The sequence below is a fragment of the Edaphobacter sp. FHG110511_03 genome (assembly GCF_059115365.1).
This window is the reverse complement of sequence record NZ_JBZYWL010000001.1, coordinates 2,124,997-2,182,667: the sequence shown is the minus strand read 5'-3', so window position 1 is coordinate 2,182,667 and position 57,671 is coordinate 2,124,997. Positions and strand designations below refer to the sequence as shown.

The 57,671-nt window shown below is 57.1% G+C and carries 55 protein-coding genes (2 of these 55 only partly in view); 34 read left to right on the top strand and 21 right to left on the bottom strand.

Annotated features, from left to right (window positions below):
- A protein-coding gene (locus AC5S26_RS08910; protein WP_494184495.1) for a transporter crosses the window boundary here: on the top strand, positions 1-596 show its end. 742 nt of this gene lie to the left of the window's left edge; only the last 596 of its 1,338 coding nucleotides appear in the window; the start codon falls outside the window, past its left edge; the stop codon is at positions 594-596.
- Between the two features lie 190 nt (positions 597-786).
- Here AC5S26_RS08910 and AC5S26_RS08905 read toward each other — a convergent pair whose 3' ends face one another.
- Positions 787-1,188: a hypothetical protein gene (locus AC5S26_RS08905; protein WP_494184494.1), complete on the bottom strand. Its 402-nt coding sequence runs from the start codon at positions 1,186-1,188 to the stop codon at positions 787-789.
- An 87-nt stretch (positions 1,189-1,275) separates the two neighbouring features.
- Here AC5S26_RS08905 and acpS point away from each other — a divergent pair, with 87 nt between their 5' ends.
- From acpS to AC5S26_RS08870, 7 genes are all read left to right on the top strand, one after another.
- Positions 1,276-1,677: a holo-ACP synthase gene (gene acpS / locus AC5S26_RS08900; RefSeq protein WP_494184493.1), complete on the top strand. Its 402-nt coding sequence runs from the start codon at positions 1,276-1,278 to the stop codon at positions 1,675-1,677.
- 497 nt (positions 1,678-2,174) lie between these two features.
- Positions 2,175-2,609 carry a 50S ribosomal protein L13 gene (gene rplM, locus AC5S26_RS08895; protein WP_494184492.1) on the top strand — a complete coding sequence of 145 codons (435 nt, stop codon included), beginning with the start codon at positions 2,175-2,177 and terminating at the stop codon, positions 2,607-2,609.
- Positions 2,610-2,677: 68 nt separating this feature from the next.
- Positions 2,678-3,073: a 30S ribosomal protein S9 gene (gene rpsI, locus AC5S26_RS08890; protein ID WP_494184491.1), complete on the top strand. Its 396-nt coding sequence runs from the start codon at positions 2,678-2,680 to the stop codon at positions 3,071-3,073.
- Between the two features lie 213 nt (positions 3,074-3,286).
- Complete coding sequence (rpsB, locus tag AC5S26_RS08885) at positions 3,287-4,204, top strand: 30S ribosomal protein S2 (RefSeq protein WP_494184490.1); 918 nt, start codon at positions 3,287-3,289, stop codon at positions 4,202-4,204.
- A 138-nt stretch (positions 4,205-4,342) separates the two neighbouring features.
- Positions 4,343-5,005, top strand: a complete 663-nt coding sequence (gene tsf / locus AC5S26_RS08880) for a translation elongation factor Ts (RefSeq protein WP_494184489.1) — start codon at positions 4,343-4,345, stop codon at positions 5,003-5,005.
- A gap of 102 nt (positions 5,006-5,107) precedes the next feature.
- The gene (locus AC5S26_RS08875) at positions 5,108-6,034 is read left to right on the top strand and encodes a transporter (protein WP_494184488.1); all 927 of its coding nucleotides are present in this window, start codon (positions 5,108-5,110) and stop codon (positions 6,032-6,034) included.
- Positions 6,035-6,329: 295 nt separating this feature from the next.
- Complete coding sequence (locus AC5S26_RS08870; RefSeq protein WP_494184487.1) at positions 6,330-6,749, top strand: hypothetical protein; 420 nt, start codon at positions 6,330-6,332, stop codon at positions 6,747-6,749.
- Between the two features lie 26 nt (positions 6,750-6,775).
- Here the strand turns inward: AC5S26_RS08870 and AC5S26_RS08865 are convergent, their stop codons facing one another.
- Together AC5S26_RS08865 and AC5S26_RS08860 are read right to left on the bottom strand one after the other, a co-directional pair.
- Positions 6,776-7,417, bottom strand: coding sequence for a DUF4136 domain-containing protein (locus AC5S26_RS08865; protein ID WP_494184486.1), 642 nt, complete (start codon positions 7,415-7,417; stop codon positions 6,776-6,778).
- Positions 7,418-7,661: 244 nt separating this feature from the next.
- Positions 7,662-8,141: a metal-dependent transcriptional regulator gene (locus AC5S26_RS08860; protein WP_494184485.1), complete on the bottom strand. Its 480-nt coding sequence runs from the start codon at positions 8,139-8,141 to the stop codon at positions 7,662-7,664.
- Positions 8,142-8,235: 94 nt separating this feature from the next.
- Here AC5S26_RS08860 and AC5S26_RS08855 point away from each other — a divergent pair, with 94 nt between their 5' ends.
- The 3 genes from AC5S26_RS08855 (at position 8,236) to AC5S26_RS08845 (ending at position 12,879) form a co-directional block, all read left to right on the top strand.
- Positions 8,236-10,806: a TonB-dependent receptor gene (locus AC5S26_RS08855; protein WP_494184484.1), complete on the top strand. Its 2,571-nt coding sequence runs from the start codon at positions 8,236-8,238 to the stop codon at positions 10,804-10,806.
- Positions 10,807-10,957: 151 nt separating this feature from the next.
- Positions 10,958-11,662 carry a UMP kinase gene (gene pyrH, locus AC5S26_RS08850; protein WP_494184483.1) on the top strand — a complete coding sequence of 235 codons (705 nt, stop codon included), beginning with the start codon at positions 10,958-10,960 and terminating at the stop codon, positions 11,660-11,662.
- Positions 11,663-11,739: 77 nt separating this feature from the next.
- Entirely contained in the window at positions 11,740-12,879 is a 1,140-nt protein-coding gene (locus AC5S26_RS08845; RefSeq protein ID WP_494184482.1) for an acyltransferase family protein, read from the top strand.
- A 48-nt stretch (positions 12,880-12,927) separates the two neighbouring features.
- Here AC5S26_RS08845 and AC5S26_RS08840 read toward each other — a convergent pair whose 3' ends face one another.
- The 8 genes from AC5S26_RS08840 to AC5S26_RS08805 form a co-directional block, all read right to left on the bottom strand.
- On the bottom strand, positions 12,928-14,202 hold the full coding sequence (locus AC5S26_RS08840) for a lactonase family protein (RefSeq protein ID WP_494184481.1): 1,275 nt from the start codon (positions 14,200-14,202) through the stop codon (positions 12,928-12,930).
- 61 nt (positions 14,203-14,263) lie between these two features.
- Positions 14,264-15,487, bottom strand: a complete 1,224-nt coding sequence (locus tag AC5S26_RS08835; RefSeq protein WP_494184480.1) for a lactonase family protein — start codon at positions 15,485-15,487, stop codon at positions 14,264-14,266.
- 120 nt (positions 15,488-15,607) lie between these two features.
- Entirely contained in the window at positions 15,608-16,843 is a 1,236-nt protein-coding gene (locus AC5S26_RS08830; RefSeq protein WP_494184479.1) for a lactonase family protein, read from the bottom strand.
- A 226-nt stretch (positions 16,844-17,069) separates the two neighbouring features.
- A complete protein-coding gene (locus AC5S26_RS08825; protein ID WP_494184478.1) occupies positions 17,070-19,130 on the bottom strand; it encodes a M13 family metallopeptidase in 2,061 nt (686 codons plus the stop codon).
- 168 nt (positions 19,131-19,298) lie between these two features.
- Entirely contained in the window at positions 19,299-20,384 is a 1,086-nt protein-coding gene (locus AC5S26_RS08820; protein ID WP_494184477.1) for an MlaD family protein, read from the bottom strand.
- A 168-nt stretch (positions 20,385-20,552) separates the two neighbouring features.
- Positions 20,553-22,184: a glycosyltransferase family protein gene (locus AC5S26_RS08815; protein ID WP_494184476.1), complete on the bottom strand. Its 1,632-nt coding sequence runs from the start codon at positions 22,182-22,184 to the stop codon at positions 20,553-20,555.
- Between the two features lie 139 nt (positions 22,185-22,323).
- Complete coding sequence (locus AC5S26_RS08810; protein WP_494184475.1) at positions 22,324-23,415, bottom strand: ABC transporter permease; 1,092 nt, start codon at positions 23,413-23,415, stop codon at positions 22,324-22,326.
- A 30-nt stretch (positions 23,416-23,445) separates the two neighbouring features.
- Positions 23,446-24,960, bottom strand: a complete 1,515-nt coding sequence (locus AC5S26_RS08805; protein ID WP_494184474.1) for a hypothetical protein — start codon at positions 24,958-24,960, stop codon at positions 23,446-23,448.
- A gap of 301 nt (positions 24,961-25,261) precedes the next feature.
- Between AC5S26_RS08805 and AC5S26_RS08800 the strand changes: the two genes are divergently transcribed.
- The 6 genes from AC5S26_RS08800 to AC5S26_RS08775 all read left to right on the top strand — a co-directional run bounded on the left by AC5S26_RS08800 (position 25,262) and on the right by AC5S26_RS08775 (position 34,317).
- Positions 25,262-25,681 carry a helix-turn-helix domain-containing protein gene (locus AC5S26_RS08800; protein WP_494184473.1) on the top strand — a complete coding sequence of 140 codons (420 nt, stop codon included), beginning with the start codon at positions 25,262-25,264 and terminating at the stop codon, positions 25,679-25,681.
- A 217-nt stretch (positions 25,682-25,898) separates the two neighbouring features.
- Entirely contained in the window at positions 25,899-29,378 is a 3,480-nt protein-coding gene (locus tag AC5S26_RS08795) for a carboxypeptidase-like regulatory domain-containing protein (protein ID WP_494184472.1), read from the top strand.
- Positions 29,379-29,610: 232 nt separating this feature from the next.
- Positions 29,611-30,780 (top strand): methionine adenosyltransferase, encoded by a 1,170-nt coding sequence (gene metK / locus AC5S26_RS08790; protein ID WP_494184627.1) that lies wholly within the window; start codon positions 29,611-29,613, stop codon positions 30,778-30,780.
- A 145-nt stretch (positions 30,781-30,925) separates the two neighbouring features.
- Complete coding sequence (locus AC5S26_RS08785; RefSeq protein ID WP_494184471.1) at positions 30,926-31,825, top strand: transglutaminase-like domain-containing protein; 900 nt, start codon at positions 30,926-30,928, stop codon at positions 31,823-31,825.
- A gap of 31 nt (positions 31,826-31,856) precedes the next feature.
- Positions 31,857-32,981 carry a bifunctional DNA-binding transcriptional regulator/O6-methylguanine-DNA methyltransferase Ada gene (gene ada, locus AC5S26_RS08780; protein ID WP_494184470.1) on the top strand — a complete coding sequence of 375 codons (1,125 nt, stop codon included), beginning with the start codon at positions 31,857-31,859 and terminating at the stop codon, positions 32,979-32,981.
- 19 nt (positions 32,982-33,000) lie between these two features.
- A complete protein-coding gene (locus tag AC5S26_RS08775; RefSeq protein WP_494184469.1) occupies positions 33,001-34,317 on the top strand; it encodes an MFS transporter in 1,317 nt (438 codons plus the stop codon).
- 35 nt (positions 34,318-34,352) lie between these two features.
- Here AC5S26_RS08775 and AC5S26_RS08770 read toward each other — a convergent pair whose 3' ends face one another.
- On the bottom strand, positions 34,353-35,078 hold the full coding sequence (locus tag AC5S26_RS08770; RefSeq protein ID WP_494184468.1) for a class I SAM-dependent methyltransferase: 726 nt from the start codon (positions 35,076-35,078) through the stop codon (positions 34,353-34,355).
- 288 nt (positions 35,079-35,366) lie between these two features.
- On the opposite strand from AC5S26_RS08770, the gene ahcY reads away from it, so the two are divergent.
- Positions 35,367-36,791, top strand: coding sequence for an adenosylhomocysteinase (gene ahcY, locus AC5S26_RS08765; protein WP_494184467.1), 1,425 nt, complete (start codon positions 35,367-35,369; stop codon positions 36,789-36,791).
- A 56-nt stretch (positions 36,792-36,847) separates the two neighbouring features.
- On the opposite strand, the gene AC5S26_RS08760 is transcribed toward ahcY, so the two are convergent.
- The gene (locus tag AC5S26_RS08760) at positions 36,848-37,522 is read right to left on the bottom strand and encodes a DUF4397 domain-containing protein (RefSeq protein WP_494184466.1); all 675 of its coding nucleotides are present in this window, start codon (positions 37,520-37,522) and stop codon (positions 36,848-36,850) included.
- A 169-nt stretch (positions 37,523-37,691) separates the two neighbouring features.
- Here AC5S26_RS08760 and AC5S26_RS08755 point away from each other — a divergent pair, with 169 nt between their 5' ends.
- The gene (locus AC5S26_RS08755) at positions 37,692-38,975 is read left to right on the top strand and encodes an LssY C-terminal domain-containing protein (RefSeq protein WP_494184465.1); all 1,284 of its coding nucleotides are present in this window, start codon (positions 37,692-37,694) and stop codon (positions 38,973-38,975) included.
- Positions 38,976-38,996: 21 nt separating this feature from the next.
- Here AC5S26_RS08755 and AC5S26_RS08750 read toward each other — a convergent pair whose 3' ends face one another.
- Positions 38,997-41,666 (bottom strand): PP2C family protein-serine/threonine phosphatase, encoded by a 2,670-nt coding sequence (locus tag AC5S26_RS08750; protein WP_494184464.1) that lies wholly within the window; start codon positions 41,664-41,666, stop codon positions 38,997-38,999.
- A gap of 24 nt (positions 41,667-41,690) precedes the next feature.
- On the bottom strand, positions 41,691-41,996 hold the full coding sequence (locus AC5S26_RS08745; protein ID WP_494184463.1) for a ComEA family DNA-binding protein: 306 nt from the start codon (positions 41,994-41,996) through the stop codon (positions 41,691-41,693).
- Positions 41,997-42,220: 224 nt separating this feature from the next.
- Between AC5S26_RS08745 and AC5S26_RS08740 the strand changes: the two genes are divergently transcribed.
- From AC5S26_RS08740 to AC5S26_RS08690, 11 genes are all read left to right on the top strand, one after another.
- Complete coding sequence (locus AC5S26_RS08740; protein ID WP_494184462.1) at positions 42,221-42,397, top strand: hypothetical protein; 177 nt, start codon at positions 42,221-42,223, stop codon at positions 42,395-42,397.
- A gap of 94 nt (positions 42,398-42,491) precedes the next feature.
- Positions 42,492-42,833: a phosphoribosyl-AMP cyclohydrolase gene (hisI, locus tag AC5S26_RS08735; RefSeq protein WP_494184461.1), complete on the top strand. Its 342-nt coding sequence runs from the start codon at positions 42,492-42,494 to the stop codon at positions 42,831-42,833.
- A complete protein-coding gene (hisG, locus tag AC5S26_RS08730; RefSeq protein WP_494184460.1) occupies positions 42,834-43,718 on the top strand; it encodes an ATP phosphoribosyltransferase in 885 nt (294 codons plus the stop codon).
- Between the two features lie 21 nt (positions 43,719-43,739).
- A complete protein-coding gene (gene hisD / locus AC5S26_RS08725) occupies positions 43,740-44,999 on the top strand; it encodes a histidinol dehydrogenase (protein ID WP_494184459.1) in 1,260 nt (419 codons plus the stop codon).
- A gap of 2 nt (positions 45,000-45,001) precedes the next feature.
- Positions 45,002-46,132, top strand: coding sequence for a histidinol-phosphate transaminase (hisC, locus tag AC5S26_RS08720; protein ID WP_494184458.1), 1,131 nt, complete (start codon positions 45,002-45,004; stop codon positions 46,130-46,132).
- Between the two features lie 4 nt (positions 46,133-46,136).
- Positions 46,137-46,742, top strand: coding sequence for an imidazoleglycerol-phosphate dehydratase HisB (gene hisB / locus AC5S26_RS08715; RefSeq protein ID WP_494184457.1), 606 nt, complete (start codon positions 46,137-46,139; stop codon positions 46,740-46,742).
- A gap of 273 nt (positions 46,743-47,015) precedes the next feature.
- The gene (gene hisH, locus AC5S26_RS08710) at positions 47,016-47,627 is read left to right on the top strand and encodes an imidazole glycerol phosphate synthase subunit HisH (protein WP_494184456.1); all 612 of its coding nucleotides are present in this window, start codon (positions 47,016-47,018) and stop codon (positions 47,625-47,627) included.
- Positions 47,627-47,920 (top strand): hypothetical protein, encoded by a 294-nt coding sequence (locus tag AC5S26_RS08705; protein WP_494184455.1) that lies wholly within the window; start codon positions 47,627-47,629, stop codon positions 47,918-47,920. Before hisH ends, AC5S26_RS08705 begins: the two co-directional genes overlap by 1 nt.
- 49 nt (positions 47,921-47,969) lie before the next feature.
- Complete coding sequence (hisF, locus tag AC5S26_RS08700) at positions 47,970-48,749, top strand: imidazole glycerol phosphate synthase subunit HisF (protein ID WP_494184454.1); 780 nt, start codon at positions 47,970-47,972, stop codon at positions 48,747-48,749.
- Complete coding sequence (locus tag AC5S26_RS08695; RefSeq protein ID WP_494184453.1) at positions 48,743-49,051, top strand: hypothetical protein; 309 nt, start codon at positions 48,743-48,745, stop codon at positions 49,049-49,051. Before hisF ends, AC5S26_RS08695 begins: the two co-directional genes overlap by 7 nt.
- A gap of 11 nt (positions 49,052-49,062) precedes the next feature.
- The gene (locus AC5S26_RS08690) at positions 49,063-49,764 is read left to right on the top strand and encodes a 1-(5-phosphoribosyl)-5-[(5-phosphoribosylamino)methylideneamino]imidazole-4-carboxamide isomerase (RefSeq protein WP_494184452.1); all 702 of its coding nucleotides are present in this window, start codon (positions 49,063-49,065) and stop codon (positions 49,762-49,764) included.
- Here the strand turns inward: AC5S26_RS08690 and AC5S26_RS08685 are convergent.
- On the bottom strand, positions 49,761-50,792 hold the full coding sequence (locus AC5S26_RS08685; RefSeq protein WP_494184451.1) for a VWA domain-containing protein: 1,032 nt from the start codon (positions 50,790-50,792) through the stop codon (positions 49,761-49,763). The genes AC5S26_RS08690 and AC5S26_RS08685 overlap by 4 nt on opposite strands.
- A 232-nt stretch (positions 50,793-51,024) precedes the next feature.
- On the opposite strand from AC5S26_RS08685, the gene AC5S26_RS08680 reads away from it, so the two are divergent.
- Both AC5S26_RS08680 and AC5S26_RS08675 read left to right on the top strand, forming a co-directional pair.
- Positions 51,025-52,326, top strand: a complete 1,302-nt coding sequence (locus AC5S26_RS08680; protein WP_494184450.1) for a VWA domain-containing protein — start codon at positions 51,025-51,027, stop codon at positions 52,324-52,326.
- A gap of 18 nt (positions 52,327-52,344) precedes the next feature.
- The gene (locus AC5S26_RS08675) at positions 52,345-53,220 is read left to right on the top strand and encodes an EamA family transporter (protein ID WP_494184449.1); all 876 of its coding nucleotides are present in this window, start codon (positions 52,345-52,347) and stop codon (positions 53,218-53,220) included.
- A gap of 270 nt (positions 53,221-53,490) precedes the next feature.
- Here the strand turns inward: AC5S26_RS08675 and AC5S26_RS08670 are convergent, their stop codons facing one another.
- A complete protein-coding gene (locus AC5S26_RS08670) occupies positions 53,491-53,967 on the bottom strand; it encodes a DUF6640 family protein (protein ID WP_494184448.1) in 477 nt (158 codons plus the stop codon).
- A gap of 93 nt (positions 53,968-54,060) precedes the next feature.
- Here AC5S26_RS08670 and AC5S26_RS08665 point away from each other — a divergent pair, with 93 nt between their 5' ends.
- Positions 54,061-54,675: a TetR/AcrR family transcriptional regulator gene (locus tag AC5S26_RS08665; protein ID WP_494184447.1), complete on the top strand. Its 615-nt coding sequence runs from the start codon at positions 54,061-54,063 to the stop codon at positions 54,673-54,675.
- A 14-nt stretch (positions 54,676-54,689) separates the two neighbouring features.
- On the opposite strand, the gene AC5S26_RS08660 is transcribed toward AC5S26_RS08665, so the two are convergent.
- The 3 genes from AC5S26_RS08660 to AC5S26_RS08650 all read right to left on the bottom strand — a co-directional run bounded on the left by AC5S26_RS08660 (position 54,690) and on the right by AC5S26_RS08650 (position 55,996).
- Entirely contained in the window at positions 54,690-55,496 is an 807-nt protein-coding gene (locus tag AC5S26_RS08660) for a PPK2 family polyphosphate kinase (RefSeq protein ID WP_494184446.1), read from the bottom strand.
- 95 nt (positions 55,497-55,591) lie between these two features.
- Complete coding sequence (gene tatA, locus AC5S26_RS08655) at positions 55,592-55,801, bottom strand: twin-arginine translocase TatA/TatE family subunit (RefSeq protein WP_494184445.1); 210 nt, start codon at positions 55,799-55,801, stop codon at positions 55,592-55,594.
- Between the two features lie 60 nt (positions 55,802-55,861).
- Positions 55,862-55,996 carry a hypothetical protein gene (locus AC5S26_RS08650; protein ID WP_494184444.1) on the bottom strand — a complete coding sequence of 45 codons (135 nt, stop codon included), beginning with the start codon at positions 55,994-55,996 and terminating at the stop codon, positions 55,862-55,864.
- 51 nt (positions 55,997-56,047) lie between these two features.
- Here AC5S26_RS08650 and AC5S26_RS08645 point away from each other — a divergent pair, with 51 nt between their 5' ends.
- On the top strand, positions 56,048-56,794 hold the full coding sequence (locus AC5S26_RS08645) for a hypothetical protein (RefSeq protein ID WP_494184443.1): 747 nt from the start codon (positions 56,048-56,050) through the stop codon (positions 56,792-56,794).
- A 206-nt stretch (positions 56,795-57,000) separates the two neighbouring features.
- Here AC5S26_RS08645 and glgC read toward each other — a convergent pair whose 3' ends face one another.
- Positions 57,001-57,671: the 3' portion of a glucose-1-phosphate adenylyltransferase gene (gene glgC, locus AC5S26_RS08640; RefSeq protein WP_494184442.1), read on the bottom strand. It continues 595 nt past the right edge of the window; the window shows 671 of its 1,266 coding nt (coding positions 596-1,266); its start codon lies off the right edge, out of view — the gene reads right to left on this strand; it ends in the stop codon at positions 57,001-57,003.

Below are 57,671 nucleotides of genomic sequence, written 5' to 3'. Positions count from 1 at the left end.
ACATTACGTTCGGCCTCTCGCGGCAGTTGACGCTTGAGCATGGCCGAGTCCCCGACCTGCTGGCCAATGTTCGCTTCAAGACCACGACTGGAGTCGACAGCTTCAACCTCAACAGCAGCCAGACCGCTCTGGGTACGGGCTTCTATGCCGTGCAGGGAAACCTGACTGCCGCGAAGTCGAACGATCCCGTCGTCTTCTTCGGCAACCTCTCCTACACCGCGAACCTAAACGGAACCCACTCGATCCCCGCTAACGATCCCGACAATCCGGGTGCGATGGTTCCCGGCCACTTCAAGCCGGGCGACTCGGTCGGCTTCCAGCTCGGCTCAATCCTCTCCCTGAATCCCGAGACCTCGATGACCATCGGATGGGATCAGCGCTTTACCCGCGCCACTACGCTGAACAATAAGGTCGTGCCCGCCTCCTTCCTCGTCGAAGGCTCGCTGCGGCTTGGCGCATCGTATCTGTACGCTCCAGGGAGAACCATCGATCTCAGCTTCGGCGTCGGCCTCACGCCAGACACTCCGAACCTGCAGTTCTCTGTCGGCCTTCCCATTCGGAGAGCTCTCTGGAAGCCAAAGAATAGTGTTCACTGATCGGGCTGGAAGGAAATCACAATGCAATGACAACTTCCTGACAACTACTTCCGACAGGAGCACTACTGTGGAGGCTGCGTCACCGGTGGCTGATCACCGAGGATGTGAAAGGCAGCTCATAGACAACCGGCAATCTGCCGGCCTCTGGCGATGGGGTATGAATTGGGCGATGCTCCATCGCCGTTTTTCTCTACGCTGGCGCACTCCCGGATTCGAGCAGCGAATGCAGCGTGATCTCTTCCAGAAAACTGATCTCCATTCTTACAGTAACCACCTGTCCCAGGTCGCTCATCGCGGTCAGATTCCTGCGACATGTGCAGAGGTCGGTGAGAGCCATATGGGACGACCGCGTAAGCTCGAGGCCTGCGGCAACGATGGTTCCATAAAGGTCCAAAATCGAGCGCAGCTGTACCTCGACCCGCAGCTCCATCGTTCTCGAAGAGAGAGCGCGACGGTCCAGAACCCATCCGCCGCAATCGGCGAGAGAGGCCAGGAGTCCTGGCAACACTCCCGATCTCTCGTCATAACTAAACCCCTGAATGTTGAGTGATGACATAGCCTGCTGGGGGTTCCTTCCCTGAATCTTTGTCATACACCTTCATCGGAATCAACCGGTTGTAGCGTGATGCCGGGCGCGGTACGGTGGTCATATGACGAATGAGTGCACTGGAGTAACCCCATGATTTTGGGAGTGGGAACGGACATGATCGAGATCCGCAGGATCGAGAGCAGCATCGACCAGTTCGGCGAGCGCTTCCTGCGCCGCGTCTTTACCTCCGGGGAGATCGAATATTGTCAGCGAAAAAAGAAACACGCCGCCGAGAGCTTCGCCGCGCGATTTGCCGCCAAGGAGGCCGGAGCCAAGGCTCTCGGCACCGGAATCAGCCGTGGCGTTGCCTGGAAAGAGGTCGAGGTGCAGCGTGAACCGGGTGGCCGGCCCACTCTCCACTTCAGCGGTCGCGCCCGCGAACTTGCCGACCAGCTTGGAATCTCCAGTCTGTCGCTCAGCCTCACTCACAGCCGCGATCTTGCCCTTGCCGTTGTTATTGCGGAAGGCAATGAAGTTACCAGAAGAGCGTAGCTTGTTTATTTTCAGTTTCTTATACTTATTGCTCCCTCTCGCCGCAAACTCTGCCAGACGTCCACGGTCCGGCATGCATCTCTCGTAAGTTATGGCAATTTCTCAGGAAAACTTCGTTGACGCGCCCCTGAACCTCAGCTATTCTTAAAACTCGCGCAGTCTCGCGCTTGTACGTCTGTGCGTCTATACGTTCCAGAAGGCGGCGAGACATCGTAGTGGATCCACCCGGGGCAGTCGATAGTCCAAGACATTTGGGCCCTTTGCCCCCAAAGCACCCACACCTCAGGTCCAGGAACCAGGCTCTGTGCGCAGTTCAGGCGGCCAATCGCTCGTGTTTTGGAGACCGTTCTTCTCCTTCGCGGCGTGCAACGCCTGAGTGGCATTTGGTTCGTTTTCAGAATTTGGTTTCACCGTAGAGCAACACCCATTCGTTCCATCATTCTTCCTCAGCACCACGCCGAACAAGGAAGACGGCAGAACCAAGGAGTACTAAAACGATGTCCACCAGGATTCCGAGCGCGAAAGAGATTCAGCGCAAGTGGTTTGTCCTCGACGCCAGCGGCAAGACGCTTGGCCGCCTCGCTACCCAAGCAGCCAATGTGCTGTCCGGCAAGCTCAACCCGCTCTACACGCCTTACATCGATACCGGCGACCATGTCGTGATCATCAACGCCGAGAAGATCGTCCTTACGGGCCTCAAGGCTGACCAGAAGCTCTATCGCCGCTACACCGGCTTCCCTGGTGGCCTGCGCGAAGAGTCCTTCGTCAAGCTACTGGAGCGCCGTCCTGAGGCGATCGTCGAGCAGGCCGTCAAGGGCATGCTTCCCAAGTCGAAGATGGGCCGCCAGATGGCGACCAAGCTGAAGGTTTACAAGGGCGACAAGCATCCGCACCAGGCCCAGCAGCCACAGCCGCTCGAGGCGACCGCCTAAGTTTCGCGGATCGCATTTTCAAGTTTCGATGGGCTTCGGCCCCGTTTCAAGCAGGTTCAAGGAGCATCATGGCAGATCTCGTCCAGTACTATGGCACCGGCCGTCGCAAGAGCTCGATCGCGCGCGTCTTCCTGCGCCCGGGCAGCGGCAAATTTTCCGTCAACAAGAAAGACGTTGACGTCTACTTCGTCACCGCGCAGCAGCGCGCCGCTGCAAAGCGTTCGCTTGGCATCAACGACATCGGCGAGACCTTCGACGTCATCACCACCGTTCGCGGTGGTGGCGTGATGGGTCAGGCTGACGCCGTCAAGCTCGGCATCGCCCGCGCGCTGATGGTGTTCAACCCTGAGCTCCGCAAGGCGCTCAAGAGCGAAGGCCTCGTGACCCGTGACTCCCGCGCCAAAGAGCGCAAGAAGTACGGACAGAAGGGCGCTCGCGCACGCTTCCAGTTCTCGAAGCGCTAAAGCAGGCTTCACAGCAGTTTTGCTGTCTTTGCTGTCTCGCTTTACGGGAACTACCGCTTTGGCAGGAGCCTGATCCAAGTGATCCGGCTCCTGCTCGCAACACCCGCGGGGTGCACGTCGCCAGCGGCAAGGAGTCCAATCTCCCCTACGGGGGATAAATCCAGGTCCCGGATGTGCGCACTCCGATAAGGGCCTCAACCAAGGAGATCTAATTTGGCTTCCATAACTATGAAAGAACTGCTCGAAGCTGGCGTTCACTTCGGGCATCAGACCAAGCGCTGGAACCCGAAGATGAAGGAATATATCTTCGGCGAGCGCAACGGAATCTACATCATCGACCTGCAGAAGACGCTCAAGATGTTCAAGGACGCGTCCAAGTTCGTGACCGATCTTACCTCCACCGGCAAGTTGATTCTCTTCGTCGGCACCAAGCGTCAGGCACAGGACGCCGTGGCCGAAGAGGCCAACCGCGCCGGAATGCCGTACATCAACTCACGCTGGCTGGGCGGTCTGCTTACCAACTGGGTCACCGTGCAAAAGTCGGTCAAGCGCCTCCAGGAACTGGACGACATGTCGACCGACGGCCGCTACGAGCTTCTGACCAAGAAGGAAGTCATCAAGCTGGAGCGCGAGCGCAAGCACCTCTCGACCAATCTATCCGGCATCAAGAGCATGAAGCGGCTTCCTGACGCGCTCTTCGTGATCGACTCGAACAACGAGGCCATCGCCGTCTCCGAGGCTCGCAAGCTCGGCATCCCGGTCGTCGCCGTCGTCGACACCAACTGCGATCCCACGGTCGTCGACTACGTGATCCCCGGCAATGACGACGCTCTGCGCGCCATCCGCCTCTTCACCACGAAGATCGCCGACTCGGCCTTCGAAGGCGTTCAGATGGTCTCCGAGCGCGCCTTCTCCGATGAAGTTTCGGACGTTCAGCAGGCCGAGGTCGCTCCCGAGCACATCGGCGAAGAAGGCGAGTTGAACGAGGTTCAGGCCTCCATCACCGCCGCCGACGCCGATGAGGACGAGAACGTTGACCTGGCTGCTGTACTCGGCGGCAACATCCGCAAGGCACCAGCCGCGGCCTCTGTCGATGAGCCCGAAACCGCTATCGCCGAGACCGGAGCCTAAGCCCCACGATTCGGTCGGTTCAGTCCACCGCGTTTGCAGTGCTGTAACCGCCATCTGGCACTATCGGGGGGCGCGGGTCATTCAAACCCGCGCCCCCTTTGTCTGAATCCTGCTTTACACCAATGAAGGGAACTACCAATGTCTGAGACTGCCGTAAAGATTGATGCAAAACTCGTCAAGGAACTCCGCGAAAAGTCCGGCGCACCCATGGGCGACTGCCTCAAGGCGCTGCAGGAGGCGAAGGGCGAGATGGAAGAGGCGTTCGTCGTCCTGCGCAAGCGCGGCATGGCATCGGCCGCCAAGAAGGCTTCACGCTCCACCAATGAGGGCTCGGTCGGAACCTACATCCACGCCGGCGGAAAGATCGGCGTCCTCGTAGAGCTGAACTGTGAGTCCGACTTCGTCGCCCGCACCCCTGACTTCCAGGAGCTGCTCCGCGACATCGCCATGCACATCGCAGCCGTTGACCCGCGTTACGTTCGCCGCGAAGACGTCACTGCCGAGGACATCGAGCGCGAGAAGGAGATCTACCGCGCCCAGGCTGCCTCCTCCGGCAAGCCGGCCAACATCATCGAGAAGATGCTGGAGGGCAAGATGAGCAAGTTCTACGAGGAGGTCTGCCTGCTCGATCAGCCGTTCATCAAGGACCAGGCGCAGACCATCGCGCAGATCATCGCCACCCGCGTGGCCAAGCTCGGCGAAAACATCAGCGTTCGCCGCTTTGCGCGCTTCAAGGTAGGCGATCCCAACTGGACCGTTGCCACCACCGCCCAGACCTCCTCGGAGGAGGCATCGGCATAGATAATCTCGGTAGCAATACCAGAAAGCCCGGGCTGCCGCCCGGGCTTTTCTTTTGAGTCATCGTTATCTACTTTTCGTTAGTCCTGTGCGAATATTCTCCGCATGAGCATTCCCGTCCACGCGGCGCGAATATTTCTGGTTTGGACGATGCTCATGTCTGCTCTCGTCGCTGCCGGGCAGGATCTCGAACCTCGCGCCTACTCTGCCTCGCCCGTCGGAACCAACTTCGTCGGAATCGGATTCGGCCGGTCAAGCGGAGATGTCGCCTTCGACCCCACACTTCCCATCACCAATGCAAACGCCACCCTCTACTCGCCTGTCGTTGGTGTAGGGCGCACCTTCGGAGTATTCGGCAAGCAGGGTTTGTTCGCCGCCACGCTCCCCTACGCCTGGGGCAACGTCTCCGGTGACGTCGGAGATCAGCGAGGCAGCATCTACCGGTCAGGCCTCGCAGACACGAAGACTCGCATCTCCATCAATCTTCGCGGCAGTCCCGCCATGACTCCGGCCGAATTCGCTCGCCGGCCACATCGACGTCTCATCATCGGCACCAGTCTGAGCATGACCTCTCCGTCGGGACAATACGACAACACCAAACTGATCAATCTCGGAACGAATCGATGGTCCTTCAAGCCGGAGATCGGAATCTCCTACCCGCTCAAGAAAGTGGACCTTGATCTCTACGCAGCGGCCTGGTTCTTTACCGAAAACAAAAGCTTCTATACCGGGCACTCCAGACGAACGCAGAATCCTCTCCCAGCGCTTCAGGCACACGTGAGTTACACCATTCGCCGAGGCCTCTGGGCGGCAATCGACGCCACCTGGTATACCGGTGGCGCATCGACTGTCAACAACGGAGTTCCTTCTGAAAGGCAGAACAATTCCCGCCTGGGGGCAACATTCTCGTATCCCTTCGCCAAAGGACATTCCTTCAAAGTCAGCTACAGTTCGGGTGTGACCGGCAACGTGGGATCGAAGTTCAGGACCATCTCCGGCGGCTGGCAGTATGTCTGGTTCGGGCACCCGTGATCCCTCGCAGATTATTTGAGTGACAGGCTCACACCCCGAAATTATTCTCAGGGCGGCCCTCATCGCTGGGAGGTACTCTTTTGTGATCTGCAGCGAACGGAATACATCGTCGCGATTCTTGACGTGGTCTTGCGTGGCATTCGTTTTGCTCACAACCGTAGCCGCACGCGCTGCGCAAACCGGCGTAGCTTCCAAATCGATCCTCACTGTCCTTCGTGAAACAAACCTTGAACTTACTTCAACGGGCACGACAACGAATGCCTGCATTCTTGTTCGGAGCAATGGGCAATTCCATATGGAAATCCGAAGACAGACCCTTCCTGCTACCACGGCGACTCTTCATATTTATGAATCGACTTTAAGTACCCCGCAGTTCCAGAAGCTATGGAACGTGCTAAATACTGAAGAGGTAAGGCATCTGCCTGCGTACTCAACACCGCAATACCCCTTATCAATTTCCAAGGCTCAACATTTCATAGCCCAAAGATCGCCGAATCCCTCGGATATCGTCGGCTATTTAGCATGGGACAAACGATTGGAAACGAAAGATGCTATGCCGGCCCTGACTCCGGATGCTATCAAGCAGGGCTGGTCGAATTCTCAAACGGCATTAATCCCGGTGGCAGCCTGGTTCCATGAGGCCATGAAGATGAACTGGAAAGAGGTTCCCGTATCCAAATCCAATCTCTGCGGAGTGAAACCTTACAACGACTAGCCTGATACGAGAAGAGCGGCTTTCCTTCACCGCTCTTCTCGGTATCTTTTTGTCGTGGTATCCGTTGCTCTCGCTTCGAACGCCGAGTTGAATCTACTTGGCAGGTTTCGGTGGAAAGCTCTTGAACATCGACTTGATGTCGTTGTCCAGCGACTTGGTGTTTTTGTCCTCGTTCGTTGAAGATTCTCCGTGGCAAGTCCTCTCCACAGGATCTTCTTGGAACTGCCCTCGAACATATCGACAACCAGGTTTGCGACGTTCTGATTGGTCGTCGTGGTCGTGGCAATACCGGTCCCTAAGCCCCCTCCCCAACCACCTCTCCAGCCCCAACCACCCCAGCCCCAGCCGCCGCCCCAGCCGCCGCCAAGATTGTCGTACATCGTCTGGAGTTCTTGCTGGTCATGGATGTTGTCTGTAGCAAACAGGGTGACATCCCCGCCGGACGGAGCGAGCTGCCATCCTTTCGCCTGCAGTTGCTGATTGACTGCATCCTGAATGCGACTGGTGTAAAAGGGATTGGTCGTCTTCACGTTACCCCATGAGTAAGTCTTGTAGCTCGAAAAGTTCGCCGTGTGGTCGTAGTCGGTTCTTACGTTGCTGGCTAGCAGGGTCGGTGAAGATCCTGCTATCAATGCGGCAGCCAGCGCGAGTTTCATCAAGTAGCTCATGCCGTACCTTCTTTCTTGCAGCGTAATTTTGGGGGCCCGGATGACTGAATCGACGATACTCGCTGGATGGCCCATTCATGCAGCTTTTTCGCATGAACAAGCCCATCCGAGCGAAGATCGAACCTCTACACGACCTGCAACAGCAGCGGCAGTACGTCTGGTTCGGTCATCCCTGAGTCTCTTTCCCGGTGCCCATTTAACCGGATAAGTACCGACACATGGATATAGTTTTCGTCCGCCACCCTCATTCGCATTTGCAGGTCTCACGATGAAACGAAGGCATCGAGCCTTCCAAGGACGGGATGCAGTGACCATGCGGATCGAGTTGTGGGTCTCCCAGTTTTGCAGCGATGCGCCTCTCGAAGCTTTCGGAGATAAAGTGCTCCAACCGCTCCGCTTCGTCGTGAAGTTCGTCCAGAGGGTAATCCAGGATCTGATAGAGAAATGTCTCAATCAGACGATGGTGACGAACGATCTCGACTGCCCGCTTCTTACCGGCACGTGAAAGGCTGACGCCATAGTGGCGCTCGTACTCCACCAGAGCCGGCTTCGCGGAGGCTAGTTTCTGAATCATATTCGTGACGGACGCGGGCGCGACACCGAGACGCTCTGCCAAGTCTCCGCTGCTGACCCGCTGTCTTCCATCACGGCTCAGGTGAAAGATCGCCTTCAGATAATTATCGACCGACTCCGTATTAGCCTTCTGTTCCCGGCTTCTCGCCATCTCTTAATCCTAAACGGTTCATTGACTCTCTTGAATTTTTAGGCTAATCTAAAAATTATTTAGACACACCTAAATTGTATTTTTGAGAACTCTCATGCAGCCGTCGCGGACTTTAACCAAAGGTTTTCTCTTTGCTTTGCTTGTTGCCAGTCCAGTGTTCCTGGCGGCACAGAGCGGCACCTCGGCTGCAATCTCTGGGAACGTTACTGACGCTACAGGCGCGGTTGTGAGCCCTGCAACAGTCACCACGGTCTTCCGCAGCTCGCGGGCTGAACGAAGCATAAAGGTCGGTGCCGACGGAGCCTTTTTCTTCCTGCAGCTGAGTGCGGGCACCTACCGTGTTACAGCACAGGCTCCAGGATTCGCGCCGACGACTCACGATGTCACTTACATGGGAGTTCCGCTTCACCTGGATTTCCGGTTGGCGGCGGAAGCTGTTCAAACTGAGGTGATCGTGAACGCGCAAGAGCTTGATCCCGCGGAGCCGGCGCATGTCGATATCACACCGGAGCAAATTGAACGCATTCCCAGCCAGAGTGTGAGCTCACCACTGAGCTCGCTGATTACGATGACGACACCCGGGGTCGCTGCCGACTCGAACGGCTCTTTCCATCCCCTGGGCGATCATGCCGAGGCGTCCTTTGTTATCGACGGCCAGCCCATTACCGATCAACAGAGCCGCACGTTTTCCACGCAGATCTCTCTGAATGCCCTGCAGTCGATGGAGGTCCGCGAGGGCTCTCCGCAGGCGGACGTTGGCGACAAGACCAGCATGGTTATCGTCGCGCAAACCCGCTCCGGGCTGGATCAGAGGCGCCCCGCGGGTTCCGTTATTTTCTCTCAGGGGAGCTTCGGAACAACCCAGGTTAGTGGCAATGTTGGCTTCGGATCAGCACGTTTCGGAAGCTTTACGGCGGTGGACGGAATCAACAGCGGACGGTTTCTCGACACACCGGAGCTGGCTGCGCTCCATGCCAACGGAAACGCCGAGAACATTATCCAGCGACTGGACTATAAAGCCACTGACAGGACTGCTTTGCAGCTGAACACCAGTGCGAGCAGATCGTGGTTTCAAACACCGAATACCTTTGATCAGAATGCTATCGGCCAGAATCAGCGGCAGACGATCACGAGCTTCAATATCGCTCCTTCGATGCTGCGAACGTTTAGCGGGTCTGCATTCAACCAGACGAATCTCTGGGTACGCCAGGATAAGATTCGTTATCGGCCATCTGACGATATCTTTTCGGACACACCGGCGACGCTGTCGCAAGCGCGGCGCCTGACGAGCGCTGGAGTTCGCACCGAGTTCAACTACTCTCGTGGACACCACACTGCAGTAGTGGGCGCGGAGTGGAAGCATACCTTTCTTGCTGAGCAGTTCATGACTGGGTTGACGGACCCTGGATACAACAGTCCCTGCCTGGGTACGAATGGCGCACCGCTGCCAGATCCTGTTTATACCGATCCATCCCAGTGCACGGCCGGAGGTTTTGTGCAGAATCCCAGGTACCTGCCGGGATTGGCGACAATCGACCTTACACGTCGCGGGAGCCTTTACAGCTTTCAGGGGAAGACTGATATCAAGCAAGAGGCTGTCTTCGGACAGGACAGCATTCGCCTCAGAGACTTTACCCTGAACCTCGGACTTCGTTTCGATAACTATAACGGGCTGACAAGCAGCAATGCTCTTCAGCCCCGTGTCGGAGGCGCGTATACATCTTCTGCGTTGCACACCGTCTTCCACCTAGCCTATTCGAGGGTCTTCCTGACTCCCTATAACGAGAACCTCATCGTCGCCAGTTCGAACGGCCCGGGATCAACGGCAGGAGCCCTGGGCGCGGTTGATTCCGGAGTCCTGAAGACGGGAAGCCGCAATCAGTTCAACGTCGGCTTTGAGAGCAAGATCTCGGACAAGGTCTCGTTCAGCGCCGAGTACTTATGGAAGTTCACCTATGGAGCGTATGACTTCGACGTTCTGCTCAACAGTCCGCTGACATTTCCAACGCAGTTTCGGAAATCAAAGATTGACGGTGCGCTCTTCCGTGTCTCTGTTGCGCCGACACATGGCTTTGCTGGCTACTTCACCGCAAGCCACGTCCGCTCCCGGCTCTTCGGCCCTGAGATTGGAGGAGTCAGCTTCAGTCCGCCGTACAGCAATATCGCCCGGCCGGACCATGATCAGGGGCTTGCGTTGAATCTCTATGCGCGATACCAGTTTGGCCGACGCGGACCGTGGACAGCGCTCTCCTACCGTTATGACGGTGGCCTGGTTGCTGTTGCTGTTCCGGACTACGCTACTGCCCTCCGACTGACCGGTGACGAGCAGGGACAGATGGGGCTGTATTGCGGCTCAGTGACGGCCAGTACGACCAGCCCGATACGCTCTTGCTCTGCCGGCCTGGGCTCCACCCGTATTCGAATTCCACCCGCCGGCACAGAGAACGACGACAGAAATCCTCCGCGCATCGCAGTGAGAAATACAGTCGCTCTCTCATTCGGACAGGACAATCTATTGCGCTTCGACAAGAAGAGTGTTGGTCTGAGGTTCGAGGTCGTAAATCTTACAAATGTCGACGGGCTATACAATTTTCTTTCCACCTTCTCGGGGACTCACTTTCTGACTCCACGCAGCTTCAGCGGGCAGATCCGCTATTCCTTTTAGATTCATATACTTTGGGATAGATTCGGAGTACGGCTACAGACAGCCGAAAAGGGGCGCAGCGGCAGCCTTCCGCCGCTCTGCCTAAATGAGGCAAAGTCATGCAGGAGCATGGCCGCTATTTCGATTTGCCCATGCGATACTTGAACCTGACATGTATAAAAGAGTCCTCCTTAAGCTCTCAGGAGAGGCCCTGGCCGCAGGCCGTGGCTTCGGTATCGATGCCGTATTCATCCATAAAGTAGCCGAAGAGATCGCATCCGCTCACGCTCTCGGCTGCCAGATCGGAATCGTCGTCGGAGGAGGAAACTTCTTCCGCGGAGTCGCCCAACAGGCCATCGACATGGACCGCGTGGCTGCCGACCACATGGGAATGCTCTCGACGGTGATTAACGCCATCGCATTGCAGGACGCGATCGAGAAGCGCGGGATCTTCTGCCGGGTGATGTCCGCCATCGAGATGCACCAGGTCTCCGAACCCTACATCCGCCGTCGCGCCATACGCCATTTTGAGAAGGGCCGCATTGTCGTCTTCGCCGCCGGAACCGGAAACCCGTTCTTCTCCACCGACACTGCCGCCGCACTGCGCGCGATGGAGATCAAGGCCGACATCCTGCTCAAGGCCACCTCGGTCGATGGCATTTACTCGGCCGATCCCAAGAAGGACCCTGAAGCAACCCGATTTGAACAGATCACCTATAACGACATCCTGCGCCTCAATCTGGGCGTAATGGACACGACAGCCGTATCGTTGTGCCGCGACAACAATATGCCGATGATGGTTTTCAGCATGCGGGAGCAGGGGAATATCGTTCGCGTTGTAGCCGGGGAAAAGATCGGCTCGCTCGTCACCGCTTGACGTCGCGGTAGCTTTCGGAACCTCCCCGCATCAAACATCTTGAAAGCGCGTTAACACTCCCTAGGGACGATAGGAATTTGGCCTCCACAGCAACGACGCCGCTGGTTAAACCGGCACGTAAGCCATCATTACCTGCTCTGACAGGCATTCGCACCCTGCTCGCTCTTAACATCGTCCTGTTTCACTTCACTCCGCCGCACCTCGGACCTATTCGCCCCTTCGTTGAGCACGGATTCGTCTTCGTCAACGTCTTCTTCCTGATCTCCGGATTCATCCTCTCGTATAACTACTTCGATCGTGGCGCGAATCTGGTGAAGCGCGATTTCTGGATGGCTCGCTTCTCGCGCCTCTATCCTGTCTACCTGCTTGTCCTGCTGATCTCGCTGCCTGTGCTTGATCTCGAATGGCATGTGCGCTCAACAACAGAATTCTGGCAGGGAGTTGCGCTTACCCCGGTATTACTCCAGGGATGGAGCCCATCGCTGGCTACCTTCTGGAACACCGTCGCATGGACGCTCTCTTGCGAGATGGCCTTCTACGCTGCCTTTCCGTGGCTCATCCGGCTTCCGTGGCCCCGCAGGCCTTCGCGTCTCGTGCTGACGCTTTTTGCGCTCTGGATCATCGATCTCGCACCAGTAGCGCTTTATCTCTGGGTGAATCCGGACCACCTCTCCTCTCCAGTGGACCGCTATACGTCAACGACGCTGGTTCGCTTTCTGAAATACACACCGCTTCCCTACGCCGCGACTTTCCTCTCGGGAATCGCGCTTTCAAGACTGCAGTTGATGACATCCATCTCCGAACGGAGGCGGATGCTCATCGCGGCTGCATCCCTTATCGGGCTTGGGTTGTTTTTCTATCTCGCCTCGGAACGTGTACCGTATCTCATCCTGCATGGCGGGCTGTTGTTGCCGTTATTTGGCGCACTGGTCTTTGGATTGAGCGGCAAACACGCGATTTCCAGCATCTTTTCGTGGGGACCTCTCCTGTTGGTCGGGGAGAGCAGCTACTGTCTCTACCTGCTCCACTTCAACGTCTTCATCTTGATCCATAGCACTCATCTTCCAGAACGGCTCCATGTCACGGCGCTCGATCCATGGATCTCGTATGCCGTGCTCGTCGGGCTTTCGATCTTCATCTATCGCTTCTTCGAGAATCCCATCCGCAAAGCCATCCTTAACCGCTTCCCTCCTTCTTCACGACGGAACGTTGCATGAAAAAAAAGGGCCTCGCCGAAGCGAGGCCCTCAGAACATCTGACGGAGATTATGGATTCACGACCTGGGTCGCATGCCCTCGCGATGCGTTTGCAACCGCCACGACACAAGTAGGAATTCCGGCCGCCGGGAAGGGCGTGTTCTGTACGTTCTGTAGCGTACCGTTATGAGCATCCAACTTCAGGCCGGACGTGGTGTTGTCCAGATTGTTCGAGGTGTACGTGTACACGCCCAATGCAGGCTCGATGCTTATACAGGTTGGCCCGGTTCCTACCTTAGTGGAACTGGATCCGACTGCGCCGACGGGGGCTCCAGTTGATGGATCGATCGCGTATGCACTTACGGAGTTGTCATTGAAGTTGGCAACATACATGTACTTGCCACGTGGATCCACCGTGACCGCGACCGGAAGCAGACCGGTAGCGAATGGCGAATTCTGCATTGGCGTGAGCAGGCCACCGGCGGTCACGATATTTCCATAGAGCTGATTGGTTGCGCGGTCGGTTACATAAACCCAGCGTGCGGTCGGATCGGCTGCGATCGCGCTGGGGCTGGTCCCCGCCCCATATCCGGTAGCGACCGTCTTTCCGGTCGTGTCGGTCGAGATGTTGGTCTTGCCGACTGGCGTCAGAGCTCCTGAGGTGGCGTTCTGAGAAAAGGCGAGAAGCCAGCCTACTTGCGATCCCGAGCCAACCGCGGGCTCCGCATCGATGATGTAGACGTAGTGATCGAAGTTTGTGGTCGTTACATCCACCGGATTATTGCCAAGCGGCTGAACGAGCGGCGTCCCAAGTGAAGAATCGGCATTGACGGGGAAGATATTTACACCGCCAGGGCCGGGGTTCGCGTCAGAGTATCCCGGCTGATAGGTAAAGGTGACATAGAGAAACTTCCCGGTCGGGTCCATCGACAATGCCGTAGGGTGGTTCCCGGTGGGATAGGTATTCACTGAGGTCAATTTGCCGCTATCGCTTTCGACCGAGAACTCCTGAACTTTCGAGTCGCCCTGGTTCAAGACATAGATGAACAAGCCGTCGATCGATGCGGTAATTTTTACGGGATTCGTACCGGCTGCGACTGGCGACCCTGAGATGGGAACCAACGCTCCGGACTGATAGTCCACCCCATACTCATTGACTCCGCCACTTTGGGCGGTTGCGTAGACATACGCCACCGTATAGTTACGAGTGCAGGCGGTCAAACCGAGTGCACCGGTCAGCAGCAGCGCCGAAGCAAACCGCGACCTCAATGAGGCCTTTCTGGAGGCCGGCATTGCGACCTTGTCCGTGTGCGTCGACTCAAAGATCTTTCCTGTCAAACTCATCCTCTTCCTTCATCCGGCGGATCACGCCGTCTTGCTTCATTCTATCTTCAGGCCCGAAAGATCAGCGCCCCGGTATTGCAGGCACTGCCACGAGGCAGGAAGGTAAAGCGTTCGCTCCGAACGGGGTTCTCTGTACCTGTATGAGACGTCCGTCCGCAGCATTCATCTGGGTTCCCGAGATGCTACTGCTCAACGCATTGGACGCATAGAGGTAGGTCGCGTGGGTCGGCTCACCCGTACTGGGAGCTCCAATCATCGAGAGGCATGTTGGTCCGGTTCCAACCTGTACGCTTCCCGAGACGCTGGAACGAATGGGCTCGCCATTGGCGCCGAAGGTATATCCATTGATTGCGCCGGCCCCTGCACTTGCGATGTAGAGGTATTTGCCGCTTCCGTCGATGGTGAGGCCAGCGGGCGCTGAATCTGTGCTTGTCGTGGCGATCAGGCTCGGTATGCCATTGGCGGCAATCGAGTATGCCATTACGTCATTCAATGCCTGGTCGGTGACGTAGAGGTGGGCTCCCGAGCTATCGGCGAGGATCCCCGCAGGAGTTTGGCCAGACTGGAAGCCAGTGGAGACTACATTGCCGGGATTGATCGTTACCCCAGGCAAAGCACTCAAGGACCCATCCGCATTCTCCGTGAATCCGAAGAGATTCGCAGAGGTCTCAGCGTCCTGAGCGATTACGTAGACGAAATGATTCGGGCTTGTTGCCGAGATCTTTACCGGAGCACGTCCCAGAGGGAACGTGGCGGGGGAAGTACCTAGCGTGCCATCCGGGTTGATGGCAAAGATCGTGACACCACCGGGACCCGGATTGGCAGGCGTATAGAGCTGCTGCTGGGAGCCATCGGGAAGGAGGGTGTTCTGATAGGTATAGGTTACGTAGAGAAACTTGCCTGCTGCGTCGATGGAAGCATCGGTGGCAAAGCTCCCGGTAATGTTGTAGGTCTTCTGTGGGTAGAGCTTGCCATCGGTTCCGATAAGGAAGTGAACCACATTTGAATCGTCACGATGAACGACGTAGATGCTCTTGTGATCCGGCGACGCAACAACAGTGACGGGATTTTTTCCTCCGGAAGGCAGAGGAGAGTTCGCGAGCTGGACGAGATAGCCCTGCTGATAATCCACCTTGTAGCCGTTGACCAGCCCCGCCGTACCCTGCGCTGTGGTGACGTAGACGTAGCCGACTGTATAATCGCGGCCGCATGCCGTAAGGCCAAGCCCCATCGCCACGGATACAATTGAGGCTAACGCTCCACGGCCCATCTTTTTCAACCTCATGTGCTTCCTTACTCCAAATACCGATCCAATTGCCTAGCGGGAGGAATCGGCTATCTCATCTGCTCCCCTCCCCAATCGAGAAAGGAGCAGATGGTCCTGTGAGCCGACATCCCGTGCTGATTAGTTAACGTTCGGGCTAAGCGCCATGCAGGTTGGCTGACCGATTGTCGGGAATGTCGAATTTCGCGGCAACTCTCTTAGCTCGCCAGAGGTGGAAGAGACTCTCTTACCGGTGATTGTTCCATCGATGTTATTCGAGGTGTACGCCCACTGGTTTGTGGGATCTTCAACCATGCAAGTCGGCCCGGCACCCACAGGATATGGGTTACCAATAAACGGACTTCCGCCCGTACCAAGGAACTGCAGCTTTCCACTCGTGGGATCGATGCTGAACGCGGAGATGGAGCTGGCCTTGTTCGTCGGATCGAGCGAAGAGCGGTTGAGGACGTACAGATACTTTCCGGTGTTATCTGCCATCGAGTAGACCGGGTTTGAGCTGGTTGGCAGGTTGTTGACAGGCCCGCCGGTAAGCGTGTTCAAGGAGCAGGCCGAGCCTGTACCTATGGTGTAAGGAAGAATGCGCCCGCCAAGGCTGTCAGCGGTTGCCGCAGCGTCAGTCAGGTACACGGAGCCTTTGGCGGTGCTGATCGAGGTGATATTGCCTGCGCCTGTGGCGGTAGGCCCGTTCGCGGTTACGGTCAACTGTCCGTTAGCTCCAGAAGCGAAGGGGTATACAGTCTGATCGCCTGTATCGATCGTAAAAACGCAACCAGTAGTGGCAACCATCATCGTCGGCGAAGGCCCGACCGGGAAGAAGGTCAACTGCGTCTGATTGCTATCCTTGAACTGCTGATTGGGAATCAGCTGCAAGCGCCCAGTATTTGGATCGATGGCGAAGACAGTGATGGCTCCCAGGTGGTTTGGGTTCGGGTACTCGGGAGTATCCGGATAAAGCGAGTCGAGGACATAGAGAAAGCCGCCGGTAGAGTCGGTGATAGCCCAAACCGGTGTTCCTCCGCGACTGGTATAAGTCTGCTGGAAGGTCAGGACGCCGTCTCCGCCAACGCTGAAGAGGGCGATATTCCCCGGAGTCGCCGGAGTCGTGGTGGTAGCTGCGACTCCTTTGTTCACGACGTAAACGTACCGCCCGCCTGGCTTCACCGCGATGGAGATGGGATTGGTGCCGTTGGAGCTAAAGGGCGAGCCCACCACCTGGGTGAGATTGCCTGAAAAGTTATCGACCTTGAATCCTGCAATCTGGTTAAACTGCGTGCCAAGCACCCACAGAAAAGCGACTGTGCCGCCACCGCACGCCGTCATGCCCAGACCCATTGCAACGGAAACTACCAAGGCCATTGAAACCCGGCCAATCCTGCTCAACTTCATGCGCTTCCTTAATCCTCGCCGGCGCCGGCTACCTTGACGCCGCCTATTGCGAGCAATTCTTTAGGGATAAATTCCTTTGGACATTGTAGAAGGAGCGGCGACTTTGCGCCACTTCCGGCCACGGGAATCACCCATGAAGCAAAAAACGGGGCGAGCCCGGCTTTGCTTCATGGGACAGATGCCAAAGCGAAACGAACTACCAGACGCGGCAGGCGTTGGCCGGCATCATGGGCTGGCCCACCTTGCAGCCAAAGGCATTGCCGAATTCCTCAAAATTCTGTACGGCTCCATTGACTCGCCAGCGCCCTGAAGAGTGCGGATCGGTCTTCGCTCTCAACCGCGCTGCCTGCTCGGTCACGTTTTCGCACCACACCTGCCCGTAGCCCAAAAAGAAGCGCTGCGCAGGCGTGTAGTTGTCGAGCTTCGCGGTGGTCGATGCATTCTGCTCGGCGAGCGTGCTCATCAATGCCTGATAGGCGAGACGCAGCCCGCCATTATCGGCGGTGTTCTCTCCCAGCGTCAGTTTGCCATCCAGGTTCTGTCCCGGAGCCACCTCAAAGCCGCTGTATTCTTTCACCTCGCAGCCCGTGCGCTCGTCAAATTTCTTGCGATCCTCCTCGGTCCACCAGCTGCGGACATTTCCCTTTGCATCGTACTTGCTGCCCTGGTCGTCGAAGCCATGGGTCATCTCGTGGCCGATGACGACCCCAATGCCGCCAAAGTTGACCGGTGGATCGATCTTGAAGTCGTAGAACGGCGGCTGCAGAATTCCTGCGGGAAAGTTAATGTCGTTCTTCGCCGAGTTGTAATAGGCGTTAACCGTGGGCGGGGTCATGCTCCACTCCTTTTCGTCGACGGGCTGACCGATCTTGGCCAAGTCGCGCCTGTCGTCGAAAGCAGCCACCTGCTGCACATTTCCGACGTAGTTCCCACGCTCAATCTTCACGGAGGAGTAGTCTCGCCATTTGTCCGGATAACCTATCTTGTCGCGAAAGGCATCGAGCTTCTCCTTCGCTTTGACTTTGGTGGCATCGCTCATCCAATCCAGGTGCTGAATGTCCTGGTCAAGCGCCGCCTCGAGTGCTTTGACCAGCTTTTCCATATTTTCTTTGGCTGCGGGAGGAAAATTCTTCGCGACCCAATCCTGGCCGACGGCTTCGCCGAGCGCACGATCCGTAGCCTGGGTGCATCGTTTCCAGCGGGGAGCAATTTCTTTCTGCCCCGCCAGGGTCTCCGCATAGAAGTGGAAGTTCTCTGCCACGAAGGCATCGCTGAGACTGGCTGCGTACCGATGAATGGTGTGCCAGCGCAGGTAGCTCTTCACCCCATCCATTTCGGCCGAATCGATCTGCTGATTCATCGTCTTGAAAAAACCGGGCGACACCACGTTTACCGTCTTGAGCCCGTTCTGTTTCTTTGCCCCGAGGTAGACCTTCCAGTCAAAGTCCGGGGTCAGCGACTGTAACTCCGCGATGGTCATGATGTGGTACACATTGGCTGGATTGCGGCGATCCACACGGGACAAGGAGCCTTCCGCCAGTGCCGTCTCGATCTCAAGAACGTGCTGGGCCTCCTTTGCCGCCTGCTCGGGGGTATCGCCGGCCAGAGTAAACATCTTCGTCATGTGCTCCAGATACTGTGAGCGAATCTTCTTCGAGCGGTCGTCCTGGTTCAAGTAATAGTCGCGGTCAGGAAGTCCGAGGCCGGCCTGATCGACCTCTCCGATCTGCTGGCTTGAATCTTTCTGGTCCTGATCTGAACCGAAGTTGAAGAAATAACCTATGGCGAACTTATTCTCCGTCTCGCCCATCAGGGTTGCCAGCTTCTTCTTGTCATTCCATCCCGCAATCGTCTTAAGAACCGGCTCAATCGGCTTCGCGCCGAGCTTATCGGCTAAATCAGAGTTCATGCATGCGGCGAAGTAGTCGCCATACTTCTTTTGGAGCGGAGTCTTCGGTGCGTCCGCTGCTGCCTTCAGATCGGAATAGAGCAGGTAGTTGTTGTACTCTGCGAGCTCATTGAACCTTCCCCATCGCGTCTGGTCGGAGGGGATGGGGTTGGTCTTTCTCCAGTTTCCGCATGCGTATTGATAAAAATCGGCGCACGGGTCCGCCGAGGTGTCGATCGCAGAGAGATCGAAGATCGTTAGCTTCCTGGGTGCGGACTTTGGCCCGGAGACATCTTCCGCAGCTGCCGGGAACAGGCAGGCGGCCAACGCCAAGGCAGGAAGAACAAACTTCAATGACGTAAAGTTCATGGCTCTCCTCAAGTAGATACAAAGGCTTTTATCGCCAGTATCTCCACACTACTCCCGCCAGTGCGCAAAGAAAAGATTTCAGTGGGGATGTGGGGCGCGTTTCCTTGAGTAAAGGAAAACCAAACGGCCGCCGAATTCGGCGGCCGCAGGAACGCTGGTGAATATGCCTTAGAAGATCTTTAGGCGAATCGTCAAATACTTCTTCGGGTTCTGACGAATTGCAGAGACCAGGTCGGAACTGTTGGTAAGCAGATTGTTCATGTTGGTGTGAAGCGTGTCCTCGGTCGCCAGCTTGCCCAGAGTTCCGCGACCCTGATTGATTCCAGTCACCAGATGATTGACCTGAGTAAAGGTGTCATCGAGCTGCTTGCGGAACTGCGGATCTTTCAGCAGCAGTCCAGCGCCTCCCTTGCCCGCATCTGCGTCGGCCATCAGCGAGTTGGCATGCTTCAGGGTGGAGTTCAGATTGTCATACAGGCTGGGATCTTTGAGTAACTTTCCTGCAGAGCCCTTTCCGTTGTCCAGATCATTGGCGATGTCCTCCAGCTTTGTGACCGTCTCGTTGAGACGGTTGTAGAGGGACGGATCGTTCACCAGCTTGCCCAGTGTTCCTTTGCCGCTGTTCAAACTGACGGTGAGCTTGTGCACCTCGTCCACGGTGGCGGTCGCCTTATTGGCGAGGTCCGGACTATTAATTAGTTGCCCGATCGAGCCCTTGCCCGATTGCAGGTTGTCGACGATGGTATTCATCTTGGCCAGAATCACGTTAAGGCTCTCGATGGTTCCCTGGCTTGCCTTCACTACATCGGTCAAGCTTGGCGTCTCGAGTGTCTTCAACTCGTCGCCGTCGCGAAGCGGGGGACCCACGGCAAACTGGCTGTTGATGTCGACCACTGTATCGCCCAACACGCCGATGGTCGTCAGAGAGGCCTTGGAGTCTTTCTTCAACTCATCGGCATACTTTTCGTTCAGCTTCATGACGACTCTGACCGGCGTCAGCTTCCTGTCCGGAGTCGCAACCACTGTCACCGTCTTGACTGTACCGATGGTTACGCCCTGCAGATTCACGGCTGCACCCGGTTTCAAGCCAGCGGAGTTCTCGAAATACGTCGTGATCGTCAGTTTGTGGGAGAGAATTCCCAAGCCGGCCGAACTGGTCATCAGAAACAGCAGAGTCACGAGCACGACAGACGCCACCAGGACGATGAGGCCTACCTTCAACTGTGACCATCTCACCTCCTGCTGACTCGGCATAGCTCTCCTTAAGAATCAGTCTTTCGCTACCGCTCTACAAGCGGACTTCTATCAGACCACGCAACATAGATCTCTGATAGTTCAGAGGATACATTACCTCGAGCTTAAAGCATGGATGCGGGGTACCGACGGCTGGATGCAGGGAGTTTTCGATTCCTTGCAGACCCATTAGTGCTGCACCTCAATCTGACCGTCACGATGACTGAAACCAGTCTGGAGGAAACGTGGGACGGTGCGAGGCCGAGACTTGTGCGGAGTCTCGGCAGGAATCGGATCCAGACGATACAGAATCATGAGATTCCGCTCAGGATCATCCATCGCTGGAAAGGATGCGACCCGTTTCAGGCGATAGAGCGAGGTAAGGGCGTCCATCTTATCGTCGTCTACCTGGTTCCATGCAACGTACCAACCAGGCCGATAGGCCTGGACTCGCTCCGAAAGATCCATCGTACCGAAATCGTCACAGATCGAAGGCAATCCTGTCATCAGCGAGAGGTCCGAGCCGCTGATGGAGAGTACCAATGGATTATGGGTATGATCCGAATCAACGATCTGGCGGATACGATCGGCAGCACCGGCGAAGGTGTACTCGGGATGCCGAACATAGTTGATCGTCTGCCGGGCGTCCGTCGCTGCCACGATCATCAGCGCGGCGGCACAGGCGATAGGTAAGGGAGAACGCAACAACGCCAGCGAACCGCGTGCGCGCCAGCCCCGCTCGAACACAATCACGGTCAATAATGTCAGCGGAACGACGATCACCAGGTAATAGCGAGGCTGGAGATTGTCATGATAAATAATGAACGCGGCGTATCCGGCAATCCATAGAAGCAGCGATGGCAACAGAGGATTTCGCAACCAACGCGGCCGAACCAACAGTGCCACCAGGGCTGCTATGAGGGCAAGAGGATACAGAATCTGCCCCATCCACATTCCATCGGCAAAGCTGTCGCGCAATACCTCGAAGAGGTTCTGGCTTGTAACCCCTGTAGAGGTGTTCGCCGTGAAAAGGTACTGATAGTCTCCCAAAAAGTGCGGACGCACTATCACCCCGTAATAACCAGCCCAGAGCGAACCCGCGAGGGCGGCGATGGGAGCTCCCAATTTCAGCGCCGTGCGAATCTTGTAGCCGGCGCGCGCGAACAGCAACCAAGCGATAGAGGGAAGGAGAAAGATCGCGGTGGTCTTCGTAAGAACCATCAAAGGGAGCAGGAGCCCCAGAGACACGATTGGGATGCATCTACGTACCCATCCGCCTTTTCGAGGCGCATCCTCAGACCCAGGGAGGTACGATGCGGCCAGCAGTGAGAGCACTGTGAGCAGAATCAACATCGGCTCCAGAATCGCCATGCGGGTAAAGACATAGCAGAACGGGCTCACGGCCAGTAGAAGAACCCCGATAGCGGGAGCGAGCGATCTGCGGGACTCGCCCCATTGCAGTTGCTCCCATCGTCGAACAAGAAAATATACCGACAGAAGAATCAGAGAGAAGATCCCCACCGTCAGGCCGCGCGCGGCTACGACATTGACACCGGTTACGCGAAAGATCGCCGACTCGAGCAATGGCCACACGGGAAGAGCGGCGGCCGGGTTGAAATCGCCCGCAACGTACCAATCGCCACGCTGGAAATGGCGAATGGCCGCGTCTCCATACCACCCTTCGTCGGTATACTTCGCCCAATCCATCCATGGGGAATGATTTGGAAAATCCGCCCGGAGATGCATCGCATGGAATGCGAGAAAGACAATGGCTATAAGCAGCAGAAAGAGCTCGATCCCACGAGCGGGAGTGCGGGTCATCGCTGGCCTCATGCCATGGTCAGAATCGTAGATAGATTTCATGAACGAAGCGCCCTAGGAGCAGTTCTACATTTTACAAAATTGGTTCAAAACTCCGCTGACTGTATAAGATGCAGGAGCTTACGGCCAAGACACCCTGTCATTCATAGGCGAGTGCGTCGATGGGGTCTTTGCTCGCGGCTTTATAGGCCGGATAGATAGCTCCAAGCAAAGCACCCGTAAAGGCGATCAGAACTGACTTCCATACCCAGGGCAGATCGATAACAAAGTCCAGCGTTGGAAAGCGTGCGCTGAGCGCCGAGCTTAACAGATAACTTGCAGCAACGCCAAGTGCAATTCCTACTGCGGCAATCAACGCCGTCTCTCGCAGGACGAGGGAGACGATATAAATTCGGGACGCTCCCAGAGACTTCAGAATCCCAATCTCACGTGTCCGCTCCATCACTGCCGTATACATCGACTGGAAGATCACCAGAAAGCCAATGACCAGGGCGATCCCTACAACGACACGGATGGCGGTGCTCATATAGGGAAGCTTGGTGGGCGAAATAGCCGAAAGATATTCTTCTGCTGTACGTACGTCGTATTGACTCATTCCGGAAGTAGCCAGAATTGCCTTACGGATATCTTCCTGGTATCGAGGAGGATTCTCCGTTCTGACGTAAAACATCGAGGCTTTGCCCTGAGTTCCATTTAATGCCCCCATGGTATCGATGGGGATAAACTTGCGGCCGCCTTTACCGTGCTCCACGATTCCGCAGATCCGAAAATTGTGATCGAGGATCTTGATCGTATCGCCGACCTTCTTCCCCCCCGTGGAGTAATCGTCAACGATCACATCATCCGGTCCCTGAAATGCGGATCCTGAGAGGAATGTGAATGGGAGCAGATCGTTGAAGGTCTTGTAGTTAATCCCATAGATACTGTCTAACGAGCCGGTAAGCTGGATGTTTACCGGTGCAGCGACAACGACATGGGGAATCTTACTGAGGACGTCGGCGACTTTGATCGAGGCTCCGGCAGCACTCATCCCGATAAAATTATTGGTCGAGGCGGGGCGAACGATCATGTCCATACCAATGCCGTTCTGGCGCGCCTTGAATCCGCTGATCTTGCCCAGCAGAATGGCCGTGATCGACAGGATCATGATGACCTCGATAGCAATGGCAAGAGCGCTGATGAGAGAGCGCAGGGGACGATGGACGAGGTTGCCGACTACGAGTTTATTCATGCTGTTACCAGTGTATGGCAGCGAGGATCGCTATTGTCCGATCCCGGGTTGCGGAAGCGTCCGGGCGCGCCGGGGAACCCCGCGTACTGGAATCCCGCGGTGGACTGTGACCTGGCTCGGCCCTTTGAAGAGCGTTCCTATAAGCGGCATGACGTAGGCAGAGGCAAAGGCGGCTACAACCAGGCCCACGGTAATAGGCCCCATCATATAGATGGCTCCTGCAAGCCCCGCCTCCGGCGCGATGTGAGCAAAGTATGCGCACATCAAAAGTCCCCAGGGAGAAACCCTGGTATCTCCACAAAGAGAATCGAAGAGCGTGAAGAGTAGGATCCACACCAGGGGAGCCCAGAAAAAAATCCCCATCCAACGGGCAACGTGGAACGCCTCTCCAGAGGGAGAGAACGAGACCCCGGTGGTAATGTCATCGTCGGCAAGCCCACCCATTTCGTGGGCATAAAAGTTTCCAAAGTTGACAGCCGGTTTACTAGGCCACAGGAAGTGTGGGATGAGATTCTCGAACTCCATAATGATGGGGAAAGACCCGATGGGTCCTCTTTTCTCAGTCAGATCGTGGAGGACATCATCCGGCGAAATCATCTGCAGACGATCCATCAACCCTTGCGAGGTATCAAAGTATCCCTGAATCCGTCGGTCATAGTAGTCGGCGCTGCTTGATTCGTACTTCGTGCGAGTGTCTTCAAGATCTGACAGCAGATCGACGCTGGTGCGAACTCGCCCCGCAAACGTCGGCTCAACAAAGTTTCTTCCATATTGCGCATAGGGCACCAGATAGTGCCCCATGAGGAGAATTCCGATGACCAAACTGAAAATCTGGGCTTTCGAGAATCGGTATCCCTGTGAACCTGCAGCGATTAACCAGCAGGCGAATGGCGTGAAGATAGCCTCTTTCGAAAAGCCGAGCAATCCCTGACAAAAGATCGCTCCCCCGGAGATCAGGACGATCCAACTTACACTTCTTCTGCCACCGGTTCTACGGATCTCATAAATGATCCCAAGGATTAGAGCCAGAGGCAGAAATCGATTGATCTGGCTGAGCGCGCTGAGCGCACTGCCCTGCTGGACCTCCACTGTTTGCAGAGCCACAGCCATGGTGATGCCGGTCACCATGCACCCGACTGCAGCATTCTGCATATTTGCGGGGGTTACGAGGTTGCCCAGAAGTGGGCGCTTGAGCGCTAGCTTCCTGCTGACAGCAACGGCTATCCACATGGCCGCGATGCTGCCGACATAGACCTCCATCGTGAGATTTGGCTGTGCCAGATTGGTGTCTGCCGGCTCACCCAGAATCGCTTTCCAGACAAGTCCTAGGATCACCGCGAGAATCGCGTAGAAAAAGACATAGGCCCCGGAAGGCCGCGAAAGTCCTCCCGCCAGATTAAAGGTGAGCGTAGCTATAACTATGAAAATAAATGCGCAAATTGCAAAGGCGGGAGCGGTTCCCTGATAAATCTCAACCAGGAAGAGTAAAGCCGCAAAGCCGGCGGCCTTCAGGAGGGGGATGTAAATTGGAAAAGGGATACGCAATCGTTCTCTTTTGGCCTCGCCTCTTCCCTGTTCGCCCGCACGGGATAGATGAATCTTAATACATCTTCCGCTGGAGCCCTCCTTCGATGATAGAAGGCGGAAATGGTACGGTCAAAACATAGCCGCACAGAAGTGAGCCTCAAGAATCTCTTCAGCCAAACCGAATCGGGAATTGAGATCTAACTACTTTGGTTCCAGTCAAATATGCCTTCTGTGAGGCTTTGACTTGATAGGAGCTCCGGTACTATCCTGCCCAAAATGGCCTAGATTTGCAGATAAAATTCAGGCGGGACACGGCGGGATGGAACGATTCGGCGACGAGTTGCGAATGGAGCGCGAGAGGCGGCAGGTTACGCTCGAGACCATTTGCGCGGTCACGAAGGTCTCGGTACGTCATCTCGAGGCGCTCGAGGCAGGCAACCTCACTGAGCTTCCCGGGGGTGTCTTTCGCAAGGGGATCGTTCGCAGCTATCTGAGCGCGGTGGGGCTGGAAGAAGCGGGCTGGCTTGAACGATTCGACGCCACGCTGCGCGCTATAGGAGCCGAGGGCGAAGAGGAAGGTTGGACGGAATTTGCAGAGAATGTCCGGCGAAACCGTTCGGGCAGCGCAGGTTCGCGGCTAGATGCTCGCTGGATCGGCATCGCCGTCATGATCGGGATGCTGGTCGTGCTGAGCTGGGGCGTATGGAAGTATGTCCTCCATGGCCGGCTATTTCTCTAATCTGGCGGGTCCGAACCGCTAACTGTTGCCTGAAAACGAATTACGTTTCGATTCCCCGCAGGAATTGATTGACAATGCCCGTATAAAGATTTAACTCTCTTTTCATAAAGAAAATCATGGCAGGTAGAGCTAGCGCTTATACCTGCCAAATGTTCTTAGTAAAAAAAGAGATCGGACGGAACCCGTCTGGTCCACGGCACAACTTGAGGAGACAGTGATGACGGGATTCAGGCATGTTGCCTGTCGCGCGATGCTTATCGCGGCGGCAGTCTTGACCTTGGGCGCACAAAACAGCCGGGCGCAAAACGTTCTAGGCAGTATTAGCGGAACCGTAACGGACGCGAGTGGGGCCGCTATCAGCGGCGCCACAGTAACCCTGCTGAACTCCGATCGCAACGAGGTCGTACGGAAAGTTACAACAAACGGCAGCGGTTACTACACGGCCACCACGCTTCCCCTTGGCGGATACCAGATTACGGTCAGTTCCTCTGGCTTCGGCGACCAGGTGTTTCGAGGCATCGTGCTGCATGTCAACGATTCATTGACCATGAATGCCACACTGAAGCCTGGGGCTGTCCAGGAAGTCGTAGTTACTGCTGACACCCAGTCCATCAACACGGAGAATGCAACGCAGGCAGGCCTGATCAATGGAACGCAGGTTCGCGAGCTTGTGCTTTCAAGCCGCAACTATGAACAGCTCGTCGGCCTGCAGCCCGGTGTGGCCTATTCGGGCGCGGATCAGATCTATATCGGCAATTCGAGCCCGAACGGCGCAACAAACGTCGTCAACTTCTCGGTCAACGGCTCGCGAACCAGCGGAAACGCCTGGACCGTCGATGGAGCCGATAACGTCGATCGCGGCTCCAACGCTACTCTGCTCACGTACCCTTCGGTTGACGCTATTGCTGAGTTCAAGACGTTGCGGGGAACCTATGAGGCCGAGTTTGGACGCAGCGCCAGCGGTCAGATCAACGTCATCACGAAATCCGGAACGAACAACTTCCACGGCAGCGCCTATGAGTTCGTTCGCAACGACATCTTCAACGCGAACGATGTTCTGAACAAGCTGACCACGACTCCTACCGGCGCGACGAAACAGACAACCTCGCGTGGCCCGCTGCGTTATAACGACTTCGGCTACACGATCGGTGGCCCTGTCTGGCTGCCGAAGATCTACGATGGCCGCAAGCACGGCACCTATTTCTTCTTCTCGCAGGAGCTCCGACGCGTCATCACCTACAAACCGCTGACGCTGGCTGGCGTGCCTACCCTTGCTGAAAGAGCTGGCAATTTCACAGTGCCGGTTTGCACCGCAGCTAATACGATTCAGGCATCAGGCGCGTGCACAAACACTGGGACGACGACCGTTGCCATCACCAGCCCCTTGGCTCAGGCCTATCTGAAAGACATCTATGCAAACGTTGGACAACCCGACAACAAAGGCAATCTGGTGTCGGCACCGCAGCGCAACCTCTTCAACGGAAACCAGCAGATCGCTCGTATCGATCAACAGCTGGGCCAGAAGCTGAACGTCTTTTTCCGTTTCATCAACGACTCAATTCCGACGCAGGAGCCCGGCGGACTTTTCCAGGGCAGCGGTTACCCCGGCGTCAATACGACCAACACGAACGCTCCGGGACGAATTTATCTCGGCCACGCAACCTACGTCATCACTCCCACATTCCTGATCGATGGAGGGTACGCCTACTCTTACGGCGCGTTGCTGAGCGATCCGGTCGGCCTTGCGGCGAATGCAAATTCACCGGACATCAAGCCGACCTTGCCTTTCACCTCCACGTTGCCGCGTGTGCCAGCCTTGACATTCGTCACCTCTACTGCCGGCACCTCCATTACGACGTACGGTCCGTATCGTGATTACAACCACAATCACAATATCTTTGCGAACGTGACGAAGACGCTTGGCAATCACACGTTGAAGTTTGGCGTGACCTACAACCATTACAACAAGACTGAAAATAATGCCGGAGCTAATGCCGGCAGCTTTACTTTCTCTAATGGAAACCTGCCAAAGGGTTCGACAGCTCAGCCTTATCAACAGGCTTGGGCAAATTTCCTCACCGGCTTTGTCTCCACCTTCACGCAGGCGTCTTACGACGTAACCCCAAGCGTGACCGCGAACCAGATCGAGGGCTATGCACAGGACGACTGGAAGGTAACGCCACGGCTTACGTTGAACCTTGGCGTGCGCTACTCCCACTTCGGACAGCCCACGGATGCCAACCATCAGCTGACAACCTTCGATCCATCGCTTTACAGCGCGAGCAGCGCTCCGACGATTGACCAAAAGGGCTTGATCTGCGTGGCGGGAGCTCCGTGCACGGGTACAACGCCCAACGGAGGCGTTACCCTGCAACAGGCCATCACAAATGGTGTGAGCATCAACGGTCAGAACTCACCTTATGGTTCAAAGATCGCTGAAAACGACAACCTCAATTTCGCACCGCGTTTGGGGTTTGCTCTTGACGTCTTCGGCGATGGCAAGACCTCGCTGCGGGGCGGCTACGGAATCGCTTACGACTCCTCGCTGTTCGGAATCTACGAGCAGAACATCTTCCAGAATCCACCGTTCGTCAACACACCGACGATCTCAAACACCAGCTTCGATAATCCTGCCGCCGTCGCTGCTAATGCGAACTACAGCGCGCAGGTCATCCGGGCCACTTCACCGAAGTTCCACACGCCATATAACCAGCAGTGGTCGCTGGGTGTTCAACAGCAGATGCCCGGTGGAGTTCTCGGTGAGCTCACGTATGTCGGCAGCTCGCAGGTGCACCTGATTGGCCTGGTCGACATCAACCAAGCTCCCGTCGGAGCATGGGCTGCTGCTAACCCGGGCACTGCTCTGACAGCCGGCAACGTGGCGCTGTTGAACGGCGTTCGCCCCTTCAAGGGCTATAGCGCGATCAACTCGGTCCAGCCGATCTTCATGGGTAACTACAACTCGTTGCAGGCTTCGGCACGTAAGCAGTGGAAGCACAACACGCTTGTCGCCGCCAACTACACGTGGTCGCATGCGCTGACCAATGCCAATGCCGACCGTACGGGTGCTCCGCAGATCTCAAGCAATCCGGGGGCCGAGTACGGCCCATCAGCGGCGGATCGCAGGCACATGTTCAACTTCAACGCAGTCTATGACCTGCCGTTTTTCTACGAGCAGCATGGTCTGGTTGGACATCTTCTAGGAGGTTGGGAGGTCTCGGGCCTCGGCTACTTCAACACCGGTCTGCCTTTGAGCGTGACGACAAGCGGACTCGATCCAGCTGGAGTTGGCGTGGTCTCGACCTCTAGCGTCTCCAGCGGAAGGCCTGACCGTGTCGGCGATCCGAATCAGGGTACGCCCGGCAATCCGATTCACAACCGTCTCCACTGGTTCAACATCAACGCGTTCAGTGCTGTTCCTGCAGGCCAGATTCGTGGCGGTAACGCTCAACGGAACGTTGTACAGGGACCGGGCTGGTGGCGTGTCGATAGTGGCTTGTTCAAGAACCTGAACATCACAGAGTCGATGCACCTGCAGTTCCGCGGCGAGGCGTTCAACCTCTTCAACCACACCAACCCGGATACGATCAGTACCGGAAGCCTGATCAGCGCCAGCGGCTTTAGCTCGGCGGCGGGCAATATCACCGGCTATCGCGACAAGCGCATTCTGCAGCTCGGAGCGAAGTTCATCTTCTAAAGACTGCAAAATACTCATTTCAAAAGGCGTTCGCATCTACGCGAACGCCTTTTGTTTGCTTTTTAATACAACTCGATTCTTCCCCATTCAATGCGGGATGTTGCCATTCGCAATGAAGAGCAGGCCGATGGCTGCGCATCTTGGATGCGCTCACCCCATGACAGGTAGAATAAGAGGGTTCTATCAACCCATGGGCGCAGACCTCGATAAGGCTGCCCTGAAGGAGCTTCATTTGGCTACACGCGAGCGTTTCCTCTTTACCAGCGAATCCGTCACCGAAGGGCATCCCGACAAGATTGCCGACCAGGTCTCCGATGCCATTCTGGATGCCTGCCTAGCTCAAGACCCGTACAGCCGTGTAGCGTGCGAGACCCTGACTTGTACCGGTCTGGTCGTCATTGCCGGCGAGATCACGACCAAGGCTTACGTCGACTTCCAGAGCTTGGTACGTGGAACTATCGCCGCGATTGGCTACGATAACGCGCTCTACGGGTTCGATTCGAACACCTGCGCCGTGATCTCGACCATCAACAAGCAGTCCGGCGACATTGCCATGGGCGTTGACACGGGTGGTGCCGGTGACCAGGGCATGATGTTCGGCTATGCGACGAACGAGACTCCCGAGTTGATGCCGACCGCGATCTCTTTTGCTCACCGGCTGGCCCTGAAGCTCAGCGAGGTCCGCAAGAACGGCACCATGTCCTACCTTCGCCCCGACGGCAAGAGCCAGGTAACGGTCGAATACGATTCCAACCATAAGCCGGTTCGTGTGGACGCTATCGTCATCTCGACTCAGCATGCGGAAACCGTGGGCAACGACGAGCTGCGTGGAGACATTCTGAAGAATGTCATCCAGGCCGTCATCCCCGCCAAGCTACTCGATGAGAACACCAAATATCACATCAATCCGACGGGCCGCTTCGTTGTCGGAGGTCCTATGGGCGATACCGGCCTGACCGGACGCAAGATCATCGTCGATACCTACGGCGGCATGGGCCGTCACGGCGGAGGAGCTTTCAGCGGCAAGGATGCGACCAAGGTCGATCGGTCCGCAGCTTACATGGCACGCTACGTGGCCAAGAACATCGTCGCCGCCGGCCTCGCCGACCGTTGCGAGGTTCAGCTAGCCTACGCAATCGGTGTCGCCGAACCTGTAAGCGTACTCGTGGATACCTTTGAAACCGGAAAAGTGGAGGAGAAGAAGTTGGAGGAGCTGGTTCGCAAGAACTTCTCCCTGACGCCAAAGGGGATCATTGAGAGCCTCAACCTTCGCCGTCCGATCTTCAAGGCAACCGCAGCCTACGGCCACTTCGGCCGGAGCGGAGAGAACTTCACCTGGGAGGCGACCGATAAAGCCGCTGCACTCAAGGAACAGGCACAAGCGCTTTCCGTAGCAAAATAACACCTGTCAGAACAAGAGAAACAAGGGCGGGCCTTCATGGCTCGCCCTTTTGTTTTTCCAAAATGCCCCTATGTGCAAGGGAAGACAAGCCTAAATCTGGTCACACAACTGCACTTCATTCCATTTGCATCCGAATCAGAATCTTATGCTCATTCGATCTGAGTACGATATTCAGTTCCATCTTCCTGCGGCGCTGACGATGATCGCGATGCTTCGTTTGCATCCGTCCCTGGATGCGTCTTTGCAGGAGAGCGAGCTCCTGAAGATTGAGCACATCGATCCGCAAGCCACGAGTGAGCTGTTGGGGCATGAGTACATCGATGGATTTGGAAATCGCTGCCTCCGGTTCAGGGCCCCTGAAGGTGTTTTGCGGCTGGCAGGAAGCAACCTTGTCCGTTTGAACGGAAGCTGCGATGAAACGGATTCTGAGGCGCGTCAATATCCCGTTGAAGGACTACCGGATGAGACACTTCAGTTTCTGCTGAGCAGCCGATACTGTGAAGTCGACAGAATGTCGCAGATCGCCTATGAACTGTTCGGCTCCACGCCCGAAGGAGCGTCTCGTGCGATCGCGATTCGCGACTGGGTCCATGCCCATGTGCAGTTCGACTACATGGCCGCGCGTCCCACAAAGACAGCGCTCGATGTTTTTACCGAGCGCACCGGGGTTTGTCGCGACTTCCAGCATCTCGCGATTACGCTCACCCGCGCGATGAATATCCCTGCACGCTATGCCACGGGTTATCTCGGAGATATCCGCATTCCTTACGGCGGGCCAGGTGACTTCAGCGCATGGTATGAGGTGTATCTCGGTGGCCGGTGGTGGCCAATGGATGCACGCCACAACAGCCCTCGCATCGGCCGCTTGTTGATGGCCGTGGGCCGCGACGCTACGGACGTTGCAATCACAACCAGCTTTGGTGTCGCTCAACTCACCCATTTTTATGTTGAAAGCAATGAGGTTGACGAAGCCGGAAATAAAGTAGCTCTTCCCGCAGCTACAGTCGCTCCCACGCCGGTCGCCCCCATCCCCGAACTCATCTGACTTTGAACGAACAAAACGGAGTGTAGCGTCCATGCCGTTGAGGGAAGATACTGGCATGACGATGTCCGCAGGCAAAATCACCGATATCCTCTCCGGCAGGCAGTGGCAGCAGGTGTTGGAGCGCGATGCCCAGGCCGATGGCAAGTTCTTCTACGCCGTCCAATCGACCGGAATCGTATGCAGGCCAACCTGCCCCAGCAGAAGGCCGGTGCGAACCAACGTCCGGTTCTTCCCTACACTTGCGGCGGCGCTCGAAGCCGGCTATCGCGCCTGCCGACGCTGCCACCCGGAACGAACGACGCCGGCGCCTGATCCTCAGGCCAGAGCCGTAGCGCGGGCAGCCCGCTATCTGAAAGACCATGCGGGGGAACGGGTGACGACCAACGAACTGGCGGAAGCGGCAGGAATCAACCGGCTGACACTTCATCGCGCTTTCAAACGAATCTTTGGAATCAGCCCTTCCGAATATTCAAGACAACAACGACTGAAGACCTTCGATAAAACCTTAAGGGAGTCAACCATGCGAGTTACGGATGCAATTTACGATGCAGGCTTTGGATCAAGCAGCAGACTCTACGAAAACAGCGCAGCCCGGCTGGGCATGACACCTCGTGAGATGAGAAGTGGCGCGAATGGAATTGCGATCCGGTACACAGTGTCAGACAGTCCCCTGGGCAAGATGCTGGTGGCGGCGACGGAGAAAGGTATCTGCACGATCGCATTTGGAGAGGATCAATCTGAAGTGATCGATATTCTGCGAACACGCTTCCCTGGCGCTCATCTGACTGCGGAGGCACCAGAAGAAGGATGGCTTGCTAAAGCAGTTGATTTCATCACCGCTCAAATGGGAGAGCACCCCACGGCGGCCGCATTTCCACTCGATGTGCGCGCGACCGCATTTCAGCAGCGGGTATGGCGGGCCTTGCAGCAGATTCCGCGTGGCGAGACGCGCAGCTATTCGCAGCTCGCGGCTGAACTCGGATCTCCTGCGGCAACACGCGCGGTCGCGAGAGCCTGCGCGGCGAATCCGGTAGCGGTTCTCGTTCCTTGCCATCGCGTCATAGGAAAGGATGGCTCGCTCACCGGCTATCGCTGGGGCACAGAGCGCAAGCGAAAGCTGTTGGAGGCCGAGAAGATGGTCGCACTTTCGTCCTGAGAACCGATACAGTGGAGCGATGCCATATGAGACAGCAGACGACACCGCCATTGATGCGCATGCTCTCTACCGAAAAATTACCTGGCGGCTGATTCCGTATCTGTTTCTGCTTTACATCGTCGCCTATGTCGACCGTGTGAATGTCGGCTTCGCGGCGCTTGATATGAAGCGGCAGCTCAACTTCAGCGACACAGTATACGGAACCGGCGCGGGGATATTCTTTCTCGGATATGCTCTCTTCGATGTGCCGAGCAACCTGGTGATGCAGCGCGTGGGAACGCGTCTATGGATCGCGCGCATCATGATTACCTGGGGAGCCGTCGCAGCGTGCATGAGCTTCATTCATTCTCCGGGCTCGTTCTATATCATGCGTTTTCTGTTGGGAGTCGCGGAAGCAGGCTTCGTTCCCGGCATGCTTCTGTATCTCACGTATTGGTTCCCCTCCCACGAGCGTGCCCGCGCCGTCGCCAAGTTCATGACTGCAACATCGCTCGCGGGAGTCGTCGGGGGGCCTTTATCGAGCGCTCTGCTGCGACTCGATGGAGTGGGTGGACTGCATGGCTGGCAGTGGCTCTTTCTCGCGGAAGGAATCCCGACGGTGCTGCTCGGCTTCTCCGTGCTGTTTGTCTTGAGAGACGGCCCCGGCCAGGCCGAGTGGATGCGGCCGGAGGAGCAGCTATGGCTTGCCGATGAGCTTGAACGAGACCGCTCTCTTTATGGAGCGACGAAGCACCACAACTTCGCCGATGCCTTCCGACTCCCTGCGGTCTGGTTGATGGCGGCCATCTACGTGACGATCCAGATCGGCGTCTATACCGTAAACCTGTGGATGCCGTTAATGCTTCACAGCCTCTCAAATGGCAGCGACGATGCCAGCACGATCGCCCGCTTCGCCACTCTGCCATACCTTTTGGCCGCGATCTTCACAGTCATCCTCGGATGGAGCTCCGACCGCTGGAACGAGCGCCGAGGTCACCTTGCGGGTTGTATGGCGCTCGCCGCGGTGGGCTTTGCATGGGCCGCAATTGCAGGCAGCATCGCGCCGGCGCTTATCGCCTTCTCTCTGGCCGCCATCGGGCTGTGGAGCACGATGGGGCCGTTCTGGGCGCTGATGACCCGCACCGTCGCCGGAACCGCAGCCGCAGCCGGCGTCGCCATGATAACCACCCTGGGTGGTTTCGGAGGCTTTCTTGGCCCCTACATCACCGGACGCCTGCGCGATGCAACCCAAAGTTTTGCAGGCGGACTTTACGCTATCGGAGCACTGTGCTTCGACGCAGCGTTATTGTGCTTCTGCGTAACGAGCCAGAGACATCCACCCTTCTCCCGGGATTGATCCGCGGTCGACATGTCCTGTGACACAACATGCTTTCAGGCAGCCGATCGCTGAGCGATGATCATGAGTTCTTCTCCCTCGGCTGCCAGTCTCTGATTCTGTTCTATCGCTTTGCGTATCTCCCCAGGATGATAGGGATCAGAGAGAGTGGTCACGTTGAATCCGAAGCTAGACATATTCTTCTCAAAGAAGTTTCGGTCCAGGGCAAGCGTGTGTTTTTCATTAATGAGCGGCGTCCAGTCGACACCAAGCTCACGTGCCTGTTTGCCGCCTCCGTTCGGAACCGTAATTACCGCGATTCCGTTGGGCTTGAGTATCTTCGAGAAGAGCTCAAAGACTCCTTGGGTAGAAGGAAGGTGCTCGAGAACATGCGAGGCAAAGATACCGTCGACCGACTGCGGTGGAAGATCGTTCAGGGCGTTAAGATCGTCGATGATTTTTACACCAAGCTGATCCCGGCCAAGCGCCGCGCGCGGACGAGATATTTCGAAGCCGAAGGCGTCGTATCCTGTGTTCAGCAACTGGTAGATGCCATATCCCCATGAACAGCCGAAATCGAGAACGCGCCCATTGGGAAGAAGTTCCTTCAGTACCGCTATCTGCAAGGCGAAGTTCTTTGGAGAACTGGTAAAATTATCTGAGATAAACTGATTCAGCGTGGCCGGATCAGGAATATCCGTCGTATAGCCGGACTCCTGGTAGGCATGCTGATAGAATTTTTCAGCGAAACCCGCTGTCTCCTTCGGCCAGCGAAACCTCAAGCCGCAGCCCTGACAAGTTCTCAGATGAAGAATGACACGTTTCCTCTGGGTAAGTTCTGTACGTTTCGATCCGCAAAAAGGACAGTTCTTATCAGACGCGTAATTGAGAAGAACACGAAAAGCAAAATTAATTTGTCGCATATTTATCCCGGGTTAGAGTCTTCGCAACGGCAGAAGCAAGGGCTTTCATTGATGAAGACTGCAGAGATTGATACCCTAAGGACGGTCTTTTCGTGCCGCCATTGTAGCAAAGAGACGAAACCCCGCATTTAGAAATTGAGGTTATTCATGTCAACAGCAACTCTAGAGACCCTCGCCTACAAGGTCGCCGACCTGTCACTGGCCGACTTCGGACGTAAAGAGATCGATATCGCCGAACAGGAGATGCCTGGCCTGATGTCGATCCGCAACAAGTACGCGCCTGCGAAACCCCTGGCAGGCGTACGCGTCACCGGATCGCTGCATATGACGATCCAGACAGCCGTATTGATCGAGACGATGGTCGCCCTCGGGGCCGATGTCCGCTGGGCCAGCTGCAATATCTTTTCCACGCAGGACCACGCTGCTGCTGCCATCGCCGCCGCAGGCGTTCCTGTCTTCGCCTGGAAGGGCGAGACCCTCGAAGAATACTGGTGGTGCACCGATCAGGCCCTCCGCCACAAGGGTGGCCTTGGCCCCCAGATCGTCATCGACGATGGCGGAGACGTTACGCTGCTGATCCACAAAGGTGTCGACCTCGAGAAGGGCGATGGCTGGGTCAATACTCCTTCCGGAAATCAAGAAGAACAGGTCATCAAGGATCTCCTCAAGAAGATCCATGCCGAAGATGCCACTTACTTCCAGAAGATGGCCAAGGAATGGAAGGGCGTTGCCGAGGAGACCACCACTGGCGTTCACCGCCTCTACAAGATGATGGAGCAGGGCAAGCTGCTTGTTCCCGCCATCAACGTCAACGACTCCGTTACCAAGTCCAAGTTCGATAATCTCTACGGCTGCCGCGAATCCCTCGTTGACGGCATCAAGCGCGCTACAGACGTCATGGTTGCAGGCAAGACAGCCGTCATCTGCGGCTACGGCGACGTTGGCAAGGGCTCTGCGGCTTCGCTGCGCGGCCTGGGCGCACGCGTCATCGTTACAGAGATCGACCCCATCAACGCGCTGCAGGCTGCTATGGAGGGCTACGAAGTCACCACGATCGAAGAGACCCTGGGTCGCGGCGACATCTACGTCACTTGCACCGGCAATCTCGACATCATCACCTTCGAGCACATGCAGCAGATGAAGGATCAGGCGATCGTCTGCAACATCGGCCACTTTGACAACGAGATTCAGATGGACCAGCTCAACAGCGCCAAGGGAGTCACCCGGCTCAACATCAAGCCGCAGGTCGACAAGTACACCTTCCCCTCTGGAAACAGCATCTTCGTGCTGGCTGAGGGCCGTCTGGTCAACCTGGGCTGCGCCACCGGCCATCCCAGCTTCGTCATGTCCAACAGCTTCTCCAACCAGACGCTTGCGGCTCTCGACCTCTGGAAGAACAAGGACACCTACAAGGTGGGTGTCTATATCCTTCCCAAGAAGCTCGACGAAGAAGTCGCCCGTCTCCACCTCGAAAAGATCGGCGTCAAGCTGACGACGCTCTCGACGAAGCAGGCGGATTACCTGGGCGTCGCTGTCGAAGGCCCATACAAATCCGAACAGTATCGCTACTGATTACATCTTTACCTTCTGTAGAAAAGGCCGCCAATCAAACTTGGCGGCCTTTCCTTTCATCGCATGGATTCGGTGGAGTCAGAGGCTGTCTGCGGAGTGTAGTCCGGAGCAATAATCACCTGCAGGTCCGGATCCTTAGATTTGTGGTGATCAATCAGCACGATCGTGCTCGCCGAACCACTCGCATACGCAACCTGCGCTCCAGCATAGGTCGCATCCGCGTCGTCGATCGGAACCGTCCCTGCTGGTTCCATGACCAGCGTATAGGTTCCCGCTGGAAGATCCAGATAACCGGTGTTACCGCCAAAACTACTGTTCATCACCGCTGGTTTCACGTCGGCAATCTTTTGTCCCGCGGGAATAAGGTAGACATCGACAGGACCGGTGACTGTAGCCTGATTAACCACTCGTAGAGCGGTTCGTCCTGGCGGAGCGGGTTTGTTTTGATCCTTCAACGTCATTTGCTGCAAGCTGGCAGAAGAGCTTCCAATCAGCACGGTATATTGCCCCGCGGTTGCAAGGGTCACTTTAGAAGAAGCGAGAGCCTGCCTAGTGCCGGACATCGTCGCCGTCGTTGTGTAGGCTCCGGGATCGACAGCTACATACGACGTAATGGTCCCAAAAGCGAGCCGGTAAGCGATTGCCGACGAGTTCTGGTACACGTCCATCTCCGGAGCATCCGGGGAGACGTCGACGATACGTACCTGGGATCGACTCGGGCTGAAGAGCATCCCCTGGCATCCGGACAACATAACGACACACATCGTCGCAGCGATCCAGCAGAACGCTTTTCTGGTGAAAGAATGGAGCGACAAAAGCTGTAGGACTGTGTTGAGCATCTTAAGTCGGGGACTCAATATGAACCACTCTAAACGATCTGTGTGGGTGAAGCGACGGAGAATGCTTCTTCGCATTACTGCTTTAGCGGCATTAATCGCTGCCTCCGGAGGACTCTTCTCCGCTCTTGCCCAGACAAATCCTGCTCCTGCATCGGATGATGTCGTTCAGTCGCCGGTAGAAACTCCATCCCCGATTTCTCCTCCCTCTCCGGTTGCAGTCCCCCCTCCCGGGTCTACGGCCCCTCCCTCTCTTCCAGCCGGTCCACGTGTTGAAGCGATTGTCAGCATGCGTGACAAACAGATAAAGAGTGTAGCCGCAGTTGCTGCGCACAAACAGAATTATGAATTCACGCTGAAAGACTCCGAGTGGCTCGACACAGGTGTGGTAGTCGCCGCCGGAGAGCTTGCGAACTTCACCGCCAGCGGAGATATCACCATGGCAGATGCGCGCAAGGCTACGCCCGATGGGGTTGATCGCGGCTGGAAAGATCTGCTTCGGCAGTTCCCTCTGAATCAGGCCAAAGTAGGCGCTGTCATCGGCAGAGTCAGCGACATGGGCGCTTCTGTCCCTTTCTCTGTCGGCTCTTCCGGCAAGGTGCCCATGCCGACCACGGGCGAGCTATACCTACGCGTTAACGTAAGCAGCGATCTCACGTTTACCGGTAGCTACCAGGTCAAGGTGAAGTTCGCAGCTGCGCCGAAGACCGCTGCCCGCTCCGTCTCTGTAGCTCCTATCAGCTCCGTGATCACCCCGGTTGTATTTGCTGACATTCCGCGACGAGTCTCCGATGTGGCGTCCGGTGAGGGCGATCCTGGCGACATGGTTAACTTCGCCATTGTCGGGACGAAAGTACAGGTTGAGGCCGCCTTCAAGGCTGCTGGCTGGACCGCTGTCGACAAATCTGTCCAGGAGGCGATCCTCAATGGGCTGCTGAAGACGCTCAGCCACGAGGCGTACACCGAGATGCCTATGAGCACGCTTTACCTCTTCGGGCGCCCGCAGGACATGTCGTTCGCCCGCGCCGATCCCCTGCTGGTTGCCGCCGAGCGGCATCATCTTCGCGTATGGCAGACGGATAAGACCGTCGGCGGACGCCTTCTGTGGGTTGGTTCCGCTACGCATGACATCGGCTTCGAGAAGGATCAGAGAACTGGAGGCGTCACTCACAAGATCGACCCGGAGATCGACAAGGAGCGCGACTATCTTTTGCAGAGCTTTGACGCCGCAGGAGTCTTCTCGAGCGCAGCTTACGTGACGCCCACCGATCCTCTCCTCGATGCCAGGACGGCCACTGGCGGAAGTTTTCAATCGGACGGTCGCATTCTGACCATGGAGTTGAAATAGCCTACACTTCACTCCCGTGGGCTAATGGATCCTGCAAATCAGCAGCGTCATGTCATCGTGCTGGGGAGCGCTGGCTGTAAAGCCGTCCGCTGCGCTCAAAATGCATTCGATCAACTGTTGTGCCGTTGCGGTGCATTCCGGCTGGTCCAACAGAGTCCGGGCTGCCGCAATCATTCTATCTTCGCCCCATTCTTCTTCAGCGCCATTCATTGCCTCTGAAATCCCATCGGTGAATGCGATCAACACATCGCCCGATCGAAGTAACAGGCTTGCCTTGGTGTAGAAGACCTCCGGTAGAAGACCGATGACGGTACCGGTCGCCTCGAGCGCGATCTGCTCCCTACCGCGAACCAGAATCGGAGGATTGTGCCCGGCATTGACATAGTTCAGAACTCGGGTCAGAGGATCGAATTCAGCATAGAAGAATGTGGCATACCGATTGGTCGTGGAAGATTCGTACACCAGCCGATTGACATGCCTCATCAGCGTCACAAGGTCCCCCGGCTGCAGTTGCGCGGCGCTGCGCAGACTAGCGCGAAGACTGGCCATTAACAAGGCCGCCGAGATGCCTTTGCCCGAGATATCGCCCAGTGCAAGCGCCAGGCGCGGCCCCTCGGCAGACTCAAGCGAGCGCGGTGGCAGAGCGAAGTAGTCGTAATAGTCGCCTCCAACAATCTGGGCAGGACGGCAGGAGCCTGCCATATCGGTATCGCTGATCTCGGGGCGAGTCTGAGGAAAGAGTCTCTCCTGCACCTCGCGGGCGATCTCGATCTCGCGCGAGACACGCTCCCGCTGCGCAATCTCGCTGGAGAGATTCTCAAAGAGCTCTGCGTTCTCAAGCGCGAGCCCTGCCTGTGTCGCGACAGACTGCAGCAGTTGCCGGTCGGTGCGGGAATACGGCTCTTCAGATCGCTTCGGTCCCAGCGCGATCACACCCGCCAGCCGGTTACGGCCCGGCAGTGGAACCAGAAGCTCGGCGGAGAGATCATTCAACGCGCTGCGCTCCGCATCGGTCGCATCCACGAGCCAGCTCGATGGATCGTCGCGATAGACCATGGCTGGCACGCGTCCATGCGCAAGGTTGGTGATCGTCGCAGAGCTTGCCGCCAAGGCGAACGAACCGAATACCGGCGACATCATCGGAGTCGCCGGTATTCCAGTTGCGAGCTGCAGACGATAACTGTCTCCCGAACGCAGAAAAACCGCAATCCGCTCGATGTGAAGCGTATCGCCAATCCGTTGCGTGATCACATTCAAGAGCGGGGTGATCTCGGTGAAGTTGCGTGCCTCCTCCGACAGCTCCGAGAGAATCTGCTCCGCCGAGTAGGCCTCGCGGAAGAAGCGCTGATCGATCCTCTGCTGCAGCCGCTTTGAAAAGATGAAACGAAAGGAAAAGAAGAGGGCGATCATGCCTAAAATGCGCACGGTATCCAGGGGACGGCGGTGAGCGGCGCTTGAGAAGTAGAGACTAAGCCTGTAGGACATCCAGATAGCGAGCAGGACGCCAAGGATGAAGACGGACTGGGTAGCGAAAAAATACTTGGTTCCCTGACGGATGAGAATGCGAAGGTCTAAGGCGCGCTGAACGACGACAACATACGCAAGTGAAAAGGGAAAGAAAAGCAGAATGGCGAGAACAGGAACCATGATCCAGTTACTGATTCCCTGGCCGAAGTCGGTTCTGCGAATGAGGGAGATAACGAGGACGACGAAGAAGGGGCTGAGGCCGATAACGGACCCGAAGTAGAGAATGCGAAGCCGACGGCGTGCATCGCCGGTGCTCTGAGCGAGCTTGGGCGCCAGACTGACGAAGAAATAAGAGATCGCCAACGCAGCCAAAACGTTCTCTACTATCACGATCCGGTAGAACCACGGATCCAGCCATGTCGAAGCGGCGTAGTTGTAGCCATGCCCGTAGATGTAAAGAAGATCCGCGGGAAGAAGAAGAAGAATCGGAATCGCGATAAGCCATTTGATCCAGGGAAAACGGATATCGATGGAGGATCGCTCGGGGAAATAAATCCCGAAAGCCATAAGACAAAGGGGCATCGCTGTCTGAGCAAGGTCGCTCCAGACCTGCGCAACGAACCTGAAAGGACTATAGATCTGTGCGGCGTTGATGAAGAGTGGATCGAAGAAACTAAGAATTCCAAGGATGAGCCAAGCGTGCGGATTTCGCGGGCGCGCAAAGACTGCGTAGATCCCTATAAGCAGGCAGAGCAGAGCCATGAGGAGAAATGTAAAATGCAAAATCCAGGCAACTGGCGAGGCTGGAGCATTGCGTTCCGCATGCAGAAGGATCGTAACCGTGGCGGGTGGGAACTCACCGCGCCGATAGAGAATCGTCAACGGCTGGCCGGGCAGGCTGTGACGCACTTCTTCCAGAAGAACGATGCCGCCCGTATAAGGACGGCTGTTGACGGCGAGAACGGTATCGCCGTTGCGGAGCCCGGCCTTGATGCTCTCTGGCGTCGCCTGGGCGACGAGAGGTCCGCGATAGCTGTCATCGAAGGGAAGCCTGGCGCGGGTACGGCCATGAGCTAGGCTCTGATAGTTGTTTTTTACTCCCAGGTAGACGTGCGTGAGGGAGAGTACCGCCACGAGTGCGAGAAGAGCGTACTGGAGACGAGCGGATCGCTGCAGCATAAAGGGCAGAAAGATGGGCTGGCCGCATAGTAGCAGCCAACCCATGGGTTACGAAACAAGAGGTTTTACCTATTTTTTCGGCTTGCTCGCAATGATCGAGTCCTTGATCTTGTTGTAGACGTTCTCAGGCAGAACGCCCCGCGAGACCAGTTGGTTCTTTGCCGTGTACGGCCTGCCGTCGATGATTCGTTTGGAGTAAGCGTCTCCAATGCCCGGGAAGGCCTTCAACTGGTCGGCTGTCGCGGTATTGATGTCGAGCTTGTCAGCAGCCGTTGCCGCGGCTGCAGGTTTGGCGGTCGACTTCTGCGCAGTCATTGAAAACGGCAGCGCCAACAGAAGAGAGGCGGCGAGGAGAGTATTTCTGAAAATACGCATGACTGTAAGGACTCCTGATAAAGGATGACAGCAGTTCCCCGGGAAGACTACGAAAGTCAACGGTCGCCGTCAATGATCATCTCTGGTGCGTGTAACCGGGTCATAAGAATGTATTTCCCTCTTCTGAGTTTCCGGTTGACAGGCGCCGCCCCTAAGAACAGGTCTCTCTCATAATCAGCTGTTTATTTTTATAAGTAAATATATATCTTCATAAGAAGAAATTTATGATGATGCCCTTCCCCGCAATTTCGCGAGCCACGTTGCCGGGGTTGCAGGTTGACTTCCTGCGACGTCAACGCTACTCTGAAAATGCGATGCGTTCGCTGAACCTCCATCACGGACATCATCACCATCATCATGCGCAGAGCGTGTTGGCGGCTATGTCCGGTGTGGCGAAGTAGCGAAACTCAAGACCACAGGATTCTGAAAGGCCCGCTCAACGCGCACTCCGCGAGCGGGCCTTTTTATGTGTAACGACAAACGGGAGATTTCGAGATGGCTGAAGCAGTAAAGATTGACTTTGCCAAGATGGATGGCCTGGTGCCAGGCATCGTACAGGACTGGAAGACAGGCGAGATGCTCATGCTCGGCTTCCTCAACGAGACCAGCTATCAGAAGACGCTGGAGACAGGCTTCGTCACCTTCTGGAGCCGCACTCGTAGCAAGCTGTGGATGAAGGGCGAGACCAGCGGAAATCGCCTGCGCGTCGTCGAAGCCTCTACCGACTGCGACAACGATGCCCTGCTCTTCCGCGTCGAGGTCGAAGGCGACGGCCTGGTGTGCCACGAAGGAACCGTAAGCTGCTTCACGAAAAAGATCGAAACGGAGACGAAGTAAATGAGTGATGCTCAGAAAAAGCTGAGACTCGGTATTCCCAAGGGCAGCCTGCAGGACGCTACCATCGCGCTGTTTCAACGGGCAGGCTGGCAGATCTTCGCCAATGGCCGCAGCTACTTCCCCGGAATCGACGATGCGCAGATCGAGTGCATGCTCGTTCGCGCACAGGAGATGGCGCGCTACGTCGAACACGGCGCGCTCGATGCCGGCCTGACCGGCAACGATTGGGTACTAGAGAACCAGCACGACGTCGAATACGTCACCAGCCTCACCTACTCCAAGCAGAGCCGCCAGAAGGTGAAGTGGGTGCTCGCCGTGCCGGAAGACTCTCCCTTCCAGAAGCCCGAGGACCTTGCCGGAAAGATCATCGCCACCGAGCTGGTTGAGTTCACCAAGCGGTACTTCGCCTCCAAAAACATCCCCGTCAAGGTCGAATTCAGCTGGGGCGCCACCGAGGTGAAACCTCCCACGCTCGCCGACGCCATCGTCGAGGTGACTGAGACCGGAAGCTCACTTCGTGCAAATCGCCTGCGCATCATCGAAACCTTGATGGAGAGCGAAACACAGCTGATCGCGAACAAGGAATCTTATAAGGATGACTGGAAGCGCGCGAAGATCAACAACATCTCCCTGATGCTGAACGCCGCCATCGCGGCACAAGGCCGAGTGGGTCTGATGCTCAACGCGCGCAAGGCCGATTTGCGCGAGGTGATCGGCGTGTTGCCCGCGCTCAACTCCCCCACCGTCTCACAGCTCAGCGATGCAGAATGGGTCGCGCTCAACACGATTCTCGATGAGACCGAGGTTCGCGAGGTGATCCCGAAGCTCAAGGCTGCCGGAGCTACCGGCATCGTCGAGTATCCGCTCAGCAAGGTTGTTCTGTAGCACGATAGGGGAACTCTGCAGATGAAGCTGGTAAAAACGTATGGCCGAACCGCAAAGACCGCTGCCGCGCTGATCGCTTCCATCGAGCGACGCGGCGCGGTCAGCACGGCAAAGGTCGAGCCTGTCGTGCGCCGCATTCTCGCGGATGTTCGCAAAGGCGGCGACGCATCCCTGAAGAAATACGCTGCAAAGTTTGACGGCCTGGCAAAGAGCCAGACGTTACGGGTTAGACGTGAAGAAATGCAGGCCGCATGGGAATCCACTGCTCCCGAGCTGCAGGCCGCGATGATGATTGCACGCGGCAACATCCTTGCCTTCGCTGAAGCCCAGTTCCCCAAAGAGTGGAGCCTCGACGCAGCCGACGGCGTGAAGACCGGCCAGATCGTGCGCCCACTTGGTAGTGTTGGCTGCTATGTGCCTGGGGGCCGCTATCCGCTTCCCTCCACGTTGCTGATGACCGTAACTCCAGCCCAGGTCGCTGGCGTCGAGCGCATCGTAGTCTGTTCGCCCAAGCCCGCGCGCGAGACCCTCGCCGCCGCATGGCTGGCCGGGGTTACCGAGTTCTACCGCATCGGCGGAGCCCAGGCCATCGCCGCCCTCGCGTACGGCACCGCGTCGATTCAGCCAGTGGACAAGATCGTCGGCCCCGGCAATCTCTTCGTCACGGCCGCAAAGACGATCGTATCCTCCGAGTGTGGCATCGACATGCCAGCGGGCCCCACGGAGATCGTCGTCACCAGCGAGCGCGGTTCTGCCACAGGCATTGCCGCCGACCTGGTCGCGCAGGCCGAACACGACCCTGAAACGCTCGCCGTCCTGATCACCAGCAACGAAGCCCTGGCAAAAGCTGTAGCCCTTGAAGCAAAGGCCCTGGCAAAGGGAAATAAGATCGCCCGCCAGTCTCTTTCAACACAGGGCGCCATATTTGTAACGGAATCCGTTACCGAAGCGAGAGAGCTTACCAATCGCCTCGCCCCGGAGCATCTCACCGTCGATTCCGCCACCGACCTTAAGTGGGTCTCAAACGCGGGCAGTGTCTTTGTAGGCGACTATGCCCCGCAGTCGATGGGCGACTACATCTCCGGCCCAAACCATGTTCTCCCCACGGGTCGCGTCGGCCGCGTACGTGGGGGCTTAAGCGTTCTCGACTTCGTCAAGATCATCACCGTACAGGAATACACTCGCAAAGGACTCGGGAAGCTGGGTCCACATGCCATCGCGCTAGCTACTGCCGAAGGCTTGACCGGCCATGCCGAAAGCGTGCGTATAAGGATGAGATAACCATGAGCGTATCCGTCAGAACTACCATACAGCCGCGCAGGGCCGTTCTTGAGATGCCGGAGTATCACCCTCCGCTCGCAGGCCGCGACGCTCTGCGTCTCGACTTCAACGAGAACACGCTTGCTCCCTCGCCCCTGGTGCTCGACCGCCTGAAGCAGATCACGGCCGAAGGACTGACTAAATATCCCGAGCGTGAGCCGGGCGAACGAAAAGTCGCCGCCCATCTCGGCCTGGACGCCGCACAGGTCCTGCTGACCAACGGCGTCGATGAGGCGATTCACCTGGTGTGCTGCGCCTTCCTCGAACAGGAGGACGAGGCACTCATTGCAACTCCCTCTTTCTTCATGTACGACGTCTCGATCGCCATGATGACAAGCGGCCTGGTCAAGGTGCAGGCCGATGAAACCCTGCAGTTTCCCTTTGAGCGTTTTCTTGCGGCTATCAATGAGCGCACCAAGCTCATCATCGTGGCCTCTCCCAACAACCCTACGGGAGCCACGGTCAGCCGCGCAGAGATTCTGGCCATTGCAAACGCCGCACCGCATGCTGTACTGATGGTCGACGAAGCCTACTTCCACTTCCACGGCGAGACGGTCCTCGGCGATCTTGCCACTACACCAAACCTTATCGTCGCCAGAACCTTCTCGAAGGCGTATGGACTCGCAAACCTGCGCATCGGAATGCTTGTCGGTAACACGGAGCTGCTGTGCTATCTGCGCAAAGTCAGCTCACCCTACAACGTCAACGGGGTCGCTCTTGACTGCCTCATCGCAGCGATCGACGATGACGCCTACATCGCCTGGTACGTCGAACAGATTCGCATCGGGCGCGAGCGCATGATGGGCGGCCTTGACGAGTTCGGCGTGCATTACTTCCCCAGCGCGGCCAACTTCGTGCTGATGAAGATCGGTCCGCTTCACAAAGAGCTCGTCACTGCCGTGCGGGCTCGCGGGGTGCTTCTTCGCGACCGCTCCGGAGATCCTGGCTGCGATGGCTACGTCCGCATCACCATCGGCATCGGAGACCAGGTCACGCGTGGCCTTGAAGTTTTGAGAGCAGCACTCCATGAGATTGGCTGGAAGCCTGCGTACGGCTTCAGCGCCACAGCAAAAAACGAAGGACAGGAGCTCTAGAACGATGGCAGCAATCAAGAAGGCACGCACAGGTACGATCAAGCGTGACACCACCGAGACGCAGATCTCCCTCAAGCTGAACATCGACGGCACCGGTATCTACAAGGTCACGACCGGCATCCGCTTCTTCGATCACATGCTCGAGCTCTTCACCCGCCACGGAGGCTTCGACCTCACGCTCACCTGCAAGGGCGACCTCGACGTCGATCAGCACCACACCGTCGAAGACGTTGGCATCGCGTTGGGAGAAGCCTTCAACAAAGCGCTCGGCGACAAGAAGGGCATCCTGCGCGCCGGCTACTTCGTCATGGCAATGGACGAGACGCTAGCCGTCGCCGCCGTCGATCTCTCGGGCCGCGTCGCTTATGTCGTCGACGACAAGGTGAAGGTCCGCCTCGTCGGAGACTTCCAGTCCGAGCTGCTAGCCGACTTCTTCGACGGCTTCGCCCGCGGAGCCAAGGCCAACGTCCACGTAAAGACGATGTACGGCCGCTCCAACCATCACAAGATCGAAGCAATCTTCAAGGCCTTCGCACGTGCACTGCGCGGAGCCTGCTCACGCGATGAACGCATGGCGGAGATTCTTCCGAGTACGAAGGGACTGTTGTAACGTGAAATCTCTTCCGATATGGCGACGCATTTTGTTTTCTATTTCGTTGTTCATAACTATCGGAATGATCTTTGAGTACTGGATGATGCAGTCTCAGTTGAATAAAGGGTTGCTACGTACATTCGAAGATATTGATCGGTGGACTGGGTTCGCATTCTATGCAGGTCCCGTAGCTTTTATTTTGTCCTTTTTCGGTAGAGGCCTTTTACGGGTCGTAAACGCCATTCTTATACCTATTTTGTTTGTCATTATTTTGGAACCAGGCGTGCATAAATGATTCAAGTCATCGACTACAAAGCGGGCAACCTCACAAGCGTCCTCAAAGCCCTCAACTACCTCGGCGCGGAGACGCACGTCACGCAGTCGCCCGACGACGTGCGCAACGCCGGCAAGATCGTCCTCCCTGGCGTAGGGCACTTTCAAGCAACACAACTCCTTCATGATCTCGAACTCACCGAAGCCACCCGCGACGCGATCTCTCACGGCGTCCCGTTTCTAGGCATCTGCGTCGGACTGCAGTGGCTTTACGAGGGCTCAACTGAAGCCGAAAGCACCGACGGTCTCTGCCACTTTGCCTCGAAGTGCGAGCGCTTCCCTGCCACCTTCAATAACGCTGAACTGAAGTCGCCGCACGTCGGCTGGAACTCGCTTGAAAACATCCGCAAAGATTCGCGACTTCTGCGCGGTATACCCGATGGAGGCTTCGTCTACTACACCCACTCCTGGCGTGCTCCCGTCAGCGCCGACACTGCCGCCTCGACCAACTACGGTGGCGAGTTTACCGCCGTCGTCGAGCGCGACAATGTGATGGGTGTGCAGTTTCATCCTGAAAAATCGAGCACAGTCGGCCTCCAGATCCTCAAGAACTTCGTGGAGATTTATTAATGCCTTTCGTCTATGAAGTAACGCTCGCCGAAGAGACTCCGCAGCCCGCCTACAAGCTCTCGCAGCAGTTGGTACCGGCCGGAACCCTCGTCGGTACCGGACAGAATATCGCCGTTCTCTCCGATGGCAGAAGCGAGTTCCATCTGCGTGCTCCACTGCAGGGGCTGCTGGTCGGGTGGTTCACCGAAAGTGGAGACGAGCTCGACCCGGACGAACCCGTCGCACGCATCGTCGCTGAGGGAGCAGAGCGCCCGGTGGACCCAGTAACCCCCGTGAGGTCGCAGCCATGCTGACCAAGCGCATCATCGCCTGCCTTGACGCAAAGCGAGCGAGGTACATCCATTGCTAACGAAGCGCATTATCGCCTGCCTCGACGTCCGTGATGGACGCGTCGTCAAAGGCATTCAGTTCGTCGACATCATCGACGCAGGAGATCCCGCCGAACTGGCGAATCGCCATGCAGCCGCCGGAGCGGACGAGATTGTGCTGCTCGACATCACAGCCACGCATGAAGGACGCGGCACGCTGCTTGACACTGTCAAGCGCACCGCCGCGACCCTTTTTGTTCCCTTCACCGTCGGCGGAGGGATCCGTTCCGCCGAAGACGCCGCGGCAGTCTTCGATGCTGGAGCCGACAAAGTAAGCATCAACTCCTCGGCCATCGCGCGGCCTGAGCTCATCGGCGAAATCGGCTCCAGCTTCGGCGCGCAGGCTGTTATCGTAGCCATCGACGCTCGCCGCGCAGAAAACTCTGCCGACCCAGTTGGCGACGCGGAGGTCTACGTAGCCGGAGGCCGCAAACCCACAGGCCGCAAGGTCGTCGAGTGGGCCCGCGAAGCCGAGCAACGCGGCGCAGGCGAAATCCTCCTCACCAGCATGAACACCGACGGCATGCGCAACGGCTTCGACTGCGAGCTGACCGCGCGCGTCTCAGAAGCCGTGCAGATACCCGTTATCGCCAGCGGGGGCGCAGGCTCTGCGGCACACTTCGCCGAGGTCTTCGGCCGAGGCAAAGCCGATGCCGCACTCGCCGCCAGTATCTTCCATTTCGGCGTGACCGACTCACGCGAGCTCAAAGCGGAACTCGAACGCGCAGGGGTCCCCGTAAGGCTACCGTGCTAGGACCCCGCATAGAACGATTCGTCTGGTACTCCTTCTGGAGCCTTCAGGCGCTGGGACTGCTCTGTCTCAGCGGTGGCGAATCCTTTGCGACCACCCACATCGGTTTTCTTGCCCGCATAACCGCTGTCATCGTCCTCGAACCCGGCTTCATCGTCATGCAGGCCATCGTCGAGCACATCACTGCAGTTACTCTCATGCAACAGTTCTGGCTGGGTGCGTTCAGCGCCGTTGCCTTCAACGCCGTCTTTCTTTTCACCATCCTTGTTTTCATCCGCAACCTCCGTCCCTCGCGACAGAACTGAGAAAATACAGCATGCTCATCCCATCCATCGACCTCATGGGCGGTCGCATCGTCCAGCTCGTTCAAGGTGAAAAACTCAAGCTGGCCTTCGACGACTTCGACTACTGGATCGATCGCTTTTCGAAATACCCACTGGTCCAGCTGATCGACCTCGACGCCGCCATGCGCCAGGGCTCAAACGCCGATCTCATCTCAAAGTTCACCACGAAGCTCCCTTGCCAGGTCGGCGGCGGCCTGCGTACAGCTGAAGACGGCAAGCGCATGCTTGACCTCGGCGCAAAGCGCCTGATCTATGGCTCGTCGCTCTTCGGTGGTGACAACGAGGCCGACCGCAAGCGTCATCCGCTCATCAATCTCGACTTCGCCGCAAAACTTCGCGATTCTCTCGGTGAGGAACAGCTTGTCTTCTCCGTCGACACCAAAGGAGGACAGGTCGCGGTGCGCGGCTGGAAGGAGAACGTCGACCTGACCCCCGAAGAGGCCGTGACCTGGCTCGAAGATTTTTGTACGGCCTTCCTCTATACGCACGTCGATACCGAGGGTACGATGACCGGCTTCCCGATCGACGTTGCCGCGATCCTGCGCGCAACCACGGCCAAACAGCTCATCGTCGCAGGTGGCATCAAGGAGCGCGCCGAGGTGGACGCGCTCGATGCCATGGGCGTGGACGCCGTGGCTGGAATGGCCGTCTATTCAGGTGCCATGGAGGCTTAATTGTTATCAGGGCTGTCGGGAAGAGCGTAATACCCCTTGCGCGCCTGGACCTTGGTGTCCTTGCCACACGAGATACTCAGCGCACGGAAGCTTCCATCGGCCTTCAGGTTCGTGGGCGTGTAGCTGGCGAGGTATTGTGTGCGCAATTCGTCCTGAATCTGGTTAAAGGCGTCCTGCAGCTTTTTTCCATTGCTTCCGACGTTGATCACACGTCCGCCTGTCTCCTTCGCCAGGCGGTCCATGTCGCCCGCTCCGGTGTAGCCGAAACTCCCATAGAAGCCACGGTCCGCAATCAGAATGACGTAGATGATTGCGTTGGACTTCTGCGCGGCTTCGATCGCGGTCCTGATCGTCTCCTGCGATCCTTGGTCGCCTCCGTCGGTCAGCATCACCAGAACCTTGCGTCCTGCCTCCTGACGGAGCTTGTCGTGAGCGGCAAGATAGACAGCGTCATAAAGCAGGGTCCCCCGGGGCGTGCTGTTTCCTGTCACCGAGCCGGTTCCGGCTCCGGTATTGATGCTGGCCTTGTTGAGAGCCCGCCTCAGTTCGCCTGGCGAGTTGGTATAGTCGGCCAGCAGATCCACGTTGATATCGAAGGAGATCAGGAATGCTTCGTCCTTCGGAGTCAGCACATCTTTCAGAAACTCCGCGCCTGCTTCCTGCTCCATCGGTAAAACATTCTGCTGGCTGCCGCTGGTGTCGAGCAGAATGCCAATCGTCAAGGGAAGGTTTTTTTCCTGGGTAAAGTTCTTGGTCTTCTGTGGGACCTTGTCCTCGGCGATCTCGCAGTCGTCCTTGTGCAGATTGGTGATGTATCCGTTCTTATCGCGAACGGAAAAATAGATGTTCACCAGGTTGACGTTCACCTTCAGGGTCTGGGTGTCCCCGATGTCGACCGGCTGCTCACCAGGAGCGGAGCTGGAGGGCGGCGGTCCGCCGGGCGAAGGAGCTTCCTGGGCGCACAACGTGGAGGTGAGACCGAAAGGCAGTGCGAACAGGAGGACAAAAGCACACGTAGAGAGGCGCATGTCATATTTAGACGAATCAGGACGCCACGAGTCAGCGAAAAAATAATTGATAGGGAGACTGTTGCGTCAGGATAGGCGGCTGCGTCCTACAGACAAGGGTTCCGACGGGGCTATCTTCATTGTGATAGCCTCCTTATCCTGTCGCTGGTACTCTGGTAGCTGGTAATGCTCAGAGCCAGTAGGCCTGGGTGGATGTTGGTACGGGGGTTTTTGATTGGTCAGGCAAAGCGTATTGGCGGGAGTTCTGGCGTTTATGACGCTGGGGCAGCAGCAGACACAGAAGACGGCCGAGGAAGCATCGGCCGCACAGCAGATCCCCGATGCGCCGCGCCCGCAGGTCGGTCTCCCTGCACTTGACTCCGTAAGACCGGGCATGGGAACGACGCCGAACACGAACGGCGACCAGCCTCCTGCCGACCAGCAGGCACCGCCTTCCAGCCTGCCCTCGTCGCCCGCCTCGCAGCAACACCCTGATGATGGTCCACCACCGGACCTTCCAGCCTCAGGAGAAGGCGTAGACGCCTTCAAACTGGTCGTTCGGACGAACTTCGTTGAAGTTCCCTTCACCGTCAAGGACAAGAAACAGAAGCTGGTTCCCGGCATTACCTGGCGCGAGGTCAGGATCTATGAGAACAACCTGCCGCAGCACATCAGCATTTTCACGGTTGACCCCTTTCCGTTGTCGGTCGCAATCGTCATCGACCAGAGCTTGACCCCGGACAACATGGCCAAGGTGAACAACTCGCTGGCCGCGCTGCAGGGCGCCTTTGCCCCCTATGATGAGGCTGCGGTCTACACCTACAACAACGGCCCCCAGCGACGCACCGACTTCACCGCCGCGAACAGCGCGCGCCTTGAGTTCGCCCTGAACAACTCCAAGAGCACGGGCCGCGAGGTCTACATGAATATGGGCGGTCCGCTGGCGCAGACGACGGTCATCAACGGGCGCAACTTCGATCCGAACACGGCTCCGATCCGTAACAGCCCAGCGATGGAGCTCAAAGTCCCCAAGGAAGTCCATACCCTCAACGATGCGATCCTTGAGGCCGCCAAGTCGATGACGACCCGCGCCAAAGGCCGCCGCCGCGTGATCTACGTGATCAGTGATGGCAAGGAGTATGGCTCGAAGGCCAAGACCAAGCAGGTGATCCAATACCTGCAGACCAACAAGATCTCGGTCTACGGTACGCTGGTGGGCGATTCCTCGCTTCCTGTTGTCGGCTTCCTGGACAAGATCCATCTTCCACTGACGATGCGGGACAACGTTCTTCCGGTCTACACCAACGAGACCGGCGGCAACCTGGACGCCGAGTTCCGCCAGCGTGGTATTGAAGAGAGCTTCCAGAACATCTTCAAAGAGGTCCGTACCCAGTACACGATCGGCTACTACACGCACCAGCCATTCATCGACGGCAAGTATCGCACGATCGATGTGCGTGTTCTGCGCCCGGATCTGACCGTCATCGCCAAGAAGGGCTACATCCCGACGGCAAGCGACTCCGGCCCGTTGAACGTAATAAGTCCCAATAAATAAAGCAGTCCGCAAGAGACGATGCTCGAAGCAAACGCATTTCTGGCGCTTGCCGCCGCTGTTTTGTGGGGCGGCGGCGACTTCTCCGGCGGGATGGGAGCCAAGCAGGCCGGCGGAACGATGGCTGGCGCGCTGCGTGTGGTTCTGACCAGCCACACTGCCAGCTTCTGCGTCCTGGTGGCCATCGCTTCGGTACGAGGCGATTCGTTTCCCCACGGCGCCCCCCTGCTGTGGGGGCTTCTTGCGGGAGTGATGGGCGGACTTTCCCTCACAGGCTTCTACATTGCCCTTTCACGTGGAGCGATGGGCGTTTCGGCGGCGATCAGCGGGCTGCTGGCGGCGGCGATTCCGGCAGCGATCTCGATTGCCGAGGAGGGTTCGCCGGGATGGCAGCGAATCGCCGGGTTCGCTGTCGCCGGAGCTTCGATCTGGATCATCGCGGCGGGCGACAATCCCGAGGCGAAGCCGGTTTCACGCGGGACGACGTGGCTGGCCATTCTCTCGGGCGCGGGCTTCGGGGTTTACTTTACTGCGCTGAAGTTTGCCGGGGTCACCGGGGTCGTTTGGCCGATGGCGACGGCCAGGATCGGGAGCCTCACAACCTGCTCCGTTCTTCTTGTCATAATGCTGGCCCGGGAAAAGACCGGGGGTCGGGGGTGGCTGCCTCGCAAGGCCATCTTGTGGGCGCTTTCCACCGCACTGCTCGATACGTCGGGCAACCTGCTCTTTATCGCCTCGACGAGAGCCGGAAGGCTGGACGTCGCGGCAGTCCTGGCCTCGCTTTACCCAGCCTCGACGATCCTGCTGGCGGCCTGGATGCTCCATGAACGGCCGACACGACGACAGGGTTTTGGGATGCTGGTGGCTGCTGCCGCGGTCATGATGATTACCCTGTAACCCCTCCCCGCCCCTTTTTGCGCAAACTATTCATTCCACATGATTTATGTCCGGACATTCTGGCTAAAATATTGATTACAGATGGTTTATACGTAAGCTACATATAATAAACGGCTTATAAGATGGATCCGTGGCAGCATAAGCGAAATACAGGGATTCCTCGACTCGCTGCGCTCGCTCGGAATGACGATCGCGGGGTTGATGATCGCAGGGGGTTGATGATCGCAGGGGGTTATTAGCCCTACTTCTATTATAAGAACGCCGCTGAAACTAATCGGCAGCTCTTATCTCCTTTTGTTCTTTGGAGATAGATACGTCCTGCGCTTGACAGGAGATTCCGAGCCACCAGCCCAGCAGGGTGAGGCCCGCGAAGATGCCGACGACGATAAGGTTTGGATAGACGATGATCCCGTGGACTCTCGGCTCGTGACCCGGGGTCCCGGCCCAGTAAGAGGCCGGTGCGAGAAGAAATGGGACATAGAAAAACGGGGTCCAGTAGGAAAGGGAGAGCAGCGCGGCAGCGGTAAATCCGGCTTTGGGGTCGCTGGAGGGGCGCCAGAGCAGCCACGTGGCAGTACCCGCGACACCGGCAAAGAGAAAGAGCAGAATGGCGGAGTGATAGCGGGCGTGGGGATGCCAGAGAGGGTTAAGCAGGTGGTTCGAGCTCCAGTCCAGCAGAAACGACATCACGGAGCCGCCCAGAAGGATAAAGGTGAGGAGAAGCCTGGCTGCCAATGTCCGATTCATAGAAGTCTCCGCGCTCCCTAATTAGTGAGTGATTGCTCACTATATAATTCACCCTGGCTCTTTGCAAGGGAGAATGAGGTCAGGGATATTGTCATGAAGGTGCAGACAGAAGGAAAAAGACGGGGACGACCGAGCCGCAGAGCCGAGATTGTCGCAGCGACCGAGAGGCTGGTGCGGGAACGGGGAGTTCCGGGGGTGACGACGAGGGCGATCGCCGAGGCGGTTCCCTGCTCCGAAGGGGCGATCTATGTGCACTTCAAGGACAGGCTGGACCTGATTTTGGCGGTTCTCGAGGAGAGCCTTCCGGAGATGCTGGTTCCGCTGCACGCGCTGAAAGAAAAGACGGGACTGGATACGGTGGAGGCCAACCTTGCGATTGCATTGAGAGGGCTGGTTGAATTTCATCGCCGGGTGATGACGATGCTGTGTTCGTTACTCGGGGAGGCGGAGCTGCGGGAGCGATTCCGGCGATCATTGAATGAGGACGGCCGTGGGCCTGATCGCGGTATGGCTACGCTGACGAACTATATCGAGAACGAGAAACGGCTGGGCAGAGTTGCGGCCGGGGTGGATGCGAGCAATGCAGCACGTGTGCTGATGTCGGGCTCGTTTTTCCATGTGTTCACGATGGAGCTGCTGGGGGCCGACGACCTGGATGCGGAGAAGTTGGTGAAGCAGGTGTTGCAGAGTGGAGACGATGCGGTTTGAGCTCGCTCGAAGGCCTAGAGCTTGATTTTGCTGGGGTCCATGGTGGGATTGGGGTATTTGAGCTTCAGGCCCTTCATCGCCTCTACAAGAATCTCTGAGATGGCTACGTTGCGATACCACTTGTAGTCAGAGGGGATCACGAACCAGGGGGCATGTTTGCGGCTGGTGGCTCCGAGGAGGTAGTTGTAGGCGTCCTCGTATTGAGGCCAGAACTCACGCTCGCGAAAGTCGCTCTCGGAGAGTTTCCAGTGCTTGTCGGGGGTGTCGATACGGGATTGGAGACGGCGGGTCTGTTCCTGGTAGGAGATGTGGAGGAAGAATTTGAGGATGACGACATCATTGTCGTAAAGCATGGACTCGAACTCGAGGATGTCTTCGATGTGCTGATCGAGTTTGCTGGCAGAGATGAGCTTGTGTACCCGGGGGACGAGGATGTCCTCGTAGTGGGAGCGATTGAAGATCTGGATGATTCCCCGCGGAGGGACCTGGGCGTGAATGCGCCAGAGGAAGTCGTGACGCTTCTCAAGCGGCGTGGGCTCCTTGAAGAAGGAGATGTTGCAGCCCTGCGGGTTGATTCCTGCAAAGATGTGGCTGATGGCCCCATCTTTTCCTGCGGTATCCATGCCCTGCAGGACGATGAGAAGAGCCTTCTGCTGGCTGGCATAGAAGACCTCCTGGAGAGCGGAGAGCTTCTGGCAATGATCTTCGAGGGCAGCCTTTGCAGCATCCTCGTGCTTGAAGGAGCCAGTATTGTCGGTCGCGATGCGGGAGAGTTTGACCTTCGCGTCCGGTTTGACCAGATAAGGCGATTTGAGTTTCATCGGATGAGCCGGGTCCGGCCTTGCGCCTCAGGTGGTTTTTCCTACGGAGGAAAGTATCGCACAGACGTTTGCCTTCGCCTGGCGCCGAGGGTGATTTACTTGGCGGTCTCTTCCGGCTTAGGCGTAACGGTGTGCGCGTCGGCGGGCTTGTTGACTTCTTCGGTGACGCCCTTCATGCCGTCCTTGAAGCCACGAAGTCCCTCGCCGAGTCCCTTGCCGAGCTCAGGCAGCTTTTTGCCGCCGAAGAGCACCAGGACAACGACTGCGAGGACGATGAGATGTGTCGGTGTAAATAGTTCGCCCATGGAAGATCTCCCCTTGCGCCGCCGCGCGTTGCCTTGCACGGGTATAGACGGCGGCAGACCCTATTGTCGCACAGGAGCGAGATAGGTGCAGTGGACGTTGCGGCGAAGAACCCCGGGGCCTTGAAGCGATCCAGGATTCTTCGCCACGCTGAGAATGACGGCGATAAAAGCAGGTCGTGACTCGAGATAGAGCAAACAAGCTCCGAAACGTTATATCTTGGAAGGGTAAGCGAAATGCAGGAGCTGATGTTGGAGAAGAAGACGCAGGAGTTTGTGTTGCCCGAGGGAACCAGGAAAGAACAAGGTTTTGGCCGCCGTGCATGGATGGGAGCGCTGGCCGCCGCTCTGCTAACCGTCGCGAGCGGAACCGCAACTGCACAGAGCAGCAGCAGCAGTACCCAGCTCAGCACCAGTCCGCAGACTACGACGACGACCAGGCCGAAGACGAAGATCGGTTTCATCGCGCCTGTGACCTACGACAACAAGTATGAGATCTACGGCGGCGTCAGCTTCATGAACTTCCAGGGTGGGCAGTCTCTGCCGACGCGCATGAACATGGGCGGCGCCGAGGTGCTGGCGACCTACTGGCTTACACCGAAGTGGGGCCTGGGCGGAGAGTGGCGCGGCGAGTGGGGAACAACTCCTGTCACTCCTAACATCGTATTCAACGGCCGGGCGGCGGCCTCGTTAAATGGAGGAATGCTGGGAGCGCAGTATCGCGGACCCAAGAACCAGTATGCCGCTCTGAACTACCACGCCTATGCGGGAGCGATGTACGGCAAGTTTGACTACACAACCGATCCGACGCCGCTGGGTATGTATACGAACAGGACCAAGCCAATGGCTGCTCTTGGGATCAGCGTTGACGTCAATCACACCAAGAACCTGGCGTTCCGGCTTTCGCCTGATCTGATCCTGGAGCACTTCGGAACCGAGACGCGGGAGTTTTTTGCGATCTCGGGTGGTGTTGTGTATCGGTTCGGAAAGCGATAGACGCGAGGCTGAAGGATAGAAGAGCGGGCCGCCAGATACTCTGGCGGCCCGCTTTTTTGTGTCTGACAAGATGTACGTGACAAGGTTTTTTGGCTTGTCCACGATCGTCATCGAGTGTACAGACGAAATATAGGGATTCTTCGACTCCGCTGAGCTTCGCTCAGAATGACGTGCCCTTGCCACTCAAAAATGGATGAAAGAAGAGGTTAACCGCCTCCGTTGCCCTGCCGGAGGAATTGTGCCGAGACGGGGTTTTCGTAGAAGGAGTAATCGCGGGTGACGACGGTGAGGCCGCTGGAAGAGACGAAGTAGTTCTTCTTGTCTTCCTGGGGATCGTAGCCGATGACGGTTCCGTCGGGAATGTGGACGTCGCGGTCGATGATGGCATGGCGGATACGGCAGTGCCTGCCGATGTTGACATGAGAGAAGATGACCGAGGAGTCCACGTCGGCGTAGGAGTTGACGCGGACATCCTGCGAGAGGACGGAGTTGCGGACGACGGCCCCGGAGACGATGGAGCCGGCCGAGACGATGGAGTTGATGGCCATGCCGGTGCGTCCGGGCTCGCCGAAGACAAACTTGGCGGGCGGGTACTGGTAGGGCCGGGTACGCATGGGCCAGGACTTGTCGTAGAGATTGAAGATGGGAGTGACGCCGGCGACGTCCATGTTGGCCTCGTAGTAGGCCTCGAGGGTTCCGACATCGCGCCAGTAGAGGGCGTTCTGCTTGTTCTCGTCGACGAAGTTGTAAGCCTGCATACGATAGCGGCTGAGAAGGTTGGGCAGGATGTTGTGGCCGAAGTCGTGCTTCGACTGCGGGTCTTCGGCGTCCCGAATCAACTCGGGTAGCAGGACATCCGTGTTGAAGAGGTAGATGC

Coding starts and splice junctions, on each gene's coding strand:
- AC5S26_RS08905 (WP_494184494.1), bottom strand. CDS start 1,188: ATGACAAAGATTCAGGGAAGGAACCCCCAGCAGGCTATGTCATCACTC.
- acpS (WP_494184493.1), top strand. CDS start 1,276: ATGATTTTGGGAGTGGGAACGGACATGATCGAGATCCGCAGGATCGAG.
- rplM (WP_494184492.1), top strand. CDS start 2,175: ATGTCCACCAGGATTCCGAGCGCGAAAGAGATTCAGCGCAAGTGGTTT.
- rpsI (WP_494184491.1), top strand. CDS start 2,678: ATGGCAGATCTCGTCCAGTACTATGGCACCGGCCGTCGCAAGAGCTCG.
- tsf (WP_494184489.1), top strand. CDS start 4,343: ATGTCTGAGACTGCCGTAAAGATTGATGCAAAACTCGTCAAGGAACTC.
- AC5S26_RS08875 (WP_494184488.1), top strand. CDS start 5,108: ATGAGCATTCCCGTCCACGCGGCGCGAATATTTCTGGTTTGGACGATG.
- AC5S26_RS08870 (WP_494184487.1), top strand. CDS start 6,330: ATGGAAATCCGAAGACAGACCCTTCCTGCTACCACGGCGACTCTTCAT.
- AC5S26_RS08865 (WP_494184486.1), bottom strand. CDS start 7,417: ATGAGCTACTTGATGAAACTCGCGCTGGCTGCCGCATTGATAGCAGGA.
- AC5S26_RS08860 (WP_494184485.1), bottom strand. CDS start 8,141: ATGGCGAGAAGCCGGGAACAGAAGGCTAATACGGAGTCGGTCGATAAT.
- AC5S26_RS08855 (WP_494184484.1), top strand. CDS start 8,236: ATGCAGCCGTCGCGGACTTTAACCAAAGGTTTTCTCTTTGCTTTGCTT.
- pyrH (WP_494184483.1), top strand. CDS start 10,958: ATGTATAAAAGAGTCCTCCTTAAGCTCTCAGGAGAGGCCCTGGCCGCA.
- AC5S26_RS08840 (WP_494184481.1), bottom strand. CDS start 14,202: ATGAGTTTGACAGGAAAGATCTTTGAGTCGACGCACACGGACAAGGTC.
- AC5S26_RS08835 (WP_494184480.1), bottom strand. CDS start 15,487: ATGAGGTTGAAAAAGATGGGCCGTGGAGCGTTAGCCTCAATTGTATCC.
- AC5S26_RS08830 (WP_494184479.1), bottom strand. CDS start 16,843: ATGGCCTTGGTAGTTTCCGTTGCAATGGGTCTGGGCATGACGGCGTGC.
- AC5S26_RS08825 (WP_494184478.1), bottom strand. CDS start 19,130: ATGAACTTTACGTCATTGAAGTTTGTTCTTCCTGCCTTGGCGTTGGCC.
- AC5S26_RS08820 (WP_494184477.1), bottom strand. CDS start 20,384: ATGCCGAGTCAGCAGGAGGTGAGATGGTCACAGTTGAAGGTAGGCCTC.
- AC5S26_RS08815 (WP_494184476.1), bottom strand. CDS start 22,184: ATGACCCGCACTCCCGCTCGTGGGATCGAGCTCTTTCTGCTGCTTATA.
- AC5S26_RS08810 (WP_494184475.1), bottom strand. CDS start 23,415: ATGAATAAACTCGTAGTCGGCAACCTCGTCCATCGTCCCCTGCGCTCT.
- AC5S26_RS08800 (WP_494184473.1), top strand. CDS start 25,262: ATGGAACGATTCGGCGACGAGTTGCGAATGGAGCGCGAGAGGCGGCAG.
- AC5S26_RS08795 (WP_494184472.1), top strand. CDS start 25,899: ATGACGGGATTCAGGCATGTTGCCTGTCGCGCGATGCTTATCGCGGCG.
- AC5S26_RS08785 (WP_494184471.1), top strand. CDS start 30,926: ATGCTCATTCGATCTGAGTACGATATTCAGTTCCATCTTCCTGCGGCG.
- ada (WP_494184470.1), top strand. CDS start 31,857: ATGCCGTTGAGGGAAGATACTGGCATGACGATGTCCGCAGGCAAAATC.
- AC5S26_RS08775 (WP_494184469.1), top strand. CDS start 33,001: ATGCCATATGAGACAGCAGACGACACCGCCATTGATGCGCATGCTCTC.
- ahcY (WP_494184467.1), top strand. CDS start 35,367: ATGTCAACAGCAACTCTAGAGACCCTCGCCTACAAGGTCGCCGACCTG.
- AC5S26_RS08760 (WP_494184466.1), bottom strand. CDS start 37,522: ATGCTCTTCAGCCCGAGTCGATCCCAGGTACGTATCGTCGACGTCTCC.
- AC5S26_RS08755 (WP_494184465.1), top strand. CDS start 37,692: ATGCTTCTTCGCATTACTGCTTTAGCGGCATTAATCGCTGCCTCCGGA.
- AC5S26_RS08750 (WP_494184464.1), bottom strand. CDS start 41,666: ATGGGTTGGCTGCTACTATGCGGCCAGCCCATCTTTCTGCCCTTTATG.
- AC5S26_RS08745 (WP_494184463.1), bottom strand. CDS start 41,996: ATGCGTATTTTCAGAAATACTCTCCTCGCCGCCTCTCTTCTGTTGGCG.
- AC5S26_RS08740 (WP_494184462.1), top strand. CDS start 42,221: ATGATGATGCCCTTCCCCGCAATTTCGCGAGCCACGTTGCCGGGGTTG.
- hisI (WP_494184461.1), top strand. CDS start 42,492: ATGGCTGAAGCAGTAAAGATTGACTTTGCCAAGATGGATGGCCTGGTG.
- hisG (WP_494184460.1), top strand. CDS start 42,834: ATGAGTGATGCTCAGAAAAAGCTGAGACTCGGTATTCCCAAGGGCAGC.
- hisD (WP_494184459.1), top strand. CDS start 43,740: ATGAAGCTGGTAAAAACGTATGGCCGAACCGCAAAGACCGCTGCCGCG.
- hisC (WP_494184458.1), top strand. CDS start 45,002: ATGAGCGTATCCGTCAGAACTACCATACAGCCGCGCAGGGCCGTTCTT.
- hisB (WP_494184457.1), top strand. CDS start 46,137: ATGGCAGCAATCAAGAAGGCACGCACAGGTACGATCAAGCGTGACACC.
- hisH (WP_494184456.1), top strand. CDS start 47,016: ATGATTCAAGTCATCGACTACAAAGCGGGCAACCTCACAAGCGTCCTC.
- AC5S26_RS08705 (WP_494184455.1), top strand. CDS start 47,627: ATGCCTTTCGTCTATGAAGTAACGCTCGCCGAAGAGACTCCGCAGCCC.
- AC5S26_RS08690 (WP_494184452.1), top strand. CDS start 49,063: ATGCTCATCCCATCCATCGACCTCATGGGCGGTCGCATCGTCCAGCTC.
- AC5S26_RS08685 (WP_494184451.1), bottom strand. CDS start 50,792: ATGCGCCTCTCTACGTGTGCTTTTGTCCTCCTGTTCGCACTGCCTTTC.
- AC5S26_RS08675 (WP_494184449.1), top strand. CDS start 52,345: ATGCTCGAAGCAAACGCATTTCTGGCGCTTGCCGCCGCTGTTTTGTGG.
- AC5S26_RS08670 (WP_494184448.1), bottom strand. CDS start 53,967: ATGAATCGGACATTGGCAGCCAGGCTTCTCCTCACCTTTATCCTTCTG.
- AC5S26_RS08665 (WP_494184447.1), top strand. CDS start 54,061: ATGAAGGTGCAGACAGAAGGAAAAAGACGGGGACGACCGAGCCGCAGA.
- AC5S26_RS08660 (WP_494184446.1), bottom strand. CDS start 55,496: ATGAAACTCAAATCGCCTTATCTGGTCAAACCGGACGCGAAGGTCAAA.
- tatA (WP_494184445.1), bottom strand. CDS start 55,801: ATGGGCGAACTATTTACACCGACACATCTCATCGTCCTCGCAGTCGTT.
- AC5S26_RS08645 (WP_494184443.1), top strand. CDS start 56,048: ATGTTGGAGAAGAAGACGCAGGAGTTTGTGTTGCCCGAGGGAACCAGG.